The 46,193-nt window shown below is 34.4% G+C and carries 25 protein-coding genes, 2 pseudogenes and 2 riboswitches; of the genes and pseudogenes, 5 read left to right on the forward strand and 22 right to left on the reverse strand.

Annotated elements, in window-relative coordinates:
- Window positions 1–251 precede the first annotated feature (251 nt).
- The gene (locus tag V7056_RS10530; protein ID WP_499701717.1) at window positions 252–1,934 is read left to right on the forward strand and encodes a M4 family metallopeptidase; all 1,683 of its coding nucleotides are present in this window, start codon (window positions 252–254) and stop codon (window positions 1,932–1,934) included.
- A 162-nt stretch (window positions 1,935–2,096) separates the two neighbouring features.
- Here V7056_RS10530 and poxB read toward each other — a convergent pair whose 3' ends face one another.
- The 10 genes from poxB to V7056_RS10580 all read right to left on the reverse strand — a co-directional run bounded on the left by poxB (window position 2,097) and on the right by V7056_RS10580 (window position 24,737).
- On the reverse strand, window positions 2,097–3,833 hold the full coding sequence (gene poxB, locus V7056_RS10535) for a ubiquinone-dependent pyruvate dehydrogenase (protein ID WP_499701719.1): 1,737 nt from the start codon (window positions 3,831–3,833) through the stop codon (window positions 2,097–2,099).
- A gap of 229 nt (window positions 3,834–4,062) precedes the next feature.
- Entirely contained in the window at window positions 4,063–8,226 is a 4,164-nt protein-coding gene (locus V7056_RS10540) for a S8 family serine peptidase (RefSeq protein WP_499701721.1), read from the reverse strand.
- A 148-nt stretch (window positions 8,227–8,374) separates the two neighbouring features.
- On the reverse strand, window positions 8,375–9,652 hold the full coding sequence (locus V7056_RS10545) for a helix-turn-helix domain-containing protein (RefSeq protein ID WP_499701723.1): 1,278 nt from the start codon (window positions 9,650–9,652) through the stop codon (window positions 8,375–8,377).
- 242 nt (window positions 9,653–9,894) lie between these two features.
- Entirely contained in the window at window positions 9,895–10,149 is a 255-nt protein-coding gene (locus V7056_RS10550) for a spore coat protein (protein ID WP_088000043.1), read from the reverse strand.
- Window positions 10,150–10,161: 12 nt separating this feature from the next.
- Window positions 10,162–10,350 carry a hypothetical protein gene (locus V7056_RS10555; protein WP_088000042.1) on the reverse strand — a complete coding sequence of 63 codons (189 nt, stop codon included), beginning with the start codon at window positions 10,348–10,350 and terminating at the stop codon, window positions 10,162–10,164.
- 418 nt (window positions 10,351–10,768) lie between these two features.
- Complete coding sequence (locus tag V7056_RS10560) at window positions 10,769–17,485, reverse strand: immunoglobulin-like domain-containing protein (RefSeq protein ID WP_499701725.1); 6,717 nt, start codon at window positions 17,483–17,485, stop codon at window positions 10,769–10,771.
- Between the two features lie 694 nt (window positions 17,486–18,179).
- Window positions 18,180–19,706, reverse strand: a complete 1,527-nt coding sequence (locus V7056_RS10565; protein WP_499701726.1) for a long-chain-fatty-acid--CoA ligase — start codon at window positions 19,704–19,706, stop codon at window positions 18,180–18,182.
- A 136-nt stretch (window positions 19,707–19,842) separates the two neighbouring features.
- Window positions 19,843–21,051 (reverse strand): iron-containing alcohol dehydrogenase, encoded by a 1,209-nt coding sequence (locus V7056_RS10570; RefSeq protein ID WP_499701728.1) that lies wholly within the window; start codon window positions 21,049–21,051, stop codon window positions 19,843–19,845.
- Window positions 21,052–21,106: 55 nt separating this feature from the next.
- Window positions 21,107–22,624, reverse strand: coding sequence for an aldehyde dehydrogenase family protein (locus V7056_RS10575; protein ID WP_499701729.1), 1,518 nt, complete (start codon window positions 22,622–22,624; stop codon window positions 21,107–21,109).
- A gap of 121 nt (window positions 22,625–22,745) precedes the next feature.
- Window positions 22,746–24,737 (reverse strand): alkyl/aryl-sulfatase, encoded by a 1,992-nt coding sequence (locus V7056_RS10580; protein ID WP_499701731.1) that lies wholly within the window; start codon window positions 24,735–24,737, stop codon window positions 22,746–22,748.
- A 479-nt stretch (window positions 24,738–25,216) separates the two neighbouring features.
- Between V7056_RS10580 and V7056_RS10585 the strand changes: the two genes are divergently transcribed.
- Window positions 25,217–26,125: a LysR family transcriptional regulator gene (locus V7056_RS10585; RefSeq protein WP_499701732.1), complete on the forward strand. Its 909-nt coding sequence runs from the start codon at window positions 25,217–25,219 to the stop codon at window positions 26,123–26,125.
- Between the two features lie 90 nt (window positions 26,126–26,215).
- Here V7056_RS10585 and kimA read toward each other — a convergent pair whose 3' ends face one another.
- The 7 genes from kimA to V7056_RS10620 all read right to left on the reverse strand — a co-directional run bounded on the left by kimA (window position 26,216) and on the right by V7056_RS10620 (window position 36,968).
- Window positions 26,216–28,120 carry a potassium transporter KimA gene (gene kimA / locus V7056_RS10590; protein WP_499701734.1) on the reverse strand — a complete coding sequence of 635 codons (1,905 nt, stop codon included), beginning with the start codon at window positions 28,118–28,120 and terminating at the stop codon, window positions 26,216–26,218.
- 84 nt (window positions 28,121–28,204) lie between these two features.
- Window positions 28,205–28,348, reverse strand: a riboswitch (cyclic di-AMP (ydaO/yuaA leader).
- Window positions 28,349–28,682: 334 nt separating this feature from the next.
- Window positions 28,683–28,824: riboswitch (cyclic di-AMP (ydaO/yuaA leader) on the reverse strand.
- Between the two features lie 293 nt (window positions 28,825–29,117).
- Window positions 29,118–30,887, reverse strand: a complete 1,770-nt coding sequence (locus tag V7056_RS10595; protein WP_499701736.1) for an adenine deaminase C-terminal domain-containing protein — start codon at window positions 30,885–30,887, stop codon at window positions 29,118–29,120.
- Between the two features lie 212 nt (window positions 30,888–31,099).
- Window positions 31,100–31,921 carry a YitT family protein gene (locus V7056_RS10600; RefSeq protein WP_377896728.1) on the reverse strand — a complete coding sequence of 274 codons (822 nt, stop codon included), beginning with the start codon at window positions 31,919–31,921 and terminating at the stop codon, window positions 31,100–31,102.
- A 233-nt stretch (window positions 31,922–32,154) separates the two neighbouring features.
- Window positions 32,155–33,186 carry a C40 family peptidase gene (locus V7056_RS10605; protein WP_499701739.1) on the reverse strand — a complete coding sequence of 344 codons (1,032 nt, stop codon included), beginning with the start codon at window positions 33,184–33,186 and terminating at the stop codon, window positions 32,155–32,157.
- 213 nt (window positions 33,187–33,399) lie between these two features.
- On the reverse strand, window positions 33,400–33,717 hold the full coding sequence (locus tag V7056_RS10610) for a DUF3870 domain-containing protein (RefSeq protein WP_499701741.1): 318 nt from the start codon (window positions 33,715–33,717) through the stop codon (window positions 33,400–33,402).
- A gap of 473 nt (window positions 33,718–34,190) precedes the next feature.
- Window positions 34,191–35,603, reverse strand: a complete 1,413-nt coding sequence (locus V7056_RS10615; protein WP_499701743.1) for an amino acid permease — start codon at window positions 35,601–35,603, stop codon at window positions 34,191–34,193.
- Window positions 35,604–35,828: 225 nt separating this feature from the next.
- Window positions 35,829–36,968 (reverse strand): aminotransferase class V-fold PLP-dependent enzyme, encoded by a 1,140-nt coding sequence (locus tag V7056_RS10620; RefSeq protein ID WP_499701744.1) that lies wholly within the window; start codon window positions 36,966–36,968, stop codon window positions 35,829–35,831.
- Between the two features lie 64 nt (window positions 36,969–37,032).
- Between V7056_RS10620 and V7056_RS10625 the strand changes: the two genes are divergently transcribed.
- On the forward strand, window positions 37,033–37,674 hold the full coding sequence (locus V7056_RS10625; RefSeq protein ID WP_499701746.1) for a Crp/Fnr family transcriptional regulator: 642 nt from the start codon (window positions 37,033–37,035) through the stop codon (window positions 37,672–37,674).
- Window positions 37,675–38,165: 491 nt separating this feature from the next.
- Here the strand turns inward: V7056_RS10625 and V7056_RS10630 are convergent, their stop codons facing one another.
- The gene (locus V7056_RS10630) at window positions 38,166–39,005 is read right to left on the reverse strand and encodes a hypothetical protein (protein ID WP_499701748.1); all 840 of its coding nucleotides are present in this window, start codon (window positions 39,003–39,005) and stop codon (window positions 38,166–38,168) included.
- Window positions 39,006–39,145: 140 nt separating this feature from the next.
- On the opposite strand from V7056_RS10630, the pseudogene V7056_RS10635 reads away from it, so the two are divergent.
- Window positions 39,146–39,549: pseudogene (locus V7056_RS10635) on the forward strand (cupin domain-containing protein).
- Window positions 39,550–39,822: 273 nt separating this feature from the next.
- Here V7056_RS10635 and V7056_RS10640 read toward each other — a convergent pair.
- The 3 genes from V7056_RS10640 to V7056_RS10650 all read right to left on the reverse strand — a co-directional run bounded on the left by V7056_RS10640 (window position 39,823) and on the right by V7056_RS10650 (window position 42,760).
- The gene (locus V7056_RS10640) at window positions 39,823–40,812 is read right to left on the reverse strand and encodes an aldo/keto reductase (RefSeq protein WP_499701750.1); all 990 of its coding nucleotides are present in this window, start codon (window positions 40,810–40,812) and stop codon (window positions 39,823–39,825) included.
- Between the two features lie 294 nt (window positions 40,813–41,106).
- Window positions 41,107–41,688 carry a TetR/AcrR family transcriptional regulator gene (locus V7056_RS10645; protein ID WP_499701752.1) on the reverse strand — a complete coding sequence of 194 codons (582 nt, stop codon included), beginning with the start codon at window positions 41,686–41,688 and terminating at the stop codon, window positions 41,107–41,109.
- A gap of 34 nt (window positions 41,689–41,722) precedes the next feature.
- Window positions 41,723–42,760 carry an alpha/beta fold hydrolase gene (locus V7056_RS10650; protein ID WP_499701754.1) on the reverse strand — a complete coding sequence of 346 codons (1,038 nt, stop codon included), beginning with the start codon at window positions 42,758–42,760 and terminating at the stop codon, window positions 41,723–41,725.
- 388 nt (window positions 42,761–43,148) lie between these two features.
- Between V7056_RS10650 and V7056_RS10655 the strand changes: the two are divergent.
- Window positions 43,149–44,050 (forward strand): annotated as a pseudogene (locus tag V7056_RS10655) (AraC family transcriptional regulator).
- Window positions 44,051–45,279: 1,229 nt separating this feature from the next.
- On the opposite strand, the gene V7056_RS10660 reads toward V7056_RS10655, so the two are convergent.
- Entirely contained in the window at window positions 45,280–46,164 is an 885-nt protein-coding gene (locus tag V7056_RS10660; RefSeq protein ID WP_499701756.1) for a LysR family transcriptional regulator, read from the reverse strand.
- Window positions 46,165–46,193: the final 29 nt, after the last annotated feature.

Below are 46,193 nucleotides of genomic sequence, written 5' to 3' on the forward strand. Positions count from 1 at the left end.
CTATTATACTCACTGATATATCACTTGTGTATTCCCCCCACTTAAAACAGAACTAATAGCTCTTGCATTCCAAATTAACCTTTTTGACTTCGTGACTATTTAAGGAATGAAACAATTTTCACACGTAAAATGTATCTGTTTTACGACATACTTTTACAATATTCCTAATATTAAAAATTGTTTGAACAATGTAAATTATGATGTTACGATGGTGTCCTGAGTCAAAAATGTTAACCATAGGAGGAATTTTAGTGAACAAAAAAACATTGGCAATTGGATTATCTTTTGGATTAGCGGTTAGTTCATTATCAGTTTCATCTGCATTTGCAGAACCAAAAAATGTCTTATCAGATTATAAGTACAATGAGAAAGTTGGATCTCCTGAATTCGTATCAGGTAATTTAACAAAGCCATCTTCAAAAAGTGCTGAGTCGATTGTTTATGACTATGTAAACGCCAACAAAGACAAATTTAAATTAGGCTCTAAAAGTTCTTCTGAATCATTCACTGTGAAATCAAAAGCAAAAGACAATCTTGGTTATACTTCAGTTAAGTTACAACAAGTGTATAATGGTGTACCTGTATGGGGATCTACTCAAGCAGCAGTTGTTAACGAAGATGGTGTCTTAACTACATTTTCTGGAACGGTTTTACCTGATCTTGACTCAAAAAAGGGACTGAAATCAGAAAAGAAAGTAAACGAGAATAAGTCAATCTCAATTGCAGAAGAAGATCTTGGTTTTATTCCTGAGTATGAAAAATTACCGACAGCTGATTTAGTTGTATATGGAAATGGCGATGATGCTACATACGCTTACCTTGTAAATTTAAATTTCCTATCTCCAAAACCTGGTAATTATAACTATTTTATAGAAGCATCAACAGGTAAAATTTTAAATAAATACAATGATCTTGATGAAGCACATGGTAATCAAGATCAAAAAACGGTTACCGCTGCTGCTAAACCAGGTGGTGGGACATTAACTGGAACAAATACAACTGGAACTGGTTATGGCGTACTTGGAGATTCGAAAACGTTAAACATGTTACTTTCTGGATCTTATTATTATTTACAAGATAATACGAGAGGAAATGGCGTTTTCACATATGATGCTGCTAATCGAACTCGTCTGTCTGGTTCTTTATGGTCAAGTGTTGACACACTTTTAAATGCTTCATATGATAGTGCCGCTGTTGACGCTCATTACTATGCGGGTAAAACTTATGATTATTATAAAAATGTTTTCGGACGTAATTCTTATGATGGTAATGGTGGCGCATTAAAATCTAGCGTTCACTATGGTAGCAGATACAATAACGCATTTTGGAATGGTACGCAAATGGTTTACGGTGATGGAGATGGCTCTACATTTATCCCATTATCTGGTTCAGTTGACGTAGTAGCACATGAGTTAACACATGCTGTTACAGATACAAGCTCAGATTTAATTTATCAAAATGAATCTGGCGCATTAAATGAAGCAATTTCAGATATTTTTGGTACATTAGTTGAGTTTTATGCGAACAGTAATCCTGATTATGAAATCGGTGAAGATATCTACACTCCTTCTATTGCAAATGATGCTTTACGTTCTATGAGTGATCCTACAAAATATGGTGACCCTGATCATTACTCTAAACGATATACTGGAACTAGTGATAATGGTGGCGTTCATACAAATAGCGGAATCATCAATAAACAAGCTTACCTATTAGCAAAAGGTGGCACTCATTACGGTGTAACTGTAGCGGGAATTGGAAATGATAAATTAGCTGCAATTTACTATCGTGCAAATACTGTCTACTTAACTGCATCTTCAACTTTCAGCCAAGCACGTGCAGCAGTAGTTCAAGCAGCATCAGATTTATATGGTGCAACTTCTGCTGAAGTTAGCTCAGTTAAAAATTCATTCAGTGCAGTAGGCATTAATTAAAATTATTTAATGTAAAATCCAAAAGACTGCATACTTCCCCTTCTTAATAACTAGAAGTCGGTTTCCTTACTGTAAAGGAAATCGGCTTTTTTTTATCCGAACTGTATCAAGATTCTTAAAAAGACTATCTACTTTAGTATAGATAGTCTAATAAAATTACTATTATAAATGAAAGCGATCTAATAAATTCGTTTTCGCAAGATCTATGACATCATCTGCATGACCGTTTAAAACAGCTTTAAGCGTCCATAATGTAAAACCATGTGCTTGCTCTAAGGTTACTTTTGGCGGCATAGCTAATTCTTGACGATTTACAACTACATCTACCAAAAATGGTCCATTATGATCAAAGGCACGTTGTAATGCAGATTGTAATTCAGCCGGATCCTCAACACGAATGCCTTCAATTCCCATTGCTTGAGCAACATTTGCAAAATTAGGATTTGATAGACTAGTTCCAGTCTCTAAATATCCAGCTGCCTTCATTTCAAGTTCTACAAAACTAAGAGCACTGTTATTAAAAACGATTACTTTTACAGGCAAGTTATGCTGATGTAATGTTAATAAGTCGCCCATTAGCATGGACAATCCACCATCTCCACATAAAGCAATCACTTGATTTGACGACTTTGCAATCTGAGCACCAATAGCTTGAGGTAGTGCATTTGCCATTGTCCCATGATTAAACGAACCAAGTAATCTTCTTTTACCATTCATACGTAGATATCTTGCAGACCAAAGCGTAGGTGTACCAACATCACATGTAAAGATAGCATCTTCACTTGCTAGGTCGCTAGTTACCTTTGTTAAATATTGTGGATGTATGGGCATACGTCCTGGTTTACCAATTGCAAAACTATCTAAATCTTTTCGAACATTTTCATATGCAGCTACATACTTATTTAAATGGTCTGAATCACGATCTCCTTTTAATAGAGGTAACAATGATTGTATTGTCTCAGACACATCACCGCATAAACCATAGGTAACCATTGCTCTTCTTCCTAGATGCTCTGCTCTTATATCTACTTGTAAAATGATTGCATCTTTTGGATAAAACTGTCTGTATGGAAAATCTGTTCCAAGCATTAACAATATATCAGCATCCATAATGGCATGATATCCAGAAGAATAACCAATTAGTCCAGTTAATCCAGCATTATATGGATTGTCATATTCAAGATGCTCTTTCCCTCTAAGTGCAATTACCATTGGAGATTTTAACTTTTCACAAAGCTGCATTAAAAGTGAATGCGCACCCTCACATCCTGCTCCGCAAAGCAGTGTAATTTTTTTATCTTCATTTAAATAGTCTGCTAGTCGTTCTAACTCTAGTTTAGAAGGCCTAATGACAGGTGTCGTAACATGAATCACTTGTTCCGGGATTGATTCCTTATCTTCTAGTGCTGCAATATCACCTGGCAAAACAAGTACTGACACCCCTTTACGAGATATGGCATGTTGCATTGCAATCGTAGCCAAACGAGGCATATGCTCTGGCCTAGTGACTGTCTCACAATAATGACTACATTCTTTAAATAATTGCTCGGGATTTGTTTGTTGAAAATACTCCCCACCTATTTCAACGCTAGGTATTTGTGCTGCAATTGCAAGAACTGGTATACGACTACGATGGCAATCATACAGTCCATTAATTAAATGAAGATTTCCAGGTCCACTACTTCCTGCACATACAGCAATACTTCCGCTTAGTAAAGCATCTGATCCTGCCGCAAAAGCAGCAACTTCCTCATGTCTAACTGAAATCCACTCTATTTTTTTAGATTTTCGAATGGAATCCAAAACTGCATTGAGTGAATCACCTACAATGCCATAAATTCTTTTAACACCTGCTTGTAGTAGGGATTCGATTAATAAATCAGCAATTGTCTTCCTCATATAATTCTCCTTATCCATTTGAATGTTGACCGATTTCCTATTAAATTGAATCAGGTCAAATCGAGAGATAACTTTTCACTAAACTTATGTTTTACGATTGACCAGACAGGTATACTATAAATTTCAATTTCTGGCTCAATTTGGAAACTTGTTCAAAACATCTTTGAACAAAAGATATTTGAAAACAAAAAAGAACAACTACCGATTTTAGTAGTTGTTCTTTTGTTATTTATTGAATACCAAGTGAATTTTTCACTGTTTCTAATGTCTGTAATTTATATTTTTTCCTAGGTGTAGGTGCATTGTTTATTGTAGGATTTTGCATTAAATAATTCTTTTCTACGAATGCCATGTCTTTTGTATCAACTACACCATCAAAGTTAATATCTGCCGCTCGTTTATTCGTTCCCCAATAAGTTTGTAAATAGATTGCATCCACTACGTCAATAACATCATCTTTATTAACATCCCCTGCGATTGCTGTATTTAATCGATAGTAAAGATTTTGGTTCGTAACTTTTCCATCTTCATGAAATCCAATTGTAAAATCTTTGTGAACTGTAAAGTGTCCAGGGAAATCAAGTGACAACTCATATTGATCATCAGTTAATGGTAAATTTGGAATTTCGAAAACAACTGAAGAATTATTTTTCCCATTGTAAACTGTTCCATTTGAACTTGTTGCTTTTACGTTTACGCCTAATTTTGAGTAATCAATAGATCCCATTGCAGCTCCATTTGGATCTAAGAAAGCCTCGGCACCTTTACTACCACGGAATAATGACTTTGAATTTTCCATGTAGAAAATAGATGGGTTTCCACTTGGAATTACTTTTGACGTATTATTCGTATCTGTAACTGTAACACTTGTCATATATGCTGGGAATGATACTGGGAATGGCGTATATTCATTACCCATTTTGAAAGCTACATCCGCCAGTTTTAAATCTCCAGTTAAAGGCGCAACACCATCTTTTGTCGTAATCGTTACTGTCGCTTCATTTGTATTCGAACCAATACTCACTACTTTATCTTCTAATTTAACGTCAACTTTATCTGCCACACTTGGATGAACTGTTACATTCATTGCTGCAACATGTGTGTAATGAATGAATTTATAAACCACTTGTTTTACACCACTTGCTTTATTTAAATTTAACGTTGCATGAGCTGTTTCGCCCATTTTAGCGGAGCGCTTTTCAGGTTGCATAAACGCATATGTTACGTCATCACGTGTAACAAATAGATCTTTACCTTCTTTAAACGTTTTATTAGAAGCAGCATCCATAGCATAAAAGGATAGTAACATAGCCCTTGTTGGGTTTGTAGGAATCGTAGCCGTGAACGTACCATCTGGATTTACAGGTACAGTAACCGCTCTTCCACCTAATTGATCTTGATAATATACTCTTGTACTTCCTTGGTTAAAACTCATTCCAAGCTTTTGCATTTCTTCCGTTTCTTTATCATAAACAGATCCAGAAATTGTGACACTTGTTTGACCGTTCTTATATTCAACTACATCAGGACTATTTACTGTCATTTTCGGTGCGGTGTTGTCAAAATAGAAAGGTGCATCTTGTGAGAATGTTTTTCCTGCATCATTTGTTCCAATAACCTTTAGCTTATAATAACCAGGTTTTGCTAAATCTTGATTATAAGCAATTGGTTGATCATCATCACCAGTGAACTTGTAGTAATATCCATTAAATATTTTAGAAATACCATAAGTAATATTTTCATCCATTCCTAATCCATTAATTGTACCAACAAAACCTAAATCTTTTCCTGTATTACCATCTACAAGAACAACATCAAGTGTGCGCATATGAGATTTGATACTTATTATTGCATTTGTATAAATTAACTGACCACTATAAGCTGCATCAAATACTTGAGTAAATGCTTGTGGACTCATCGTAAGTGAATTAATTCCTTCTTCAACTGTTTTAATTGCAAAAGGAACTTGGAACGTTTCATCTGGATTATTTTGATTTGTATATGTTACAAAGCCTTCGTAAATACCTAATTTTGCTGATTTCGGAACTGTAATGGCAACAGTTAATTTCTTTTTCGAATTGGCAGCAACTTTAATTGATTTATCTGTAACAATCATTACCCCATTATCATCTGCATCTAACGAACCTCGACGATCTGATTGGAAAGTAACCTTTACATCATATGTTTGTGCTTGATTACTATTGTTATAGATGTTTAATGAGCGTTGATCGCTAAAATTTGTTCCAGCTGGAGCAAAAACCCCGAATGAAAGTGCGCCTGTTAAGTCTTTAATCGTTTTTAGATTTCCTTTTTTATCATAACTACCTTTTGTCTCATCCATTATTTCAATTCTTGTTTTTGAATGAATTGCTTCATATGGATCTACTTGACCTGCTCCAGTTTCAAAAACACTATAATTTCCATTTAAAGGATCTGCTGTGTTCATTAATGTTTCTTTAATTTGTGCAGGAGTTAAGTTTGGATTTGCTTGTAATAATAATGCTGCAACACCAGCTACATTTGGCGTAGCCATTGAAGTACCAGACAAATTATCATATGCATATTCATATTTACCAACTTGATCAGCCCCATGCATGTAAGATGGTACAGTTGAGAATACAGCAACACCAGGTGCAGTAACTTCAGGTTTAATATCATATGTGATTCGAGCTGGCCCACGAGAACTGAAAGAAGCTAATTTGCTACCTTCGTCTACTACTTTCCCCATTTCATCAAAAGAGAACATTGAAGCTGTATCAAGTTTTGACGTAAGTGCACTTCCTTGCTCATAAGACATTGAGAATGTTGGGACTAATCCATAGCTTGAACCTAAATATGTTGGAATAAATCCTTCACCTGGTACATTATTGACTAATATTACTGCAATTGCACCATGATTTTTAGCAAATTTTATTTTATCTACCAGTGCAATAACTCCGCGGTTTACTAATGCAATCTTACCTTTTACATCAATTGATTTATAGTCAGCATCTGTGCCGGAATTTGGAACTTGAACAATTGAATAATTACTACCTAAAAGACTCTCTTCATTGTCTCCAAAACCTTTACCTAATAGTTTCATATCTGTTTTAACATCTGCAGTTCCATGGAAAGTTCCTTTAGATGTTGCAATCTCAGTTTTCGTATCGTTGGCACCAACTGTAATCGCTAAAGCTGAAGCTCCTGGAGCACCTAATGTGTACGATCTATCTCCAGCATTTCCAGCAGCTACAACTGCTGTTACACCTGAAAGCACAGCATTATTTACTGCGATACTTTCAATATTCTCTGGGTCATTACTTGAATTTCCAAGCGATAAATTAATGACGTCCATTCCATCTGCAACCGATTTATCAATTCCACCTAAAACACTCTCAGTTGAACCAGAACCAAATTCTCCCAAAACACGATAAACATATAGGTCAGCGTCTGGTGCTACACCTGTTACTGCGTAATCTGCATTATTTTTTCCACTTCCAGCGATGATACCAGATACATGGGTACCATGCTCTGTATAAAAAGTTGACCCTGTAAGAGGATCAGTCTCTGCTAGACCAGATTTCTTCCAATCATCATATGTAGTCTCCATTGGATCTGCATCATTATCTACAAAATCCCATCCTTTTACTTCGCTTGGCGAAATGGATTTCGGGTCTACCCCTTTTTGTGCACGGTATCCTTTGTATGCGTCTGTTAAATCAGGATGATTGTAATCAATACCAGTATCAATTACACCTACCTTAATCCCTTTGCCAGTAAATCCTTCATCATGTAACTTATTAATTCCTGGGAATACTTCATTTGCTATTTTTTTTGCTTCTGTATTGCTTTCCGTTTTAGTAGGTGGTTCAACTTTAATAACCTGATTAGGCCATATTGCTTTTACAACTTTTGATTTTAATAATGACTTCACTTTATTTGCAGGAAGCTCCATAGATACTCCGTTTAGTGAGCTATTATACTTATGTTTGATTTTGAATACATTTTTATTTTCACTTAAATCTTCTTTATAAATAGATTCAAGGTCATTTTTAAATGTTTCTTGTGCTTCTCTTGCATTTTGTTCAGCTTCTGAAATAGATAGACTATTTCCATTTGTTGCTTCTTCAATTACTGCAACTTTTGCTGGTTTGTCTTTAAACTCAACAATAACTGATAAGTTATCCGTACTCTCAAAATCTACCGAATCAGGTAATTGTAAGCCTTCTTGACTAGTAGCTTTTAATTTTTGAAGAGCCTCTCGTTGTTCAACCGATAATTTTGATAGGATTTCTTCAATAGAAGCAGTTGAAGCTGCTTTTACAATTGATTGTTGCGGTTTAACTGGAATTGAGTTAAATAAAACACCAGTACTTAAAGTTAATATTGCTGTCCCTTTTATAAAACGATTCATTCTTCTCTCCCCTTCTTGCATTAATTATCTTTCTGACTTGATTATAAGGAGATTTGACAGTATTTATTTTTCTAAAAATTCTATCAATTACTGAAAAACTCTTCGTCAAACTTCGACAACTCCAACAAAAAAAGAGCTGTAATCAGCTCTACACTTGCGTAACTTCTTTATAATCACTATTTTTTTCATCGCTTAACATTTGCATATATTTTCCATCTAGCACATCTGTTAAATGTCCTTTATAATGCCAAATAGCCAAAAGACATTTTTTAAATTTCTCAAGTATTCCGGCATTTTTTACTTTTATAGCAACATCAATTAATTCATTTAATCCATTCTCGTAATCTTCTATTTCACATTTTAAGAGAGCAGTAGCATAGCAGTAATCTAAATATAATTGCTGCTGATATAGATTTGAACTATTCGCCATTTCAAAAATCTCTTTTTCATGCCTTTTTAATAGCTGACATGCACATTCAAATTTTCCCAATTTCACATATGCCTCTATGATTCTAGGTAATCCTACAGACAGATCTTCTCTATCTTTTAGCCATTCATAATATTCATCAGCATACTGTAATTCACCAAAATCAATCCTCGCAACAAATCGATTGCCAATTGCAATGTCTGAAAAATATTGATTCACCTTTTCATATTTGTCTATTACATTTAATACTTCTTTTAATGAATGACTTAATCTAGTTAAAGCAAATCCTTGATAAACGAGAGCATAGCCATAATGTTGATCAAGCTTGGCGATTTTTTCTAGACGCTTCGCGTAATGGAAAACCTTGTCCCAATCTTTTAACATATAATAAGTTGCAGTAATCCATAAAAATGTTAATTCTTGAAAATCAACTGGCATATAGCTTACATATTCTAAAACATGAACGAGTGTAGCTGGCCCTTCATCAGTTAATCTATTCACATAATACTTTCTAAAATAACTGATCGCTACTTCTTCAGATATTGAATCTGGCATATGGTGAATAATGATTTCATACAAAGGTAACGCTTCTTTTTCTTTTCCTTCCAAAAATAGCTTTTCAGCGATATGAAATAAATTTTGTAGATTTTTTGTGCGAATTGTTTTTGATTTTTCCTCTAACATAACCGTAATCATAAATTCTAGTTCTTCCTTAAAACCATTAATAGCACATTTATAAATAAAAGCTACACTTCTGCGTTTATCCAAGTATCGATTTTGATTAAAACACAGTTGAGTATATAATCCATAAAAAGTTCCTTCATCAAGACCAAATGTTTTGGTAAGAGCATCCAAATAATGTAATGATAGGGGTTTTTTATTATTAAAAACTCTACTGATATCACTAATATGAATCCCCGAATTTTTCGCTAAATCTGCTTTATTCCAATTTTTCACTTCCATTAGATTGAGAAATTCATATAAAAGAATCTGGTTCATTATGATACCTCACTATATTATGTCATCGTTAAATGTTTTTTTAATTAGGTAAACATTCCATTAAAACTGTCTAAGTCCTCTTAATTAATGAAAAGATAATCTAGATGTATTAGACGGAAATTTCACATAGTCCAATTGTCATTAAAAGATTCAATAAAAAAAGCTCAAACCAAAATATGGTTTGAACTTTTTTCCTATTTTCATTAATAAAGTACTGGAATCACAATTCTTTAAATATCTGATTATTGATTAGAAGATAACTCAGATTTAATTTGTTGAACGACTTCTGGTTGTGCAGGTTCTGCTGGTTTATAGTAGCCCTTATTTAGCGCATAATTGTATAAAGTTCTTTGACGTGCTTCATCTTGGTTTCTAAGTTGAATTAAAGTTTGTCTTAATTCTGGATTATTTGATTCGTTTATAAATCCTGCATAACCCGTTAAACTTGCATTAATTCCTGCTAAGTAATCATTGACCATATCTTTATCCTGTAACATTGTCTTTCCTCCTTACCCTAAGAACGATAGTAGTTGTTGACGTGCTTGTCTTGCAGATTGAGCATCTCTTTGTAGCATTGCTTTTAATTCAGGATCAGCACATTGCTCTGCATATGTTTCTAATTTAGTAGCAATGGTACTATGTCCTCCGATAATATGACGGAGGTTTTCAACTTCAAGTTCTGTTAATGATTGATTCATTCTTACATCTCCTTTCAAAGCATAATACTTTATTAATTTTCCTAAATGTGGAAATTCTATTCGTGAAAATTAAAATTGATTGATCATATGATTTATGAGACACAAAGCTATTAAGATGGCGATTTTGATTTCTCTCTCTTATATGAACTGTATCCTCCCTTACATCCCTAAACTAATTAATGAACTAGAAAAAATTGAAAATGAAAAAATGTCCCAAATGAAGGAATGATTCATTTGAGACATCTTATGTTTAAAAAATTTAATTAAATTGTTTTATTTTTATTGTTTTTTACAGTATTACTTTTATTTCCAGCTTTATCAATTGCATAAAAAGTCATCGTAATTGTACCTTTACTTGTTGCTTTTACTATTGAACAGCTTTTTCTTTAATTTCCATACCATTTTTAGCAATATGAAATTAGTACTGTTTATTTTTTTTATGATCTATTACTGTTGTTTTAGCTGCAGCACTTTGATTTCCTTCGCTATCTTTGGCATAAACTGATAGAACTGTACCTTCTTTCTGTTTACTTATTTTAATTCGATACGCTCCTTTGGAATCTGCTTTTCCTGTTGCGATAATCTCGTCATTTTTCTTAATAATGATCGATGCATTTGCTTCAGTTGTACCAGTTATATCATTATCATTGTTATCTACCGTGTCGATTATTGGCGCATTTGGAGCTGTACGATCTAATACAGTAGTTGATAATGTTTTTTGGTATCCTGTCATACCCTGTACTTGTATCGTTAAGACTGTTCCTGCTTTTTGAGGACTAATTTGAATTACATATTTACCTTCCGAATCTACTTTACCTGTTGCGACAATACTATCTTTATTTTTCACTGTAATTTTTGCATCTTGTTGCGCAGTACCAGAAATAGTAGTGTCGTTATCATCAATCGAATTGATTGTAGTTTCTACATAATTTCGTTTTAAAACAGACAGTGAAAATTCTTTCGTCATGCTCGCTTTACCTTTACTAATTGTTGCTGTTAATATGATTGAACGATTTCCATCCTCAAAATATGGACGAATTACTGTTCCATCTTCTTTTATAACAGAAGCATCACTAGAAGACCAAGTAATATTTGTATCGTTAGTACCTTGTGTTGGTAAATTCAAATTAGTAGTGACTGAATTTTGATCAGTATTATTTTGCTTAATCAAATTCCAAACGATTGACGACTTTGCTGCGACAACTGCCGGTTCATCATTCGTATCTTGACTTCTTACAAAGAAATAAAACATTTTTCCAATTCTTGCATCACCTAATTTTATATATGCGAATACTGGAACGTACTGATTTTGGGCAGGTCTTGTCACTTTTCCGTCATTTGAGATGACGTCTGGCATGTCCGATTCCCATCGAATTTCGACACCGTCATTTCCAAAACTTGTCGGGAACGTTAAATCCTTCGTGACCTCCATATCGCTTGTGTTTTCACCAAGTAATTTTTCAGTTGTTAACCCTTGAGATACTCGCAGTACTTTTGTTCGTTCTATGTTTTGTGTATCTTTTAGGACTGTTAAATGGAACGTTTTGTAGAATGTACCGCTGTTTCGTGTGAATTTTGCAACAAGTTCCACGTGTGCATCATCTTCGTCAAATAACGGTAGGTACACGCGACCTTGATTCGTAATATGCTTTTGATCATCAGAAGTCCATGTAATTACTGAACCATTTGATCCTCTAGTTGGCAATGATAAAGTTTCTGATACATCACCTTGCTCTTTGTTACCTTCTCGAATAACATCCCAAGTAATTGATGAAGCATCTTCAGCAACAGCTTGTGAATCATTTTGAGTTTTCGCTTTCACTGTTAGGTTGAAAGTCTTAACTGCAGTAGCACCTCCTACAGTTGCAGTTGCAGTTAGTGTGATATTCTTATCTTTATCTGCTCGATATACCTTACCAACGTTTGTGATAATGGTTGGATCACTGCTCTCCCAGCTAATTTCTGCTTGATTATTTTTATCATATAAAGGTAGCACTAAATTAGTCGTCACATTTGTTTGATCTGTGTTACCACCTTTTATCTTGTCCCAATTCAATTGTTCAGCTGCTTTTGTTGCTAAAGGTTGATCTGCACCCTCTGCTGCACCAAGACGATAGATTACCACATTGAAAACTAATGGATGGTTCCCTGCAAATGGGTGACTAGGATTCTCACCGATTGTACTTCCACCATCTATTTCAAAAAAGTTTGCACCAGGTTTTAACTCACCCGTTGTCATACTAAATGATTTCACACCAGGTTCATTGTTATATCCTGCTGGGATATTTCCGTTATGTTCGTTAAATGCATCATCATATGGACCACTTCTCCATTCTGACGTTGGATCAAATAAATTTTTATAGAAGTTGTCTTCTCCAGCTACTCTTCGATTCCAATCGACCCATTCAGCGTAGAAATTCATTCCAACCGCAGTTATCGATCCTTTTACATCATACGTTGAATCATAAGTAAAGAATGTTGCCGTACCAGTTGAATCAATAATCGCATTGTCAAATTTTACTTTTGGTATATACGAATTTTTGATGATAGGTACTTGAATCGTCGTCTCGTGACCTAAATAGTCAATCATCGTTACTGGGAATGTACTTTCGCCTTCTGGGATACTACCTGGGTCATTATAACCGACAGGATTATTAAAGGCATATACATCTCCTAATGGCAAGTCCCAGTCTGGTATTGCATTAGGGTAATAAGATGTTGCCGCTTTTCTTTGTTGATTTCCAACTAATAATATTGGTGCTAAATCTGGATTCGCTGACCATGTTTTATTGTTACCATAAGGTGTTACAAGATAACCTGCAACCCATGGATCGAAACTTTCTATATGGTAAGTCTTATTGTAATGAAGTTTTATTTCTGGATTTCTACTAGCATCCTTATATGGAACAACATCAATCGGAAGTTCAGTGTTTGTACCATTATTTTGCACTGTCACTTTATCAGCTGCAACAGTAACTTCAAACGTCATTGAACTTGCATTTCCCATATAATCGGTAGTTGTCAGTTCGATTGAGTGATCACCATTTGTTAACACAACTGGATAACGGAACGTTTGTTCAGATCTATCTAAAGTTGTTATACTTCCCATTGATTTTTTAATTCCACCATCAACAGCAACTTCTACTTTATAGCCTCTTGAATTTGCTATTTCATCTTTCGCTGTCGTATTAAGCATTAGAGAAACAGGATCTCCACTATTTTCTACGAATGCCTTCATTTTACTCGCATTCAATGAAATGCTTGGTGCCTCTGTATCTACAAATGTCTCGATACCAATAGCTGGAACCTCTGCATCATTCCATTGCTCACCTTCGGACAAGCATACATATTTCACAACATATTCTCCTGCAGGTAAATCAGTTGGAACGGTATATTGTCCTTTAATCGAATACTCACTGTATTCTCCATATGCAGGTTTTTCCGTCATCACTTGATTTAGATCAAGATCGATCGGATTTCCAACAATCGAATTATTATCGTAATAATTCTTTAGAAGGACTGCTTGAATTTTTTTCACAGTGCCTGTACGTCCAACTGCATTAAAATTTAAACTAAAATTATCGCCAGGTTTTACGTTAGCAGTCCAGTACATACTTGGAACGTTGTCTCCTAAAGTAGCTGAATACATATCAATCCAAACATGGTTACTTGTTTTATTAACGATAACGGTATGACTTTCACCATAATTTCCAACTTTATCAATTGGCGCAATGTTGATGATGTTAAGACCTTCATTTAGTCCTGGTACGTTTAATTCATATGTACCGTCAGCATTTTGTTTTACGTCTGATTTATAATTAGTAAATGGCTCGCTTCCATTCACGGCTAAAAATACACTACCGTCAACATCACCAGCTTCTCCATCATCCATTGTCCAGCGCACAGTATAACTATCTTTATTCGTCACTTCCGGATGTGTTTTTTCATCATAATCCGCTGATCTTAATAAATTTAAATTCGGTGCTGCAGTATCCTTATACATCGGAATATAAATTGTTGGTTGTGGTTTTGCATTTGGTGCATCTGCTGTTGCTGTAACCGCAAAGTAATACTGCCCATCTGGCATTGGAATTCCTTGTTTATGTGCATACCAAACCCAATCTGCTGAAAGTAAAGAGGGAAGACCACCTGAATAAGGATCACCTTTTGCAAACCATTGTTCATCTGCCATGTGTGTTACAAGATTATGTTCTTTATCAACAACATCTATTTTTATGTTACGCGCGCTTCGAAGTAAAGCAAGCGCAGGTACTGGGGAGAATTCAGGACCAAAAGCATAAAACTTGTCACCTAAAGCGATTTGAGCCGGTGTTTGTGGCTTACCGAATACCTCCTCGTATCCAAAATAAAAAGGACCTGTTTGAATTGCTAATTGTGTTCCAAATCCTGACTGAGTCCATACATCAGTTGTATCTTGAGTATCGATAACTTTTGGCTCATCCCATTTGCCATAAAAACCATTATATGGAACGTTTAAAGTTGGGTTGCTTGAATCTGTCGGTGTTAAATAAATATAGCCCTCAACAAACGTGTTTTTTACTGTAGCATCTGTTAAAGATAATGTAACACTCACTGTCTTAGTTGAATTTGCTGGGATTGTAATTTCCTTTAAATCAAATGATAATTTTGCATCATCCAAATATCGACTACGAATGTTATCTGAATTTGTATTAAGCGAGTCTTTTAAAACATCCGCCATCACATTTCCATTTAATTTGTACGTAACAGATTTATTTGAAAGATTTGAAGCAGTTAATGTAAATATAGTGTCTTTATCAATTTCTTTTAAACTAATACTGCCAGTATCAGTTGAGCCTGTGACAACAACAGGAGATTTCACAGCTAGATCCGGACGAATCATACCTGCTCCTTGTCTTCTAGGTTGGTATTCGGTCATATAATCAATTCGGTCAATCGAATTGTTCGAATTGACATAATCTCTTTTAGCTGGAATAGATGTATTCATGATTAAATTCTTTGTTAATTGTGCAAACTTTCTTGTTCCAGGTTTGTATCCTTTTTCGATCAAAGCTTGCATAACATCAGCAACTGCTCCAGCTACATAAGGAGCTGCCATAGACGTTCCATCTTCATTCTCATACGCATTATGCTTAGTTGTATCTGCTGTTCTAACTGACGAATAAATCGCATGTCCAGGAGCCATTACTTCTGGCTTTAATAATAAATCACTAGTAGTTCCCCAGGATGTGAAATCTGTTGGTTGCCCTGGGTTCGATTCAGCGAATGCTGAGCCTACAGTCTCATCATTAATTTTAAACTTAATTGACTTTTGAGTTGTAGCATCTAGCGGGCCAATAACTGGTCCCCCACCACATGTACTAAGTGGCCCTATATCAATACCACCACCGCCACCACAAGTAAGTTTATCTTCTAATGCCTTTCCATCATCATAACTAATAAATGAAAAAGGAATTGATCCAAAACCTTGAGGTTCTGGAGCTGGTTGAGTAGAACTTGAATTATAAACAATTACTCCTACGGCACCTTTTTGTTTCGCATGTGCTACTTTTTCTGCAAAACTTATTGTTCCGCGCTTAATTAATACGACCTTACCAGTCACATCTAAACCATCGTAATCTGTAGGTATTCCAATACGTTCGTTTCCACTACTGTTTTTTCCTAGAGAAACTAAAGAATACTCTTTGTTTTTATCTGCTGGCCAATTCCAGTCATCAAGACCTTCTCCAGTAATATCAAAATCAACTTCGTCTGTATGAAATTTATACGTATGTTTTGATACAATGTTATTTGCTGCTGCAACTGTAAATGAATCAGGATAAACTCCTGGGTTACCAATTTTATTTAAATCAGGAGTTTGTCCAATTTTAATTGTTTCACCCAACCCACCAGATCGATCTGCATAAGCATTAGACGCATTTCCTGCTGCTACTACGACAACATGTCCCTCGTCTGTTGCATTTCGAATCGCAATACCTAAGGGATCATTAGGGTCTCTTGTATCGAAAGAAGAAGATGAACCTAAACTCATGTTGATTACATCTGCTCCTAAGGCTGAAGCATGGTCAACCCCTTTAATAATATCTTCTGTTAATGCACCAGCTTGTTTGTCTGAGAACACTTTTTCTGCAATAATTTGAGCTTCAGGTGCAACTCCTTGAATGACAGGGCCAGATCCAGCCGCAATTCCTGCTACGTGTACACCATGTGAGCTAGTTGCATTAGTTGGATCTTCTACACGTGGGATGATATCGTCATTTTGATCAGCCCAGTTGTAACCGTCTACTACTTTCAGAGAAGTTGATCCATCTGAACGAGTAAATTTCCCTTTTTTAATTCTTGCTTTACTCATATCTTTAGGATCTGGGAACGCTTCATGAGTATAGTCAACTCCCGTATCAACAATCGCGATAACCATGCCTTCCCCTTGATAACCGATAGGTTTTCCTAGAGTAGAACCATTCCAAAGATTTTTGATTCCTGTCAAGTCATGCTGTTGATTAACCGCAGGAGTAAATGTTTGTTGTAATGTAACTGCTTTTACATCTGGCAAAGATTTAATATAGTCGATATCTTCATATTTAATATCTTTAATACTAAAACCTTTAAATACGTTTTCGAACTCATGTTTAAATTTTAAATTCTTTGATTTACTACCAGAAAGTTTGTTCTTAATTTTGTTTTTTGTCGCATCTATGTCTTCTTGGATCATATCTTTTGCATTACTTAAAGACTGTTGATTAACACCAACATTTTCTTCTGCTGTCATTTCAGATACAGTCTGGCCCTTCAGTTGAACAATAACAGAAACCATCTCTTCTGGATTATGAGCTTCTAATTTCGCAAGCTTTTCCATATCTGCTAGTTTCTTTTTCTTGTCCCTAGCAATTGCAGCCTCGATCGTTTTTTTACCTTTTTCTTTTAATCTCTTAATCTCTTCACTTGTTAAATTAGCTGAATTAGGGTTACCTTTACCATTAGTTACAAATATACCTGATTCTGGTTCTGTATTTTTTGCAATGAATGGGTTTTGTTGCGAATTTTCTTCAGCTAATACAACTGTCATGTTTGACATGACAAGACCGAAGACTGTCAAATAAGAAATTTTTTTCAAAAACCTTCTTCTAAACTTCATGTTGTCCCCCCTTGACTGAGCAATCTATTATTAGAGATCACTTGCTCAATCATTTTCATTAATAAAAATTTAAGTATTGAGAATTTTCTTAACACTTATTTCTATAAGTCTTATTCTACTTAAGCTTGTATTTGGCGTAAATTGGGGGAATATATGATAAATTATTCTGTTTAATCCAATAATAATTGTATAATTATTAGCAGAAATTGTAGTAAACTGTAGAATAAAAAAATAATTATAAAAATCTGAAGGAATTTGAATGAAATTTAAAAAGATTCATAAATAAACTTGGGGGAATTCTGCTGATGAAGATGATTTTAAAAATTAAAATATCTAGGGAAAATACTTTTAAGTTATTTCAAAATAAATTAATTCTATTTTTTTAGAGTAAAATTTTAAGAGTTTTATTTTTAAAGCTCAAATTCTATTTTCAATTGAAAATTTACAATCCCAAATATAATATATTGAGAAAATGTTATATTTAAATTTACAACAATAATTACCAATTTCATTTTTAATGTTATAAAGATGAATTGAAAACACGATACAATTTACTTAATATAAAAAAGCCCAAACCCTTTTTACAAAGAGTTTGAGCTAATTCATTTGTCATCCCAATTGACAGCCAACCAATGACCAAACCACTGTTCATTACATTGTAGGAATTTGATTCGTTCAAAATATTAGGTTGAATTTAATTTGACTCAGCGTGCATTTCTACTGATTCGCGTATTGCTCTACGTAAGATTTTCCCTGTACTATTTTTAGGTAATTCAGAGATGATTTCAATATCTCTAGGTGCTTTATATTTTGCTAATTTAACACTACAGAAATGTATTAATTCAGCAGCTGAAACACTTTTATCATTACATACAACAAAAGCTTTTACTTGTTCTCCAAAAACTGGATCAGCGATCCCAATTACTGCTGCTTCTACTACTGCTGGATGTTGATATAGTACTTCCTCTACTTCTCGAGGATACACATTATAACCGCCTACAATTATCAGATCCTTCATTCGATCAACGATAAAAATATAGCCATCCTCATCCATTTTTGCTAAGTCACCAGTATGGAACCAACCATTCTTTATAGCAAAAGATGTAGCTTCTGGCATACCTAAATAACCCAACATAACATTTGGTCCTTTAACTATTAACTCACCAACTTCACCTCTTGGTAACTCATCTCCATTTGGATCGACAATCATATTGTATACATTTGGAATATTGATTCCAACCGAACCCCTTTTTCTTTTACCATTTATTGGATTAAAGGCTGTAGCGGGTGATGTTTCTGTACAACCAAATCCTTCAAGAATATTAACTTGATATTTTTCTTCAAATCTTTGAATTAATTCATCTGGCAATGGGGCACCACCCGATAAGCAGGCACGAATTGTTTTAAAATGTTCAGCTGTATAATCTTTTAATTGAAATAAGAAACTATACATTGTCGGTACGCCTACAAATAATGATACTTTCTCATTAAAAATAGTATGAATGATTTCATTAGGAATAAACTTCTGTGCAATTACAATATTCGCTCCACTCATTATAGGCGCATTAATACAGACAGATAGACAAAATATGTGGAACATAGGAAGAACTGCTAAAATACGATCTTCTTTTTGAAACTCCACTAGTTTAACAATTGACTCTGCATTTGAAGCCATATTTCTGTGACTTAGCATAGCACCTTTTGGTTTTCCTGTTGTTCCAGAAGTATATAAAATTACGGCAAGATCCTCTTCTGTAATTAATGGATATTCATAATCTTTTGACCTATTTTCGATCAACTGCTCCCAATTAAATTCAGCTTTATTCGATCCAACATAGTACAATAATTCTATTTGTTTACATTCCATTTTAAGTGAATCAATGATCGCTTCCAATTCAAAATTTGCAATGACAGCTTTTGCTTCAGAATTAGATAATATAAATGAAATTTCATCCTTTGTATAAATTGAATTAATCGGTATAACTACTGCGCCTGCACGTAGAATTCCATAATAAGAAATAACAAACTCAGGACAGTTCCCTAATATTAATGCAACTTTATCACCTTTACTGATTCCATTAGCAGCTAAGTTAAATGCTACACAGTCAACTTGTTTATTTAGTTCGGAATATGATATATCCTTACCTGCAAATGAAATTACATTTCGATTTGGGTATTTTTCTACACTATTTTTCAAACTTGTAATTAAATTCCAACTCATATTGCTTCCTCCCCTATCAATACAATCGTTAACAAGATAAAAGTCAAACTCCATATAACTAATCACCAACTTTTTATTCATATACACTTTTTCTACATGTTGAGGCACCATCTAATGATGGTGCCCTTCATTTAAATTATGAAACTCCTAAACTAGTTCCAGCAACTTCGTTTGAAACTTTAGCAATTACTTCTGGTGGAATTTTATAAAATAAGCCAGTTGGATCACTGTGAACCATTGCGACTATGTATGCCATATTATCAACATTCACATTAAAATCAGCAAATGTATCAGGTAGTCCCACTTTCGTTCTTAAGTTTTGAATGAATGCAACAACTACATTCAGACAATCTTCAGGTTTTTCTGGCAGGTTACTAATTCCAAGTGCGTCAGCAAATCCATGAATTCTTCTTAAATAGAACGGTGCCATAGTTTCCATTACACTTGGTAATAACACTGCATTTGCTAGTCCATGTGGTATATTGAATTTTGCCCCAAACACATGAGCAATATTATGAACTGGAACTGCATTGATCGTTAAACAAAAAGCAGAGATTGCCATTGTACTAGCCATTAACATATTTGCTCTTGCAACGATATCTTGTCCTTCATGAACTGCTGTTTGAAGATTTTCTACGATCATTCGAATCGATTGAAGTGCATATGCATCCGCCATTGGATTCGATTGAGGAGAAAAATATGCTTCAACAGCATGAGTTAATGCATCAAAACCTGTAAATGCTGTAATTTTTGGTGGTAATCCAACTGTCAGTTCAGGATCTAATATTGCCATATCCGCACTAATAAATGGATTTAGTATATTTGTTTTAATGCCTGCAATTTCATTCAATACGACAGCTACTGGTGATACCTCTGCTCCAGTTCCAGCAGTAGTTGGAATTGCAACATGAGGAATTGCAATGTACTCCGCTTCAGGCCAAAATTGCATGATATTTCCAACAAGAAGTTCATTACGAATATCATCGACTTTATTATGAAGCATCCATTTTATTGCTTTTACTGTGTCTAAAACACTACCACCACCAACAGCAATTAATGCATCCCCGTTACATTCTTTAAAATATTTAGCACCTCGGTTAATAATTGCCCCTTTTGCATCTTGCTCGATATCCTCAAAGACACCAACTAACTGTACCGCTCCAGGAACAACCTCGAACAATTCCTTAATTTTATCTGTTATTCCAGCTTGCGTAATTCCTTTATCTACATAAAGAACCGCTCTTTTACCGCCAAGATCTTTAATCATTTCAGGTAACAAAGAGCGTGCTCCTACACCACTATTTACAACTGTTCGAACTGAAAACTGAAAAAATGACGTTACCATAGGATCACTCTTTTCTATAATTTTTTATAAACATTAAATTATGAATCTATTTTTCTTATAGTAAAATTCCATACCATGGTTTTTGACTTAGTTCCGGTGTTAATGAAACATGAACATGTTTTACTTGTGTGTATTCATCTAATGCATATTTTCCAAGCTCGCGTCCAAAACCGCTTTGTTTATATCCACCAAATGGCGCATCACTTCTAAGCATGTGCCAGTCATTAATCCAAACAGTCCCTGCTTTTAATTCACGTGAAACTTGAAGTGCTTTGTTAACGTCCTTCGACCAGACTCCCGCAGCTAATCCAAAGATCGTATCATTGGCAATTTCAATTGCTTCCTCAATCGTGGAGTAACGAATCACACAAAGAACAGGACCGAAAATTTCTTCTTGAGCAATTTTCATTTTATTGTCTACATCTGCGAAAATAGTCGGTTCAATGAAATAGCCATGATCATAGCCTTCACCCGTTAAACGTTTTCCACCACATACTAAGCGGGCACCTTCTTTAATTCCAGCTTCAACATATGATAAAACTGTGTTAAGTTGCTGCTCAGAAGCCATAGGACCCATTCCGTTTGCCATATCGAGCTGATTTCCAATCGTAATCGAAGAAGCCAATTTCCCTAATTGATCAACAACTTCATCATAAATAGAATCATGTACTAATAGACGTGTGCCAGATTCACAAAGTTGTCCAGAGTGTAGACAGAAACCAAATAAACTTCCTGGAATCACGATATCTAAATCAGCATCTGGTAAAACGATCGATGGTGATTTACCACCTAATTCCAAAGTAACTCGTTTTACTGTTTCCGATGCCATTTTCATAATGTGGCGACCTACTTCTGTTGATCCAGTAAAAGCAATTTTATCTACGTGTGGATGAGTAGCTAATACTTCACCAACTGTAGCCCCAGGTCCCGATACAACATTGAACACACCTGCTGGAACTCCAGCTTCAGTTGCTAACTGAGCTAGTTTTAGCGTAGAAAGTGGTGTATTAGTTGCCGGTTTTACAACTATCGAATTTCCCATTGCAAGAGCAGGTGCAATTTTCCACATCGCTAAAAGCATAGGAAGGTTCCAAGGCGTAATTGCTGCTACAACACCGATTGATTCACGCCAAACCTGATTATTGCTTGGTCCTGGAAATGGGATAACTGGTAATGATTCTACAAACGGATATTCCATCGTAAATTTAGCAGTTTGTTGAAGTAAATCTACTAAATATAAAATATCCAGATTTGAAATCCTTCTTACAGTTGCGCCTGAACTAATTGCTTCCAAGAAAGCTAGTTCCTGAGAATTCTCTACTATTTTATTTCCGAAATTAATTAAAATTTGCGCTCTTTCTTTAGGGGATTTTTTTGCCCATACACCTGAATCATAAGCTTTACGAGCAGAAGCAATTGCAGCCTCTGTATCCTGTTTTCCAGCTTTAGCAACCTTAGCGATTACTTCACCAGTTGCCGGATTTTTCACATTAAACGTTTCACCGCTTATTGCAGGTGTCCACTTCCCATCAATATAGAGTGGAAATTCCAATACTTTTACAGCTGTTTGCATAAAAAGACCTCCTAAAAATAGTTTTAAAAAAAGACTCTGTTAACGCTAAATGTTGGTCAACAATCTTGTTTAACAGAGCCTAAATATAAGAGATTAAATTTGTTACATCAGGCTTCGTTAATTAAGGTGTAACGATATTAGGCCATGGGTCAAACTTGTCCATTAGTGACAATAGTTCTTTAAATTTTTGTTTATTTCCTGAAATAGAAATCTTACCTGCTGCTTCCATCTGATCCATGTCAGCCAAGCCAAGCGCAATTAAATAGAATGTTACTTTATCAACTGTTAATGTAGCGTCAGGGTTTGTAGCTTGTTGATCTTTTTTATAGTTTAGAACTGAATTACCTACATTTATTGAGTAATTCGTTTTTAAATCTGTTAACGACACATTAAATGCATACTGTTTACCTTCCGCTTTCGTTCCATTCAGTTTAATTGAGAAGAAATTCATAAAATCTTCAACTGGCATATTCATCAGCATATCTAAATTCATAGGATTCGCACGTTTTGAGTCATCTTTTACAACGCCTTTTCTTAGCTCTTGTGCACCAGTTAGATAGAAATTACGCCATACTGAAGACTCTGCTTGATAGCCTAATTGTTCGTACGCATTTGCAAGTAAATTTTTTGCTTCAGTATTTTTCGGATTCGACATCACAACATGTTTTAATACTTCAGCTACCCATCTATATTCACCTTTGTTATAATCAGCTTTAGCTAATTTCAATACATTTTTTTCTCCGCCCATATACTTCACATATTTAGCTCCAGCTTCTAGTTCCGGAAGTGGATCTAAATCTGATGGATTTCCACTAAAATTACCTAAATAAAAATTATATACAGCCTTCACATTTTGTTTTAAATTCCCATAATATCCACGATTAGCCCAATATTTATCTAAGCTTTTTGGGAGTTTGATTTTATCTGCGATTTCATCAGCTGTGTAACCTAAGTTTGCCAAACGTATCGTTTGATCATGAATATATTTATATATATCTCGTTGTTTCGTTAATTGCTCTATAACTCGGTCCTTACCCCATAACGGCCAGCTATGTGCAGTTACCATTACATCAATATCTTCTTTACCATATAAATCAATTGTTTGATCAAGTGCTTCTGTCCATTTCAGGGCATCTCTTGTCTTTGCTCCCCTTAATGTATAAATATTGTGTAATGTATGCCCTGTATTTTCTGCTACTACTAATGCTTTATAATCCTTGATATAATAATGCATTTCAGCAGGAGCTTCAGTATGAACAGTTAATAAAAATTCAAAAGTAAGACCATCTATTTGCATTGTTTGGACATCGTCCTTTATTTCAATAGTTGGCTGCATATAACTGAACGTTCCTGTACTTAAACCTGGTCCAATACCTGCTGTAACGAATCCTTTCTCATTAGCTGGTAATAGATTACCAAACATATAACCTGCACGTCGGGACATGATATTCCCTAAAAGAACATTTTCACTTAATGCTTCTTCATTAAATCCATTCGGCACAACGATTGGAACCTTTTTAGGATCTGTTGCATACCCAGCAACTCCTTTAATGCCACCAAAATGATCTGCATGACTATGACTGATCACAATTGCACTTACAGGTTGTTTTGGTCTATGTGCAAAATATAATTCCATCGCTTCTTTAGCAGTTTCAACTGTCGACATTGTATCCAAAACAATTAAGCCTGTTTTTCCTTCAACAATCGTCATGACTGATAAATCTAGTCCACGAACTTGATAAACGCCATCAACTACCTTAAAAAGACCTGAAGTATTTTGTAATTGAGCTTGCCTCCATAAACTTGGGTTAACTGTTGCAGCCGCAAATTTGTCCTCTTTTATAAACGAATATCGATTACTATCCCAAATAACTGTCCCATTTGCATTTTTTAGCGGTTTATTGTTTAGTGGTGCAATAAATCCCTTATGTGCATCTACAAAATCTTGCTTATCTGCAAAGTTTAATTCTTTATATACTGAACTATTCTTTTGTGTTGTTATTTTTGTCGCTGGTAATGGAGTAGTATATGTTGCGGCATCTGTGATGGTAGTGCTTAACAATAATGTAAGTGCCACAGGTACTGTTTTTGTGAACATAAACTTTTTTGACATTTGTTTTCCACCTCTATAAATGAATTAAATCTGTAAAAGGACCCTATTTATTATTTCTGTGATTAGTTGTATTCCGCTCCAATTCAACATCTTTACTAGTAGTTTGTTTAATATTTACTGTTTAAAAGCATCAATCTAAAAAAAGTTTCTAAAAAAAATTTTAGTGAAATCATTGAAAATAAGTTGATTTTTACATATTTTCACAATCACATGTAACAGTTTGAATAAAAAGAAAACGCTTGCAAATCAAAGGGATTTAAGAGAACATTATTTAAAGATTAAATTGTCTAAATATCATCCTTTCAATTTATTTTGAAAATTAAGAATTATTTGAACTAATTGTATAACTCGAAAGTTACTTAGTAAAATTAAGATTTGTAATAAGATGTTCACAAATTTTAATACTTAAAATTAGAGGAATTTTTCATCATTAAACATAATTACTAATTTAGGGTTTATGTAAAAAAGGTGGTCACAATATGCACATACAAAAATTAGAAGTACTTGTTGAAGTCGCTAAAACGGGATCATTTTCTACTGCTGGGCAGAATCTTCATATAAGCCAATCTGGCGTTAGTCAAGATATTAAAAAGATTGAAGAAGAACTTGGGGTCAAAATATTTGAACGATCTCGCTCTGGTGTCGTACAAACAAACGAAGGTTCTATCATTATTCATAAAGCAAATGAAGTTTTGTTAAAATATGGTGAATTAATTGATGAGGCTAGAAAAATATTAGACATACATTCTGGTAACCTTCGCGTCTCTACTATTCCAGCTTTCATGACTCATTTAATAAAACCATTAATGGAATTTAAGAATTTATACGCTAATTTAACTGTTGAAATGTCAGAAAATATTACGGAACTGACAGTTGAATATATTCAACAGAATAAGGCGGAAATCGGCTTAATTTGTATATACGAGGATTTATTAAAAAATATAGAGAATCTACATTTAGAACAAATTCTCGAAGGGACCATGAAGGTTTATGTAAGTAGTGATTCACCATTTGCCTTAAAAAAAACAATCACACCAGAAGAAATTCTACAACAAGAAATTGTGCTGTATAACGGGGATTATATAAAATGGTTCACTAATCATTTTCAAAATACATTTGGAAAAATGAATATATTATATTCTTCGAACCAAACAGAAGAACTCTCAAGAACAGTTTCATCAGGCATGGCCATCACTTTTGCTCCTGATTTTGCTATAAAAAATAATACGTACTTATTAGAAGGAAAAATTATTGAGGTTGATATATTGGACTATGAACCTATAAATGTTTCTCTTGGGTTAATTTACACAAAGAATAGACAACCTACTAAAATAGAAAAACACTTTATTAAATTTCTTACATCTGAATTGCAATATTATATAAATTAGTCTTTTACAATTAATTTGGACGGCAAATGAAATAGTATTTGCATTTTCAAAATAAAAACAGCATGGAATAAACCCCATGCTGTTTTTTCACTATTTTCTTAAATGATAAGGCACTGTAGTAATGACAACTTCTTTCTGTCTAATTAGCCATAATCGAAGTAATAGAGCTGTTTGATTGTGTAAAAGATTATGCCACCATTTTTTTGGAATAAATTGCGGTATGACAATTTGGATATGATTACTTGGCTCTTTTGCTTCAACTAATTTAATAAACCTTGATAAAGGTTCTAATACTGATCTATATGGGCTCTTTAGCACAACTAGTCGACAAGGAGTTCCCCATTCTTCCCATTTTTCTTCCATCTTTTCAATGGATTCATCATCGAAGCCAACATACACTGCAATCAGGTCTTCAGACATACTTTTTGCGAAAGAAAGTGTATTATGAACAACTCGATGTGTACCAGAAACTAATACAATCGTTACGACTTTATTCGTTTCGGGCTTGAAGGAACTTAAATCGATTCTTAATTCATTTGCTACATTTTGATAATGTTTGTAGATTGCTAAAGAAAATAATATGATAGCCGGAATAACAACTAATACAACCCATGCACCATCTGAGAACTTTGTAACTGCGAATATAATAGTGACAATCGAAGTAACAAATAAGCCGACTGTATTGATGGCTAATTTTACTTGCCAATTTGGCCCTTTCACTCGTTTCCATCTTCTTGTTAATCCAAATTGTGCAATCGTAAATGAAAGAAATACACCGATTGCATAAAGTGGGATCAGAGAATTCGTATGTGCTTGAAATGCAATGATGAGTATACTCGCTCCTGCTGCAAGCGCTATAATACCGTTTGAATAACCTAGACGATCTCCTCGGTTCATTAATCCTCTTGGTAAAAAACCATCTGCAGCTACAATTGCCGCTAACTGCGAGAATCCTGTAAACGTCGAATTTGCTGCTAAAATTAAAATAATAAATGTAAACCAAATGATAATTTGATACAGTATTCCGTGTCCAAAGTAAACCTGAATCAGTTGTGACAACATTGTATCGTTTGGATCTGGTGTAATACCATTAACATATAAATGATAGGCATACCCAAGTAATGTTACAGAAGTAATGACCCCAAGAGCTATATATGTTTTAATGGCATTTTTTTGTCTTGGTTCTCTAAATATTGGAACTGCATTTGATATCGTTTCAATTCCAGTTAAGGCAGAACAAGCTGAACTAAACGCTTTTAGTACAATTAAAATACTCAATCCTTCTGGAACAGTACCAAATGTAGGTGTATGATGCTGAACAAATCCATTTTGGAATTCATCAAAAAATCCAGTAAAAATTAAAAGTAACATACAAAGCATAAATCCAAAAGTTGGCCATGCAAATATTTTTGCCGATTCCGCAACGCCACGAAGGTTAACAACTAATAAGATAAATACACAAAATATTGCTAAAACCGTTTCATAATGCGCGATACTTGGATAAGCTGATGCCACTGCCTCAAGTGCAGCAGAGACTGAAACTGCTACAGTTAAAATATAATCAACTAAAAGCGCACTTGAAGCGACGAGTGAAACCCATCGTTGTTTAAAATTGTCTTTTGCAATTGCATACGCTCCCCCACCATTTGGATAGGCTAATATTCCCATAATGTATGAAATAATTAGTATGCCTAGAAGGATAACTGTTGCGATTGTGATCGGTATAATAAACCAACTTGCTTTTGAACCAAGTCCAATTAGTTCGGTAATTCCTGCCTCTGGTCCGTAAGAGACAGATGAATAAAGGTCCGCAGCAAGTATTGGTAAAGCTATAAACCAAATCAATTTATTATGCTGCGCATTAATTTCAGAAGTTCTCATAGGCCTTCCAATAAAGAATCGTTTTAGACTACTAAAGTTTGAAATGGAATACCATATTGCAAAGATTGCTAAAATAAATAAACCAATTTCCATATAATCAGATGGGTGTTTCATATTTTTTCTCCCCTTGTTTTTAAATTTAGACACAACAAAAAGACACTGGAGAATCCCCAGTGCCTAAAAAAGACATCATTAAGGAAACCTCCTCTTCACACGCTTACGAGGTTAGCTGTCGGATTCGGGCCTAAAAAGTAGCCCTACCTTTAAAAAAGGATTCACCCCAAGTGCATTTGCACAAAAAAATTGGTTCCCCCGCTTCAATTCATAAAACATTTCGACCAGTAACCTGCCCCGTCAAACATTAAACAATCTAAAAAGAAAGTCATTTTTTCTGGAATTAGGTACTGGTGTTTCTTAATTGAACTCAGCGATCGTAGGTTATTTAATTTGTGTTGCTATCTTCTAATGTATTAAAAATTACATTAGAAGGTAACTAGATTGACATCATTTCAACTTGTAAACTAATAATCTACTTACAAATTTCCTGTCTTGAATCATTTGAAGTCATGCGTTTTTTCCTTTTCATTTACCCCTTCTTCCATATGACTATGGTCGAAAAGCCTTTTGAACACAAAAAAGACACAAGGATACCTAGTGTCTTTTTACGCACAAATAGGAACCTTCTCTTAACACGCTGACGAGGTTAGCTGTCGGATTCGGGCTTTTAAGAGTAGCCCTACCTTACTAAAGGATTCACCCCAAGTGCATTTGCACAAATTTGGTTCCCCCGCTCTAAATAGATTAAGCGATCATAGGTCATTAAATTTTTATTATGTTGGTTAATATACTACTGCAGTTTAATTTTGTAAACAAAAATTTTTTTGGTTCATTTTCAAATACGTATAATTACGTTTCAAATCTAATGATTTTTCAATTCTTTTTGCTATCTTGATATATTATTTTTTTATGATCATTTATAACAAAAAGATTCTACAATGAATTAAAATCATGCTCTTTTATACTAATTACTGGACATAAACTTTACAAAAAGCAAAGAACCCAATGGCTTACATCTTCTCAATTTGACTAATTTTCTTTAATGAAATTCAAGCTAATTTTTCTCTTCATCACTTGTTACTATTCTCTTATCTGGTGTTACCAAAACTTTTCTATTTTTCACATCAATTAATCCACTAGGTGTTACTCTAATAAAAGGTAGATGTGTTGCAGAAAAGAATAAGAGTGTAAATGCCGGATCATCAAAACGATAACCTCGTTTCTGAAGTAACTGTATCATGATTTTCTCTTCTTGTATCAAAGAGTACATATCCGTATTAGACATAATACCTGTCAATGGTAAAGGTATCTCATGTAAGATTTTCATTCCTTCAACTAATACGATTCCTCCACCAATTTCTTTCAATCTATCAAATGCTTTTAGCATATCTTCCTTACTTTTTCCAATAAGTATGATATCACCTGTAGTTGAATAAGAACTCGCAAAGCCTTTTAGTTGGTTAGCGAAGCCTTTCACCAACGTATTGATTTTCCAAGTACCATCTCTAGCAATCAGCATGAGAAAACATTCATCATGATGTATTAAAAGTTCATCACATTCTAAATTCATCTCACTAACATAAGGCTTAGTGATTACATTATTTACTAATTCAATCCCATATTGATTTGTATAATTCATATCATGCTTATGTAAAGACCAGTTTAATTGTAATGGCATAATTTTATATTGATCCCATTCGATGTATGATGGATCATTCATATTTATCCCATCACGTTTGACCCATGTTCCTTTTGCAATAACACTTATAGGTGTTGGGTTCTCTTTACTTTCCAAAACATTAATATTGGCAATTCTACCTGTAGCAATCGAACCATGTAGATGTTCCATATTATAATAACGTGCAATGTTATAACTGGCCATATGATACGCATCAACTAATGGTACTCCTTGTTCAATAGCACTCTTAATCATTGCATCATTCATACCGTTTTCATAAAAGTGAGGATGTGAACCATCCGTTGTAAAGAAAAATCTGTCAAATTGTTGTACACCTAACTCCAGTAGTTCTTTTAATAGAATCTCTAAATCTGGACGAATAGAAGAATTTCTAAGTGAAACAGTGTAACCTTGCATTAATCTAGCCATTGCTTCTTGACCTGTCATTGCTTCATGATCACAATCTGCTCCTAATAACATTAGTTTTGATAGTGTTATTTCAGATGCTCCTGGAAAATGCCCTTCCACTTTTTTATGTAACTTCTTTGTTTCTTGTATCCAAGTTAACATCTGATTATCGCCATTTAATAGTCTTGGCCATGCTGTTAGCTCGCCACCTTGAAGAACATCTTTACGCTTAAGCCAGGCTAAAATGTCTTCATTGTTAAAAATTTGCTTATTGTTTGGCGTCTCAGTTTGTCCATCAAAACGACACCACCAGTACATACTTGTGTTTATATTTTGGAAATCATCTAACAATGAAAATGCACTATCTCTTTGAAGTTGAAGAAAAAAGGTTAGATTATCATTAATTAAAGTTGTTGTACCTGCTTGTGCCGCGTGCTTTGCTAGTGTAAGTGGATTATATAATTGATATGGATGTGAGTGAGGCTCTATATATCCAGGTACTAAAAACTGACCTTCACAATCAATTACCTCACAACCGTCAATTTGATCTGGTAGTTTTTCCCCTACATATAAAATTCGATCTTCATAAATCCAAATATTTGCCTTTACCCATTCGCGTATATATGTATTTAAATATGTTGCATTTGTTAATAAAATATGTGGAGCGCTAATGCCATCTAGTATACTAACATGCTTTCGTAATTGTTCATTGCTCCATCTAAACTGACTATTTTCCAATGTGCTCTCCCCTTATTTTTGGATTATGATTTTCTTTTTATAATATTACTACATTTTTTGTCACTTAATTTACTTTTGAATAATCAAACTCGCTTTGAACGATCTACTCAAATTTAAAGTTTACAGATGGCATAAGTAAAAGTGGACTACAAATGTAGCCCACCTAGCAAAAAACAGATTCATTTATAAAAATGAAACTAGGCTCTATTACTTTAAGTTTTCCTAAACTGCCCCATCACTTCGAGAGTTTGCGAAATGTTTACAAAAGCATTAGGATCTATTACTTTGATGGCATGTTTTGTTTCACTCAGTTCGAATCTTGTAATGACAGTAATTAGGACTTTTTTGGGTTTATGAGAGTAGGCACCTTCAGCATTATGTACTGTAATCCCTCTTTGATGTAAATGGATTAGGGCTTCGATTAACTGGTCTCCCTTCTCTGTAACAATCCTTAAGGTTAATTTGTTTTGTGTTGTGTAAACCATATCAACTGCTCGACCAGCAACATAAATAGCAATAATCGTATATAAAGTGATATTCCATCCAAATATAAACCCTGAAGTACCAACAACCAAAAGATTCATACAAGCACTTAAAAAGCCAACCTGCGTATTCTTTTTTTGGGAGAGAATCAGGCTAATGATATCCGTTCCGCCTGTTGAACCGCCAGTCCGAATAATAAGTCCCACAGCAATTCCATAGAGAGCACCGCCTATTATGGATGACAGAAGAATATCATTGGTTATTGGTTGGATAGGAATTACTTTCAAACTGAAAGATAAAACGGCAACAGAATAAATGGTATACAGTATAAATCTTTTACCTAGAAATTTAATACCCAAAATAAATAATGGTATATTGATAATGAAAACAATCCATCCGGTATTGACATGTAAAAAATGATGAATCATAAAAGCAATCCCTGTAACTCCCCCGGAAGCCAATTTATGAGGGATTAAAAATGTGTTATAAGCAAATCCAAAAAGTATGGAACATAAACCAATTAAGATGATTTGATAAATTAATCGGAACAAAATAAGCACCTCTAATAGTTTCTATAGAGGTTAGTATGGTTCATTTAACTATTTTTAATAAAAACAAATTGAGTTCATGTCTCCCACTTCTTAATGATTTTAAAGTAATGCTTCAATATTGATTATAAAATTATTAATGAATAGTTATCTTTTGGAAATTTCTAATTTGAAGTTGTTCAGAAGAATATAAAAAGGCTCCAATCGGAGCCTTCTTCTTCTATCTTACTATTCTATTATTCTGCCCAGTAACGTCTAGCACCTGAGAATTCCTCAATATAACCTGGAGTATTTAACGGAATGATTTCAACATTCTTAGAAGCGTTAGGCGCATGAATCATTAGACCGTCACCGATATACATTGATACGTGATGAACAGAACCAGTCCCATTATTGGACGCAAAGAATAGTAGATCGCCAGGTTGAATCTCATCCTTACTAACTATTTTCCCGTTTTTAGATTGTGGGCCTGAGTCTCGTGGAATCGTTATACCATATGCCTTATGAATCGAATAAGTGAATCCAGAGCAATCAAATCCAAAACCTGAAACACCTGCCCATAAATAGCGCAAGCCAAGGAATTTCTTCGCAGTTTTGATTAATTCTTCAGGAGTTGCTTCCGGAAACTCGTTTTCGTTTTGATAGATTGCAACATCTTCTTTCTTAATAAACTTATTTCCATCATCTGGCGTTGCGACCATAACGACATTTCCAAAATCTTTAATGACAGGTAAGCGTGTATTGAAGCTAACTTCCATAAACTTATGTTGTAATGCTTTTCCGTCATACAACCAAGCTGTTGGACTAGATACCATAATAAATGGCGCATCATTTAAATTTTCTAGTCGATCATCCGTTGTTAACTGCCTCTTTGGCATCCATCCTGGATATCCTAAAGGATTTCGTGGAGTAGGCTGACCTTCTACTGCTACTTGCACCCAGTCACCAACTTCCTGTAGAATTACTACTTTCGATCCATACACCGCTTGTGTTTCAAGTTTACCTGTAAGCCAGCGACGAACCTCGCTGTCCTGCATATTTGCTGACCATTTCCACGGATCAACTGGATTGCTTAAAGAAGGTGCATCAATATCTCTAACTTGGAATCTACCATTCGTTGTCCACTGAGTTGAAACTGATACATCTACATATGCAGTTTCACCAGGATGAAGTACCTCCGGTGAATTTGCAAATGCTTGGAATGTCATTGTTGATAGTAACGTACCTGTTACACATAAGCTCAATACCCATTTTTTTGTCTTTTTCATGTTAAAGCTCCTCTCCATATTTTAACGAAGACTTCTTGTTCATCTTCGGTGAAGCCTTAGTTATTCCTGATGTAACTTATTAAACTATCAATCTAATAAAGGAAAATAAATAATCACCTTTAAATCATGTTATAAAAAATGAAAATCCAACTATTAGAAAGGGCATGCCCTGCTAATAGCTGGATTTCATCTACGCTAATAGATAAAGCAGCATTATGACTCAATGATTTGCTTGTATTTAATCTGTGCATTTTTAAACGCGACGATCAAAGCTTTCTGTGACGAACCAAAGTAACGTGTATTAATTTCATTGACGACAGTATCCAGATCTAATACTGAATGTCCGACGAATAAATGTTTCACAAAAGATGAAGTCAAAGAAATCGTAGCTGAACAATCAGCATCAACGATTAAATGAGACGTTCGATCAACAACCAATCCAATAAAGAAAGCATTAAATTGCTGCATGATTGGATTATTAGATGCGGTCTTTGAATCACCAATAATGTAAATAGTATCCTTACTGTACACTTCATTTCCTCCCGAACAAGGTATACCGAGCGGGATTCAATCCGAAAAAGGAAGGAATGAGCAACGGCATATGTATTCGCTTACATTTAATCATAGTACACTAAAATATTTTTTACAATATATTATGAATATTCAGTTATATAATCGTGAATATCAGGAAAAAAGTATTACAAAATATAGATTCCCTCTTACTATTTCACTATAAACGATAGATTTGAATCGAGTAATTCATAGGGTTTAAGTAATAACAAAAGATTTAATAAGAAGTAATGACAGAATATATTTTTCGTGGTAGCAATGATAAATATTAGAGGATATATGTATCCAATGTTACTAAGTATTGGATACCACAATTCCCATAGGAGTCGAGCACCTTACGCTCCGTTCAACTTCTCTTACTTCTTTAGTATCTATTATCATTTCAGTCAAATTCAAACAAAACGACCTTCCAAAAATGGATAGGTCGTTTGTTTTTATTGAGTTAGGTCGTTTGATTTATCTTGTTTATTTATAATTCCATTCTTTTTCGATAACCAATAACCAATCGATACGATTACTACCCATGGTACACCAATTTTCCACGCTGAATTCCAATCTGGTGAGAATGCCATTGTAATGAGAATGCCACTTAAGAGACAAATTCCTATCCACTGAAGAACAGGGAAAAGTGGTGCTTTAATTGGTAGTGGTCCTTCAAAATGAAGGTGAACCGTCTTACGGAATCTAAGATGACTAATTAAAATTACGATCCATACGAGAATTCCACCGAAGATTGATATGCCAAATAGTTTATTAAATGTATCTGGATAATACATTGATAAAACGCTCGCGATAATAACACCTGCACTTGAAATGATAATTGCTGTAACCGGTGTACCATTTTTCGATAGTTGACCAAGTGCTTTTGGTGCGTAACTTCCACGAGATAATGAAAATAACATTCTAGATGTTAAATATAAATTTGTGTTCATACTGGATAATGCTGCCGTTAAGATGACAAAGTTCATGATTCCTGCTGCATAACGTATACCTGAACTGTCAAATATTTTTACAAATGGTGATTGAGCGACTTCGTGCGCACCAGCTTGGGTCCAAGGAACAACTGCGACAATGATAGCAAGGGATAAAATATAAAATAAGAACAAACGCAAAACCATGCTTTTCATTGCTTTTGGAACGGCTTTTTGAGGGTCTTTACTCTCGCCCGCAGTAACCGCTACGATTTCAACTCCATAAAAACTAAATATTGCCATTAGTACTGCCATCCAAACCCCTTTAAATCCATTTGGTAAAAATCCATTTTGATCTGTATAGTGGTGAAATCCAACTGCTTCTGAATGTCCTATGCCGAATAATAATGAAATCCCGAAGATGATAAATAGTACAATCGCAACGACTTTGATCATTGCAAACCAGTATTCAATCGACCCGAAATTTGATACTGAGCGACTGTTAACTAGAACAATGGCCGCCCCAAATCCAAGTGTCCATAACCAAACCGGAATGCTTGGGAACCAATACTGCATGTAAAGTCCGACCGCAACAGCTTCTCCGCCAATGGCGATTACTTGAGCTGCCCAGTATGTGTAGCGAATGAGAAAACCTGACCATGGATTGAGATACATCTCAGCGTATGTTCCAAAACTACCAGCAGTTGGGTGCACTACAGCCATTTCAGATAAACTAAACATCATGATAACGGCAATAAATGCTGCAATGAGATAGCTAAGAATCACGCCAGGACCTGCGTAACCAATTGCAATCCCACTTCCCATAAAGAGTCCTGTACCAATTGCTCCGCCAATCCCAATCATTGTTAACTGCTTACTTGTGAGTGAACGATTTAATCCACCTTCACGTTCGACGACTGATTTGTTTTCATTCATTTGTTTCGCCACCTTTATGTTGGATTTGTTTACTATAGGAAAGCTTCCAGTCGACACTTATGCTTGCGATAATTATGCTAACAAACGTAAAAACTGTCCGCTTGAATCCTTCTCCGATAAATAACTACCTAATACAAGTAAATTGACAATCAGCATCGTTTTCCCAATGCTAAGAAATTGTATATACAGGTTGTTTTCTAGATTTTTTGAACAAACTGATTTTTGTTACTGATTCCGAATAACATAGGCGATTTCCTCTATCGCACGAACTACTTCATCAGCTGTATTGTAAAAATGCGGCGCTACCCGTAATACATCATTTCGAGCAGATACAACAATGTTTTTTGATTTTAAGATTTTTTCAACTTGTGCTGCATTCTCCAGGCGAATGGCTGTATTGCTTCCTTTTTTTGATAATTCGAGGGGACTTGCAATCATTAACCCAAGCCTATCTGCAGTTTCAATGGCAACTTGAGATAGTTCGCGAAGATAAGCTTCAATTTTATGTACGCCAATATCATTCAATAGTGAAATCCCTGCTTCAGCTGCGTAAGCATTAATCATCATGGGAGTGCCTGTATCAAATCGACTTGTTCCCTCTGCATAATCAAGTAGTCGTGGATTGAAAGAAAATGGGTTCACACGACTAAACCAACCAGTTGTTGGAGGGTGTAGGCTTTCAGCTAGATCTTTGTTGACATATAAGAAGCTAATGCCAGGAATACCGAGTAAGAATTTCTGTGCTCCAGTCGCAAGTACGTCAATCCCCATTTTTTTCACATCAATTGGTACACTTCCTGCAGATTGGTATGCATCAACAAAAAGTAGCGATCCATTCTTTTTTGTAATCTCGGAAATGGCTTTTATATCTTGAATGAAGCCATTATAATAAGAAACATGTGGGACAGACGTCACAAGTGTTGATTGATCGACTTGTTGTTCATACTGTTCAAGTTGAATGTAATGTTTTGTCTCCTCTAGAAACGTCACCTTTGCCCCGCGTCGTTCTTGCGATAGCCACACGTGGCCAATACATGGAAAATCAATATCCGTTGTAACAACTTTTTTGCGTTTTCCTGAAAAATCAAGGGATGCAGCAAATGATGAAGCGGCATCTGAAACACTTGATAACACTGCGATTTCTTCTGGTGAAGCATTGATGAGACGCGCGAAAGCGACTTTTGCCTCATACACTTTGTCCATCCAACCTTCCCAGTCCATTCCATTTTCAGTCCAGCTTGTTAGATACGATTCGATCGCTTGTTTGACTGGAGACGAGATTGCACTTTGTGAGCAACTTGATAAATGAATAGTTTCGGTAAGTGTTGGAAAAAGGTTTCGTTTGTCATTAAATGGGTGAATCATTTGTAAGCCTCCCTTTATTAAATGTTAGCGTTTTCATAAAATTAGTTATCGATGGGGTGATAATATGAAGCATCAATCTCTCTGGTTTGAACATGGTGAATGGGAAGCATCTCCATTTCAGTTTTGTAGTACTGAAGTCTTGCTTCCGGCTGAAACTATATTGTTTCAACAAGACGAACACCATCCGTATGTATACCTTGTTTTAGAAGGTCGAGTACGGGTCTTTTTGTTATCGCCTAGTGGTTCCGAACGACATCTGTATATCGTTGGTGTTGGGCACATTTTGGGTGAAGGAGCTGTATGGACAAACGAAATGTGTGCGTATAACGCTTCTACTTCATCGTCTGTTCGATTATTAAGAATCCCAAAAATCTCATTTCAAACCGTCGTGCTAAAAGAAGAGCCACTTATCCTAAAAACACTTCGATCACTTAGTGAAAAACAATCTGCTCTTCTCCTTCAAACCAAATTAATGAGTTTTTCGGATGTGGAGACACGTGTGTTAACCATGCTTCGTCAACTTGCAACAGCCTATGGAACCGAAACAAAAATTGGTGTGAAAATCACCATACCTTTTACTCATCAAGAACTCGCATACGTTGTTGGTTCCTCACGTGTTAGCGTATCGTATGTGATGAATGATCTTTGTGAAAAAGGAATTATTGAAAAACAAAAAGGACATTATACGATTCTTAGCTCGTCCTAATCGCTTTGTATCCCTATCATATAAGATGCAGAACTGCTTTTTCTGTCAACTACTTTACAAAACGCCAATATTTTTTCTGAAAAGAGAAACTTTTCAGTTTATTAACATCTTCTCAACAAGACAATTATAAAAATGACTGTCAATCCTCTGTATCAGCTAAAAAATATATATAAACATTTTCTGAGTAAATAGATTAAGTCCAAAACATGTGTCAAGCTTTGGACTTAATTACTTTAATGCAATCACAAATAAAAAAAGCTGAAATGATATGCAGCTTTTGATTTTCTATTCATTCGTATGTTTTGATGCATGTCCTACTATCAGATTCATCTATTAATATTTCTTACTTTTACGTTCAATGAAAAGAAACTCAATGATCTTCCAGCTAAGTTAGGAGTCAAATACAAGTCTACCAAAAAAATAAAAAACTACTGTTTAAAAGATACATTAAACAATAGTTTTTTATATATAATGACATCTATGAACTAGTGTCATCTATTAATTTTATTAAGATATGAAATAGCAATTATATATCCGATAATTGGTGATATTCCGTATCCCATGATTGGCATTGGGAAATGTCCAAAAAAGGTTACAAGCATCATCACAAGAAAATAAACACCTAATGTAAGTGATATGGTCGTTCTTTTCCCATTAAAGAAGAATGGAAATAGTAACAATAATAGAGACATTAAACCGAATATGAACCACATTACCCCCATGTCTTTAACTAAAAATAGTATGTGTTCTACATAAGGAACTGCAGCTAAATCATCGAGAAAAATCCAAGACATGATAACAATAGTTGTTGTAATTGTTAAGTTACATAAATTTAGTAAGTTAATATTCATTTTGTGCCAAAGGAGTATAGAAGTAGCGCATGCGAATGCTGTTACCTGCCCTGCATCTGGATGAAGAAACAATACTACTAGAACAACAAAGTTTAGTCCAATTGCATAAACATACTGTTTGTTCCCTACCAGTTTCCATAAATAAATCAATAGTAATGGCAGAACAATACTTGCTATATAAAAATTTAGTGGTCCAAATTGGATCCATCGATGAATACCATCTAAGCCATTAAACCAAAAAGGCGCTATCAATAAAGCTATAATGATAATAGGTCGTTGATCAATCAATTTACCGTATTGTTTATGCTTTGTTTTCGTTAAAAAGACAAAACCTAAAATGGATCCAACTATCCAAATTATTATATTTTGTATCCAAATACTTGAAGATACGCCATACGTTACCATTGCTAAAATTCCAATCAATAAAGCTGGGAACATTAGTAAATAAGGTATGATGTCTTTTAATTTTATTTTTTTCATGTTATGTAACCTCAAAATTTACTAGTTTCCTATAAAATATACCACAATTTCAATTTCATTGAGCTATTTTTTGATTATTCAACAATTTTTAGTCCAACAGTTCTAATTGGATCATCATACAGTTTTTTGGAGGAATTGCAATGGCAAAACATGAAAAAGCAAAAAATGGTGTTATTTTCCCAGTAGGCGTGAAAAATGAAGCATATGCACAATTTTTTGTTGGTCAAAGTTATCTAAAAACATTAATTGCTGACCCTAAAGTAAGTGTTGGTGTTGGGAATGTAACCTTTGAACCAGGATGCAGAAATAACTGCTTAAACATCATAATGGATTTCAATTTTTATATGTAACAGGTGGCGAAGGTTGGTACCAGGAAGAAGGAAAACCTGCTCAGTTCTTTAAAGCCGGTGTTGTAATTGTCACCTATGATGGTATAAAACATTGGCATGGTGTTACAAAAGACAGCTAGTTTGAGCACATTGCAATCACTGCTGGTACACCTGAATGGTTTGAACTAGTAACGGACGAGGAATATAACAATTAAAATAGTAGTTGAGGTGTAAAAGCCCTGTTATACAGTGCTTTCAGTTTGTAGACAAAGTACAAAAACTAAGAGATTCAGACTGATTGAAAACGCTTGTCTTTCGAGGCGCAAAGCCGGATGAGGAGCGGAGTTACCTTTGACGGTAATGAGCACCCCAAGTAGGTGAAGCAACGAAGAAAGCGAGCGTTTGTCAACAGTCTGAAAGGTAATATTTTGTTTTCCACAGGCTGATTATACAGTAAAAAACCTCTTGTTAAACATGAGGTTACAACATTAATTTGAACTAAGCGCACCAACGACTGGATGTGGAACATATGGCTCCTCTAAATAAGCAACTTCTTCAGTTGTTAGCTTAACTGATAGAGCACCAACAGAATTTTCAAGATGTGAAATTTTTGTTGCACCTATAATAGGCGCAGCGACTGGTTCTTTCTGCAGTAACCAAGCAAGTGCGATTTGTGATCTTGTTACCCCTAGTTTTTCTGCGATTTCTGCAACTCGTTCTACAACAAGACGATCTGTATTTTCAGTGGCATCGTATTTAGATTTTTGCGTATCATCAGTTTCAGATCGAAGCGTCGTTTCTGACCAATCTCGAGTTAATCTTCCAGATGCAAGTGGACTATATGGAATAACGCCGATTTTTTCTTCTTTACATAGTGGTAACATCTCTCTCTCCTCTTCACGGTAAATGAGGTTAAGATGATTTTGCATCGAAACAAATCTCGGCCAGCCATTCTTCTCAGCCACATGTAAAGCCTTTAAGAATTGCCATGCATACATTGCAGAAGCACCGATGTACCTTACCTTTCCAGCCTTCACTAAATCATGAAGTGCCTCCATTGTTTCTTCGATTGGTGTTTGGTAATCCCAACGATGTATTTGATATAGATCAACATAATCCGTTCCAAGGCGTTTTAGACTTTTATCAATTTCACTCATAATATGCTTACGTGAAAGACCGGAACCGTTAGGCCCTTTATGCATAGGGAAGTAAACCTTCGTTGCAAGGACAATCTCATCCCTATTGGCATAATCTTTTAAAGCTCTACCTAAAAATTCCTCACTAGTACCATCTGAATAAACATTCGCCGTATCAAAAAAATTGATACCTACATCAAGTGCTTTTTTAATGATTGTACGGCTACTTTCCTCATCGATTACCCATGGATGAATCCAACGTTTTGCATCTCCAAACCCCATACAACCAAGGCAAAGTCTAGATACGTCTAATCCTGTATTCCCAAATTTTATATAATCCATTTTGTTTATTCCTCCCCTTCTATATATGTAAATGAATAAGTCTAAACAGTTATATCCTGATACAAAGGATGTTTTCCGAGTCATTGATAGCAGATTTTACTTCAAGTGATGAAACTAATCAATAAGACGTTTTATCTTTACAAATGCAACATTTATGTAATGAACGTTAAATAGACTAGCTATCAAGCTAGTCTTATTCAATGTTTAAGTTTATTTTGCCTCCTCAATTTATATGACACTTTTAAGGAGCAGTCTCTCACCAATTTTCTAGGCTTTGATTAAATCAGGTGTCTCTTAAGCTTTTAACATTTTCATCAAAAAATCAGGAGTCGGCAAACCAAATTGAGGATCGACTTGATCTTGAATGGTTAAACTATTGATCACATTGAAGTACCATACCAGTAATTTCCGTGGATTTTCTACTAGTACGAATTCCCCATTTTCTTGACCTTTTATAAATATTGGTATAAGTAAATCAATTATATAGTCAGGTGAATATTTTGATAATAAATCAGTCACTTTTTCTGGAACTTCCTTGTCGTTCCTCGCTTGTTGAATAATCATAAATGCATATTTATGATTATCGTCTAACATATGTTCAGTTAGCATCTTTAATTGTTGATAAGGACTTCCTGGAAAAGATGACAAAGAACTCAGTTCACTTTGAGACTCAATCATTAAACCCTCTATAATTTTAAAAAACAATTCTGCTTTTGAATGAAAGTGTCGAAAAATTAAGCCTTCACTTACATTTGCTTCAGTTGCAATTACGCTTGTTTTGGTATTTTTATATCCATTCAGAGCAAAATTTTTTAAAGCAGCTTGCTTTATAAGTTCTTTTCTATCAGTTTGAGGATTAGAATCCTTTTCTAACAACTAACTCACTCCAATTTATACATTCTTACTCATGTTACTTCTTACTACTCATTGCTAATTGTCTTACTCTTTCAATTAATTCTATTAAGAATTGCTCTGGTCTAGCGAAGCAAGCTAAATGTCCCGCATTTTTTATATAAACAAACTCTTTTAAAGGAGCATTAATCTCTTGAAAAAATCGTTCTGCATTTTTGGTAGGAGTAATGATATCTTGATCCCCATGAAAAATAAAAAAAGGAATTGAAAACTCTTTTCCCAAACTTCTATAATCAAAATTCATTAACTCGTTAAACAATTGATCCCCTGAAAATTTCATCCCTTTTAAAATATCGATTATATCTATTATACTATGTTGAGGAGATGAAAGCATAGCCGGCAACATCAAATCCATAATCATATTAGGCACATTTTTAATAGTCTTAACTAGTATCTGATTTCTTTTATCATATTCTTTCATTGTCCATTTTGTATGATCTGGCCCTATTTTTTTCAAAACATCTAGATTTCTAGTATTTCCTGTTTTTTCCAAAGCTTCAATAGCCAATTGATATGCAAGGTTGTCGGTATCAACACAGTTTTGATCAGTCCCTACATATGCAAAAAAGAGATCTGGTCTTTGTTTGATCATTAACGTAGCGATAAGACTTCCAACAGAACTGCCTATTAAAATAATTTTATCTTGCTCAAGCTGATTACAAATTACACTAGATAATTCAATTCCATCTTCCATTAACTGGTTAAGCGTAATTGTACCACTGCCTTCTTTCCCATTTTTTTTAAAAGTTTTCCCAGCACCACGTTGATCCCATTGAACAAGAGTAAAATGCTTTTCCCAAGACCTTAATAAAGAATTAAAAACGGAGTAAGTAGAGGCAGGACCACCATGAATAAAAAAAAGAATAGGGTTTCTCTTATCTTCACCTCGAACCGTAATCCACTGTTCAATTCCTCCAATAGTTACATACTTTTCTTCGTTTATCATATGTTCAGTATTAATTACTAATTTCTTTGCATTTTTTCTTTGATTAAATTTACGAAAAAATAAATCAGGTAAAATATTGGATTTTGTCATTTTTAAGTTTCTTCCTTTCAACGGAAAATGAGTGAGTTACTCACTCATTATTTTAGATTAATTTTTTACCCCCGTCAAATTTCGTTTGGAAGTGAAATATAAAATATATGTGTAAAGGAAAACTTCATGAAAAGTTTAGTATAAGGAATTGGCCTAAATAAATTTAAATTAATATCATCTTTCTGCCCCATAAAATTGTTTCATTATAAATTAATTACTCTTATAAAACAAAAAAACCTCTTGCTATAAAAGAAGTTTGAGTAAGAACGAACTGTATTACATTTTTACCAAATGATTGCCTAAACCTATTACTACTACTTTCCCAAAATTCGACTTTGAATTAAAATGGAACTTACTTACAAGAATAAAAAAATAGGGGGACTATCTTATGCCTGAAAAAAATAAGCAGCTGTTTGAACTTGCCGAACAAATAGAGCGTTATTCAGGAATGGATGGTGTTCACTCGACCAAGATTCCTTCATTAAATTTTATCCGCCGATCTAATGTTACGGATCCAATTCACACTGTTTATAAACCATCTTTATGTATTATCGTTCAGGGAGCGAAGGAGGTAATGCTTTTAAATGAACGCTTTAGATACAGTCCCTCCGATTACCTTGTCTCATCAGTTGACCTGCCAGTCGCTGGGCAAGTTGTGGCTGCTTCTTCGGATATTCCTTATCTAGCACTCAGTCTAGAATTTACACCAAGTCAAATCTTAGATGTTTTACGTGACTTTAGGATGCAAGCTAGAAAGAAAGAAAGAAAGAGAATGCTAAGCGAGGCATGTTTGTCGGCCCGATGGAGTTATCGTTGTTGGATGCCGTAATTAGATTAATTCGTTTGCTTGATCATCCTAATGATATTCCGATACTTGCTCCTCTAATTACCAAGGAAATTCTCTACAGAGTTTTGCAAGGACCACATGGAAGTACTCTGGAACAATTGGCAATAGAAGGAAGTACTACCTATCTTATAAAAGACGTTATCGTTCAGATCATACATAACTATGATCGCTCTTTTCGGATTGAGCAACTTGCGGAAAAAGCAAATATGAGTGTTTCTTCATTCCATCGCCACTTTAAAGAGGTAACCGCGATGAGCCCTATTCAATTCCAAAAACAAATAAGATTACAAAAAGCACGGCAATTGTTATTGTCAGAGTCTTCTGATGCAGCTGATGTCGCATTTCGAGTGGGATATGAAAGTCCATCACAATTCAGTCGTGAATATTCTCGCATGTTTGGTTTACCACCAAAAGAAGATATAAAACATTTGAGGGAAAATTAGATGAAAAGATAAAGCTAAAACTAAATCCCAATTTAACTAAAAAAACGACTGTGCAAACTTATTCAGGTTTTACGTTTCGTGGTATACACCCGTAGAAATATTTAAAAAGATTGGTATATTAACAAGGTAACTAAATCACCAAGTTCTCATAACCATTTTCCTTAATCACTAATGAAAGGTTCCAAGCTAAATTAGAAAACCGCAGTACGATTGAATATCGAACTACGGTCTGTGCTTAGTTTTGTTTGAGCTCTTTTTAAACTACTGTCTACTTGACCGGGGAATGTTCAGATTGGAAGCCGTACTATTCCCCAAAATAATGTTTGGGATAATTATCCAAATCTCTCCATCATAGGAATACATAAACCCCTTTAGTGCCCCTGGATAATTCTCTTCCGTTTTGTACCAATCCAGAAGATAAATTACCGAACTCATATTGTGCTTAAACGCGTCCTTAATCACATTTCTTATTTGAACTAACTCTTCCTTTTCAGAATGATTTAGAGCTTCATTTACATATCCTTGTAATAAACCATTAAATAACTCATCAGAACAGGACATTCATAGTAACTTATAATATTTTCTGTATTATAGGGGTCAATAAGAACATTGACTTTTAAATAACTTATTACAGGTACTTCAATAACGTACTCTTCTTTTGAAACGTTATTATACAAATTTATTGTAAATACACATTTAAAAACAAGATTATATTAGGATCACCCTTTCTTCCATTCCCGTCAATTCCTTAAATTTAATTTTAAATTATTTCTTAGTAAGTGTGACCAGATAGTGACCAATATTTTGTTTAGTCACTTTTACATTCATTTGCAAAGAAAATCCCCCTTGATAAACAAGGGGTTTTTCGTATGATCCCAACTGGACTTGAACCAGCGACCCCTACCCTGTCAATTACAGCGTATGAGTATTATTAAGTGATACGGAATATTTTAGGTCAAATAAGTCCATTACTTCAATTTGTCAATATAATTTTATGCAATGATTGACTGATATTTCTATTGTTTCTAGTATGTCAGTGCAATTTTTGTGCAATGAAATAGTATTTTTTGAGGTAGGGTGCAATAATTATTGGAGTTACTATGTAACATGAACAAAAAAGTGCCTGACTTAAAAACATTGGGCAGGCACTTTTAATTTAGAGCTTCTGTTATTGTTATAAAATAACCTATATTTTCTACTCTTCTAACAAGTGAGGAACAAAAGATATATCAATTTAAGTAATTTTTAAATTCATTAATAAATTCCTGAGCTAAAGGCGTTAAACCTTTCGATTCTAAATAAATGATCCAAAAATCGACTTCAATAAAATGATCCACTTTTATAGGAATTACTTTAATATCTTCACTTAAAACGATCGGACGTTTTTTGATAGAGAAATCATAAAGGTATAATACTGCCTTACTCTCCTTTACTAACTCAAGTAAGAGACCACTTCTGTTTGATGTAAGAATTACGTTTTTAGGATTCATTTTCGTAATTTTTTGCAATTTTTTATAATCGGAATTTTTATACATGACGATTTTTGTCTGCACTAAATCCTTTGGTGTTACGAAATCTAATGAATAAAAAGGGGATTTTTTACCAACTGCTATACAATAATGTCCTTTTGTTAAGTATTCAAAACAGATGTTTTTTTCTTTTTGTAATTCATCCTTTGTTGCAGCAACAAATGCAAAGTTAAAATTATTTTTATTAAAATTCTGTATAATATTTGCAGGATTTTCTTCTACAACCTCATATGTAACATCCTTGTTTTTAAAATTTACCATTGTTTCTTGGAGGATATATGAAAAAGCAGGTGCAGTTAATATTTTCATATGCTTTTCATTCGTATTTTTAAAATCATAGATTTCATTGTTTAATTCATTTATGGTTTTTAGTAAATGAATCGCTTTTGAAATGACAATATTTCCTTCATATGTGGGTGTAACACCTTGCTTAGACCTATTAAAGATCTTAATTCCAAGCTCATTTTCTAATTGAGTAATTGATTGGCTCATCCCTGAAGGTGATATAAATAATTTTTCAGCTGCTTTTGTAACAGACTGTTCATTGGCAACATATACAATATACTCCATTTGTTCAAAATTCATCATTTCACCTCAGCTTAATTACTCTAGTT

Origin of the sequence: Bacillus sp. JJ664, assembly GCF_036962205.1 — a bacterium.
Taxonomy (GTDB): domain Bacteria; phylum Bacillota; class Bacilli; order Bacillales; family Bacillaceae_G; genus Gottfriedia.

Bases quoted from the DNA above. Each gene is read 5' to 3' on its own strand.
- poxB (WP_499701719.1), bottom strand. From the start codon at position 3,833: ATGAGGAAGACAATTGCTGATTTATTAATCGAATCCCTACTACAAGCA.
- V7056_RS10540 (WP_499701721.1), bottom strand. From the start codon at position 8,226: ATGAATCGTTTTATAAAAGGGACAGCAATATTAACTTTAAGTACTGGT.
- V7056_RS10545 (WP_499701723.1), bottom strand. From the start codon at position 9,652: ATGAACCAGATTCTTTTATATGAATTTCTCAATCTAATGGAAGTGAAA.
- V7056_RS10550 (WP_088000043.1), bottom strand. From the start codon at position 10,149: ATGTTACAGGATAAAGATATGGTCAATGATTACTTAGCAGGAATTAAT.
- V7056_RS10555 (WP_088000042.1), bottom strand. From the start codon at position 10,350: ATGAATCAATCATTAACAGAACTTGAAGTTGAAAACCTCCGTCATATT.
- V7056_RS10560 (WP_499701725.1), bottom strand. From the start codon at position 17,485: ATGAAGTTTAGAAGAAGGTTTTTGAAAAAAATTTCTTATTTGACAGTC.
- V7056_RS10565 (WP_499701726.1), bottom strand. From the start codon at position 19,706: ATGAGTTGGAATTTAATTACAAGTTTGAAAAATAGTGTAGAAAAATAC.
- V7056_RS10570 (WP_499701728.1), bottom strand. From the start codon at position 21,051: ATGGTAACGTCATTTTTTCAGTTTTCAGTTCGAACAGTTGTAAATAGT.
- V7056_RS10575 (WP_499701729.1), bottom strand. From the start codon at position 22,624: ATGCAAACAGCTGTAAAAGTATTGGAATTTCCACTCTATATTGATGGG.
- V7056_RS10580 (WP_499701731.1), bottom strand. From the start codon at position 24,737: ATGTCAAAAAAGTTTATGTTCACAAAAACAGTACCTGTGGCACTTACA.
- V7056_RS10585 (WP_499701732.1), top strand. From the start codon at position 25,217: ATGCACATACAAAAATTAGAAGTACTTGTTGAAGTCGCTAAAACGGGA.
- kimA (WP_499701734.1), bottom strand. From the start codon at position 28,120: ATGAAACACCCATCTGATTATATGGAAATTGGTTTATTTATTTTAGCA.
- V7056_RS10605 (WP_499701739.1), bottom strand. From the start codon at position 33,186: ATGAAAAAGACAAAAAAATGGGTATTGAGCTTATGTGTAACAGGTACG.
- V7056_RS10615 (WP_499701743.1), bottom strand. From the start codon at position 35,603: ATGAATGAAAACAAATCAGTCGTCGAACGTGAAGGTGGATTAAATCGT.
- V7056_RS10620 (WP_499701744.1), bottom strand. From the start codon at position 36,968: ATGATTCACCCATTTAATGACAAACGAAACCTTTTTCCAACACTTACC.
- V7056_RS10625 (WP_499701746.1), top strand. From the start codon at position 37,033: ATGAAGCATCAATCTCTCTGGTTTGAACATGGTGAATGGGAAGCATCT.
- V7056_RS10630 (WP_499701748.1), bottom strand. From the start codon at position 39,005: ATGAAAAAAATAAAATTAAAAGACATCATACCTTATTTACTAATGTTC.
- V7056_RS10640 (WP_499701750.1), bottom strand. From the start codon at position 40,812: ATGGATTATATAAAATTTGGGAATACAGGATTAGACGTATCTAGACTT.
- V7056_RS10650 (WP_499701754.1), bottom strand. From the start codon at position 42,760: ATGACAAAATCCAATATTTTACCTGATTTATTTTTTCGTAAATTTAAT.
- V7056_RS10660 (WP_499701756.1), bottom strand. From the start codon at position 46,164: ATGAATTTTGAACAAATGGAGTATATTGTATATGTTGCCAATGAACAG.